Genomic DNA, 46,223 nt, shown 5'->3' with positions numbered 1-46,223 from the left:
GAGATGATCAAGGTGAACGGCAAGTGGCTGATCAATCGCGAGACGTCGATTCCGTGCAACGGCAATACCGTTGGCGGTTGCAAGGGGCTGGTGAAGTAAGGCCGGCCCGGCACGGCACGGCCGGCTGAGCCGGCCAGCTTGAAAAGACAAAGGCCATGCGAGTGCATGGCCTTTGGCGTTGTGGGGGCGTTGAAATCAGGCCAGCAGGCTGGCGTTCAGCGTATAGGTTCCGGTCAGGCTTGCTTCGGCCAGAACGTGGCTCTGAATGGCGGCGCGGACTTCCGGGCCACCGAACCTGCCATCGAGCGGCAGCTTTTCAATATCCAGCGCGTACACCGTAAAAATGTAGTGATGGATGATCTCGTCGTTCCACGGTGGGCACGGGCCATCGTAGCCGTAATAGTCGCCGCTCATGTCATGGTCGCCGGCGAACCAGTCGGTGTAATTGTTGATGCCTTGCCGGCACCCCTGCGCCGTCTGCGGTCCGGGTTTGCCGCGCGGCGTAACTTGATGGCTGAATTCGCCTTCGGCAATCGTGTTGAACGTGGCTGGCAGATCGATCAGAACCCAATGGAAGAATTCGACGCGGGGCAGGCTGGCGGGAACGGTTCGACCTTCCTGATTGACGTCGTCCCCCTGGCTGGGGACATCCGGATCGTGGCAGATGACAACGAACGATTTCGTTCCGGCCGGGGCATCACTCCAGGACAGATGGGGATTGATGTTTTTGCCAAGGCAAACGTGGTGAGCCGGGTCAGGGGTACAAAAGGAATAGTCGCCCGGAATCTTTTGCCCATCTGAAAAGCTGGTGCTGGTCAGTTGCATCGTTACCTCTCCTGAATTACGCCGCCTGGCGTTTGAAGTCTCTCAGGCGGAAGCCAAGAATCCACAGTGTGCCGAAATAGGTGGTTGCGCCAAGCGGAACCAGCCAAGCCAAATGAATTGTCCGGTCGATGAAGCTCCTTTGCAACCAGCTTTTTTCCAGGCCCATGCCAAACCACAGAATACTGCCCATGACGATCAATGCGAGGAGCAGTTTGCTACTGAAAATCAGCCAACCGGCCTGTGGCTGGTAGATTTCCAGACGGCGCAGGCCGCGATAAAGCATCAGTGCATTGAGGCAGGCAGCCAGACCGATCGACAGGGCGAGGCCTGCATGCGCCAGCCAGCCGACAAAGGCCAGGTTCATGATTTGTGTGGCGGCCAGCGAGATCAGCGCTATGCGTACCGGCGTCCGGATGTTCTGGCGGGCGTAAAAGCCGGGGGCCAGCACCTTGACGAGAATCATGCCGGTCAGCCCGACGGTGTAGGCAACCAGGGCTTCGCGGGTGCGAAAGACATCGTCGGCCGAAAAGGCGCCGTGATAGAACAGCGCCGAGACCAGCGGCACGGCCAGAATGGCCAGGGCCAGAGCGGCCGGGGCGGCAAGTAGCAGGGTCAGGCGCAGGCCCCAGTCGAGCAGTCGCGAATACTCAACCGGGTTGTTGCTGGCATGGTAGCGGGACAGCGAGGGCAGCAGGATCGTCCCCAGCGCGGCGCCGAGCAGGCCGGAAGGAAATTCCATCAGGCGGTCGGCGTAGTAAAGCCAGGAAACGCTCCCGGATGCCAAAAACGAGGCAAAAATGGTGTTGATCAGCAGGCTGATCTGCGACACCGAGACACCGACCATGGCTGGCGCCATCAGTTTGGTGATCCGGCGAACCCCGGGGTCGGCCCATGCCGCACGCCAGTTCAGTGATGGTCGGGGCAGCATGGCGATTTTCTTCAGGGCGGGAATCTGGATCGCCAGTTGCAACAGGCCTCCGAGAAATACAGCCCAGCCCAGCACCAGCACCGGCGGGTCGAAAAAGGGCGCGGCAAACAGCGCCATGCCGATGAATGCCAGGTTGAGCAGGACGGGCGTGAAGGCTGGCAGCGCGAAGCGGCTCCAGCTATTGAGTATCCCGCCAGACAGCGCAACCAGCGACATGAAGAGAATGTACGGGAAGGTGATGCGGGTCAGCGTCACCGTCAGTTCAAACTTGCCTGCATCCGCTGCAAAGCCGGGAGCCGAGACCCAAACGAGGATCGGGGCCGCCGCAATGCCGATTGCGGTGACCGCAAACAGCGCAATCGAAAGCAGGCTGGCGACATGGTCAACCAGCGTACGTGTGTCTTCCTCGCTGCCCTTGTTCTTGTACTCACCAAGGATGGGCACGAAGGCTTGGGAGAAGGCACCTTCGGCGAACATCCGGCGGAGCAGATTGGGCAGCTTGAAGGCGACAAAAAAAGCGTCGGTGGCCATCCCGGCGCCGAAGGCGCGGGCAATGACGAAATCACGCGCGAAGCCGAGAATTCTTGAGAGCAGGGTCATGCCACTGACCGTGGCCAGCGCGCGTAGCAGATTCATTTGATGTGGGTGTCGCCGAAAAGCATGATTCTACGCTGTGCTTCCATGAAGGCCGTAATAGGCATTCAAGATGGATTTTCAGATGCCAAAGTGGGGGATTTCGAATGCGCCTTGTTGCCCGTATGGATCGGCTACTGTAGAATTCGCGGCCTTGGTTTGCCGCTTTAGCTCAGTTGGTAGAGCAGTTCATTCGTAATGAAAAGGTCGCCAGTTCGATTCCGGCAAGCGGCACCATCTTGATTTAGCCCACTTCGTGTGGGCTTTTTCATTTCCGGTGGTGCAGTTTATTCGAGACTGAGCGTTACCCGATTGCGGCCAGCATTCTTGGCGGCGTACAGACAGGAATCGGCCGTTTTAACCAATTGATGCGGCGCTTTGTCCGCGCTCGGGTGCGTGCTGGCAACGCCGAAGCTGCACGAGACGCGGCCATCGATACCGCGTTCGTGCGGGATGCACAGGTCGCGGGCTGATTGACGCATACGTTCGGCCACTGCGTAGGCGCCAGTGGCATCGGTGCCGGGCAGAATGGCAACGAACTCTTCGCCGCCGTAGCGAGCGACGGTGTCTTCGACACGAAACAGCGATTCGCTGAGCGAACTGGCCACCGCCTTCAGGCAGAAGTCGCCGGCCTGATGCCCATAGATGTCATTGAACTGCTTGAAGAAGTCGACATCGCTGAGCACGATGCTGAGCGGGGTGTCATTGCGGATGCAGCGCTTCCACTCAACCGCCAGGGTGTCATCGAAGTGGCGTCTATTGGGTATGCCGGTCAGGCTATCGAGAATGGCGATTTCCTTGAGCTGTCTATGTACTTCACAGATTTCCTGTTGCCGGGTTGAAATCCGCAACATGGCGCGTACCTTGGCCAGCAGTACTACTTCCGAGACTGGTTTGGACAGGAAGTCGTCGCCGCCGGCCAGGATTCCCTGGGCGAGCGTGTCTTCATCGGTGACCGAGGAGAGGAAGACGATCGGCGTCCATGGCGAAATTCCCGTCTCGATTCTGGATAGTTCCCAGGCGCGGATTTTTCGTGTCAGCTCGATGCCATTGGTGTCTTGCTGGGTGGTGTCGAGCAGCACCAGGCTGGGCCAGGCTTCGCGGAATATCTGCAGAGCAGTCTCGCCGTCGCCGGTGGCCATGGTCCGGACCTCCGGCAATTGGCGAAGGCACTCGCAGATCAATGCCCTGTTGCTTGCCGACGGGTCGATGACGAGTACGGTCGGCCTGCTTCTGTCGGGTGCGATCTGCTCGGACATGATCGGGTTGCCTTGAATGGTCTGGATACTTATCGATCATAGCACTGCGTAATGCAGAGATCGAAAGTGAAGGCATTTTCGATCGTCACATCGAGGAGTAATATGTGCCTTCTTTCCATACGGTACCGTCTGGAAAATGACAAATATTCAGGAGATGGTTGCGATGCAAATTCAGGACAAAGTATTTCTGGTAACCGGCGCGGGTTCCGGGCTGGGCGCGGCGACGGCGTGTGCTTTGGTGGAAGCCGGGGCGAAAGTGGTGTTGGTTGACCTGAATCGTCAGGCGGGCGAAAAGATGGCGACTGAACTGGGTGCAAACACCTGTTTTGTCGAAACGGATGTGGCCAACGAGACTTCTGCGGTCAACGCGATAAATACGGCGATTTCCAAATTCGGTGCGCTGCATGGTCTGGTGAACTGTGCCGGTGTCGCGCCGGCCGAGAAGGTTCTTGGCAAGGAAGGGCCGCATCGGTTGGAGAGTTTTGCCAAGGTAATCAACATCAATCTAGTCGGCACCTTCAACATGATCCGCCTGGCGGCTGATGCAATGATGAAACACGAGCCGGATGCCGGTGGCGAACGCGGCGTGATAATCAATACCGCCTCCGTTGCCGCCTATGAAGGTCAGCTTGGGCAGGCGGCCTACGCGGCCTCGAAAGGCGGCATCGTGGCGCTGACCCTGCCGGTCGCTCGTGAACTGGCACGCAGCGGCATCCGTTGCATGACCATCGCCCCGGGCATCATGGAAACGCCGATGCTGCTCGGCATGCCGCCCGAGGTGCAGGACTCGCTGAATAAAATGGTGCCGTTCCCGACTCGCATGGGCAAACCGGCCGAGTACGCGGCGCTGGTTCGGCACATCGCCGAGAACGCGTACCTGAATGGTGAAGTCATCCGGCTGGATGGCGCCATCCGGATGGGCGTCAAATAAACTATACTTCGGCTCTGTCCTTGACCCAAAAGGCACTTCGGTGCCTTTTTATTTGATGCCCCCCGCCTCCTGCTATCACTGTGGCCTGCCGATTCCCGACGATGTTGATCTGTCGGTGAAGATAGACAGCCAGCCGCGGGCCATGTGCTGTTTTGGCTGCCAGGCCGTGGCGCAATCGATTGTCGATAACGGGCTGGCCGACTATTACCGCAGCCGCGATGCGATGCCCGAGTCGCCGCGCGAAGCCATGCCGGCGATTCTCGAACAACTGGTCATGTACGACCACGCCGAATTCCAGAAAAGCTTTGTCAAGGAGCTTGGTCAAAACGAGCGCGAGGCGTCGCTGCTGCTTGAGGGCATCACCTGTTCCGCCTGTATCTGGCTGAACGAGCAGCATGTTGGCCGATTGCCCGGTGTGATGGCCGTCAATATCAACTACACGACCCGCCGAGCCCGCGTGCGCTGGGACGAAACCCGCATCAAGCTCTCGGATATTCTCAGCGCCATCGCTGCCATCGGTTATCGCGCCTACCCGTACGATGCGGCCAAAAACGAGGAAATTTCCCGCAAGGAACGGCGTGAAGCCATGTGGCGCCTGTGGGTTGCCGGCTTCGGCATGATGCAGGTAATGATGTATGCCTACCCGGTCTATATTGCCGACGGCGACATGGCGCCCGACATCGAAAGCCTCATGCGCTGGGCCAGCATGCTGCTGACCATGCCGGTCATCTTTTATTCCTCGGCACCTTTCTTCCGCAACGCCTGGCGCGATATCAAGCTGCGCCGCGTCGGCATGGATGTGCCGGTGGCACTAGGTGTTGGCGCCGCTTTCATTGCCAGTTGCTGGGCAACATTTATGCAGGCCGGCGAGGTCTACTTCGATTCGGTCACCATGTTCATCTTCTTTTTGCTGGGTGGCCGCTATCTGGAAATGACGGCGCGCCAGAAGGCAGTCAGCGTCACCGAGGCGCTGGCCCGCCTGCTGCCTGCCTTTGCTCAAAAAATACCGAAATTTCCGGTTGACCGTAACACTGAGCAATGTGTTGTCGCCGATTTGCGCCCGGGCGACTACGTCATGGTTCGGGCTGGAGAGATTGTACCGGCGGACGGCCGGGTAATCGAAGGTGTCAGTTGCGCCAACGAGGCGTTGCTGACGGGGGAAAGCAAACCGGTGCCTAAGTCGCCCGGCGAGGCGGTGACCGGTGGGTCGATCAATGCCGAAAGCCCTTTGGTTGTGCAAGTCGAGCAAGTTGGCGAGGGAACGCGTCTGTCAGCGATCATCCAGTTGATGGAGCGGGCGGCTGCTGAAAAACCGAAAATCGTCGTTCTGGCTGATCGCATCGCCAGCTATTTCGTCGCGGTTCTGCTTGCCGTGGCGATTCTGGTCGCCGTCGGCTGGTATATCGTCGATCCATCGAAAGCATTGTGGATTACCGTTTCAGTGCTTGTTGTTACTTGCCCATGCGCACTTTCGCTGGCGACGCCGATCGCCCTGACAGTGTCGGCGGGCGCCTTGGCGAAGGATGGCTTGCTGGTAACGCGCGGCCACGCCATTGAAACACTGGCGCGGGCAACTCATTTTGTCTTTGATAAAACGGGCACGTTAACGACAGGGCGGATGCATCTGGTGGATGTCCTCCCAACCGCCGGCGAGAGTCGGGAAACCTGTCTTGCCATGGCGGCCGCACTTGAGCACGCCTCTGAACACCCGGTGGCCACTGCACTTCGTCTGGCTGCCGGGGAAGAGTTGCCTGTTACTTCGGCAGTGTTCAGTGAGCCCGGGCAGGGTATCGAAGCCCTCGTTGGCGGCCGCCGTTGCCGAATCGGCCGCCCTGATTACGCGCTGGCCCTGAGCGATGCCAAACTGCAGGACACCGCAGCCGGCTGGCTGGAAAGCGGTGATACGGTTGTCGCTCTTGCTGATCAAACCGGCTGTCTTGCACTGTTTCGGATCGGTGACGAATTGCGCCAAGAGTCGGCTGAGTTGATTTCGGAACTGCGTAATGCCGGGAAGAAAGTCATTCTCCTGACGGGGGATGCGCCTGCCGTGGCGCATCTGGTTGCCGGCAAGCTCGGCATCACTGATGTCAGGGCCGGGGTTACCCCGCAGGGCAAGCACGATTGCGTCACCGGGCTCCAGGCTGAAGGCGCCATCGTCGCCATGCTTGGCGATGGCGTCAATGACGCGCCGGTGCTGGCTCAGGCGCAGGTGTCGGTCGCCATGGGAGGGGGGGCGCAGCTGGCAAGGACTCAGTCCGATTTCATCCTGCTCTCCGAGAATCTGGATCATTTGCGTCACGGCCTGCGGCGTGCCCGGAAAACCCTGCAAGTAATTCACCAGAATCTTTGGTGGTCCTTCGCGTACAATTTTGTTGCCCTGCCATTGGCCATTACCGGCTACGTAACCCCTTGGATTGCCGGCATCGGCATGTCGGCCAGCTCTTTGCTGGTCGTCCTTAATTCACTGCGCATTCAGCGTGTGGAGACAGATTGATGGAAAGCGTATATCTCCTCATCCCGGTATCGGTCATCCTTGTCTTTGGGATCGCCATCGCCTTTTGGTGGTCAGTGCGGAGCGGGCAATTCGATGACCTCGAGGGGCCCGGATTTCGTGTTTTGATGGACGAGGATCAGCCAAAGCCACTCGACGATACCAAGGAAGCCACCAAACGAGACAATGTTTGACCTGTGTCAACGCTAGGGGCGCTGACACTTGGCATAGTTATTACATTGTGAAGCGGAAGCTTTGCAGCGATTCTCTGTTGGGGTTGGGGTGCGTTACGACGCACCCTTTTTTTGTCCACGCCTAGGGGATCCCATGCTGCGCCTAGATATTACGGACTATCTGCCTTAGATAATAGGTAGGTTGATCTAGGTCAAAACACTGCCCCTGAACTAGAATAACATCGCTTTCCATGTGCCCCCTTGGGTTAAGGGAGGTGGGCATTCCGTTTTTTCTTTACGAGAGGTGGGTTCATGTCTGGAACGAAAACCACATATAACGATAAAGTCGTACGGCAATTCGCTGTCATGACTGTTATTTGGGGCATTGTTGGCATGCTGGTTGGTGTCATCATTGCTGCGCAGTTGGTCTGGCCGGAGCTGAATATTGGCTTCCTGCACTTTGGTCGTTTGCGTCCGTTGCATACCAACGCAGTTATTTTTGCATTTGGTGGTTGCGCCCTGTTTGCAACGTCTTACTGGTGTGTTCAACGCACATCGCACGCCCGTTTGTGGGGCGGTCCGCTGGTTCCCTTTACTTTCTGGGGCTGGCAACTTGTCATTCTGCTCGCAGCGATTTCTTTGCCGTTGGGTTTTACCCAGGGTAAGGAGTATGCCGAGCTGGAGTGGCCGATCGATATCCTGATCACGTTGGTCTGGGTTTCGTACGCGCTTGTATTCTTCGGTACCATCGGCAAGCGCACCGTTTCGCATATCTATGTGGCGAACTGGTTCTTCGGCGCGTTCATCATCGCCGTTGCGCTGCTGCATCTGGTTAATAGTGCTGCTGTGCCGGTTACGCTGACCAAGTCCTATTCGGCCTATGCCGGTGTTCAGGATGCCATGATCCAGTGGTGGTACGGTCACAATGCGGTGGGCTTCTTCCTGACAGCAGGCTTCCTTGGCATGATGTACTACTTCGTGCCGAAGCAGGCGGGTCGCCCGGTTTACTCCTATCGTTTGTCAGTGGTTCACTTCTGGGCGCTGATCTTTACGTACATGTGGGCGGGTCCGCACCACCTGCACTACACTGCACTGCCTGACTGGACGCAGTCCGTCGGTATGGTTTTCTCGCTGATTCTGCTGGCTCCGTCTTGGGGTGGCATGATCAACGGCATCATGACCCTGTCGGGTGCCTGGCATAAGCTGCGCGACGATCCTATCCTGAAGTTCCTGATCACTTCGCTGTCCTTCTACGGTATGTCCACGTTCGAAGGTCCGATGATGTCGATCAAGACGGTCAATGCGCTGTCGCACTACACGGACTGGACTGTCGGTCACGTTCACTCAGGCGCTCTGGGCTGGGTGGCCATGGTTTCCATCGGTTCAATTTACTACCTGCTGCCGAAGCTCTTTGGCAAGTCCGAGATGTATAGCACCAAGCTGATGACGACCCACTTCTGGATCGCCACCATTGGTACCGTACTTTATATCGCTTCTACGTGGATCTCGGGGGTGATGCAGGGCCTGATGTGGCGCGCTGTCAATGCCGACGGTACGCTGGCTTACAGTTTCGTTGAGTCCGTCAAGGGATCCTATCCGTTCTGGGCGATCCGTTGGTTGGGTGGTGTCCTGTTCCTGTCCGGTATGCTGATCATGGCTTACAACATGTTCAAGACCATGGCTGGTGGCAAGACACAGGACATGCCGGTGATCGCTCCGGCCGGTCATCACGCCTGATTAGGGAGAGATAACAATGCTAAAGCATGAGCAAATTGAAAAAAGCGTAGTCCTGCTGATTGTGCTGACGTTGCTTACCGTGATTTGGGGTGGTCTGCTCGAAATCGTTCCGCTGTTCTTCCAGAAATCGACCACGACTCCGGTTGAGGGCGTCAAGCCTTACGATGCTGTTCGTCTGGCTGGCCGTGACGTTTATCTTCGCGAGGGCTGTTTTCTTTGCCATTCGCAGATGATTCGTCCGTTCCGCGCCGAAACCGAGCGTTACGGTCACTATTCTGTTGCCGGTGAGTACGTTTATGATCACCCGTTCCAGTGGGGCTCTAAGCGTACAGGTCCGGATATTCACCGTGTTGGCGGTCGCTACTCTGATGAGTGGCAGCGTGCTCACCTGATGAATCCTCGTGATGTCGTGCCTGAGTCCAACATGCCGGCCTTCGCCTTTTTGGCTGGCAATAAGGCCAAGGATACGGTTGGCGCTGACATCGAGAAGAAGATGCAGGTTATGCGTGGTTTCGCCAATGCCCGCGGTATCCCCACCTATACGGATGAAGAGATCAAGGGTGCCAAGGCTGCCATCGGTGACAAGACCGAACTTGATGTCCTGATTGCCTACCTGCAGGGTATGGGTACGGCACTGAAGAACGTAAAGTAATAGCCATGGACATCAACGATCTGCGTTCCATAACCACAGTTGTCGGGTTGCTTTGCTTCCTCGGTATTGTGGGGTGGGCCTACGGCAGGGGTAGCAAGAAGGGGTTTGAGGAAGCTGCCAACTTGCCGTTCGCGGAGCATGATGATCAGGGTGCGGTGTCAACGCCGTCGCACCCCCGCTGAAAAAAAGGAAAGCAAATGAGCGATTTCGTTAGCGAATTTTGGAACATGTACGTGATTGTGATTGTGGTGGGTAGTATTCTCGCCTGCGCAATTCTTCTCTACATGCAGGGCAAAGCGACCTTTACGCCTGGCAAGACGATGGGGCACGTTTGGGATGAAACATTGGAGGAGTACAACAATCCAATGCCCAAGTGGTGGAGTTGGATGTTCATCATCACTGTGGTCTTCGCTTTTGTCTATCTCGCGCTGTATCCGGGCCTAGGTAACAACAAGGGGATGCTGGGCTGGACGTCCGGTGGTCAGCATAAGGCCGAAGTCGACAAGATGGATGCGACCGTCAAGCCTTTGTTTGACAAGTTCATGGCCATGGATGTCAAGGCTGTGGCCGGCGACAAGCAAGCCATGGAAATGGGCAAGCGTCTGTACCTGACCTACTGCATGCAGTGTCACGGTGCTGATGCGCGTGGAGCCAAGGGCTTTCCGAATCTGACCGACGCCGACTGGCAATATGGTGGTGAGCCGGAACAGATCAAGGAAACCATTTCCAATGGTCGTATGGGCGTCATGCCTCCGCATGAGCAGTTGGGTGCGGACAGCATCAAGGATCTGGCGAATTATGTTCGTTCGCTGTCCGGTCTGCCGAATGACTCTGTCCGTGCTGCCAAGGGTAAGGAAACCTTTACCTCCGCTGGTTGCGTAGGTTGCCACGGTATGGAAGCGACGGGTATGGCTGCTGTTGGTGCTCCCAACCTGACCGACAAGATCTGGTTGTATGGTTCTTCTGAAGCGACCATCACGGAAACGATCACCAAGGGGCGTCAGAATCAGATGCCTGCTTGGAAGGAATTCCTAGGCGATGCCAAGGTGCATCTGCTGTCGGCTTACGTGATTAGCCTGAGCCAAGGCGCCAAGTAATTGGCATATACGGGGCGGCTTGGCCGCCCCGTTTTTATTTCTGCATTTGAAAATCCTGATTTGTATCTAAATTGCGTTGCAATAGCGCCGAACAGTGCATGTTCAGCGTAATTTAGATACGGATAAGACCATGACGGAATCCTCTAGCAATAGTCCCCACGCCAAATCTACCGATCCTAAGGTGGAAGTGTCTTTTTACGAGAAGCACAAAAAGGTCTATATCCGTGACGTCAAGGGGTGGTGGAACAACTGGCGCTGGATTCTGGTCTGGGTCACCCAGATACTTTTCTATTGTGTGCCGTGGCTTGAGTGGAATGGTCGTCAGGCCGTGCTGCTCCATTTGGTTGAACGGAAATTCTATTTGTTTGGCTTGGTTTTATGGCCTCAGGATGTCTTCTACCTTGCGCTGCTACTGATTGTTTCGGCCTATGCCTTGTTCCTGTTTACAGCGATTGCAGGGCGCTTGTTCTGTGGGTATGCCTGTCCTCAGACCGTGTACACCGAAATATTCATGTGGATCGAAAACAGGATCGAGGGGGATCGTTCGGCCCGCATGAAGTTGGACAAGGGGCCGATGACGGCCCGAAAGTTCCGTCTAAAGGCGGTGAAGCACGCAATATGGTTGCTGATCTCGCTGTGGACTGGATTTACGCTGGTGGCGTATTTCACCCCCGTGAGCGAACTGCTGGCGGCGCTTCCGTTTGATTTTTCCGGATGGGAACTGTTCTGGACTTTCTTCTATGGCGGCTTCTGCTATATGCAGGCGGGCTTTCTCCGTGAACAAGTCTGCAAGTACATGTGCCCCTATGCGCGTTTTCAGGGGGTTATGTTTGATCCGGATACGTTGATCATCACGTACGATCCGGAGCGGGGGGAGCCGCGCGGCGCTCGCAAGAAGGTTGTAGATGTCAGCGAGTCAGGCCTCGGTGATTGTGTGGATTGCGGATTGTGTGTGGTGGTTTGCCCGACAGGCATCGATATTCGCAAGGGACAGCAATACGAATGTATCGGTTGTGGAGCTTGCATCGATGCTTGCGACCCGGTAATGGACAAGCTGGGTTTGCCCCGAGGGCTTATCCGCTATACTACAGAGAACGCACTGGCGAAGCATTTCACCCCCAAAGAGGTGATCGCGCATTTGGTCCGCCCCCGAATCATTCTTTATACGGTGATTTTGATGGCTATCACCATTGCGGCTATTTGGTCCTTGGCTGTTCGTGTGCCGCTGAAGGTTGATGTCATTCGTGATCGCTCTCTATTGGCCAGAGAGGCAGATGATGGACGTATCGAAAACGTCTATAACCTGAAAATCATGAATACCACTGAGGAACCCAAGCGCTACACGTTGTCCGTCGAGGGTCTGGAAGGGGTCGAAATTGTTGGTGACCGTATTGTTGAGGTTGCCAGTGCAGAGAACCATGAAGTGACCATCGTCGTTCGTGTCCCTCCGGAGTCCGGAAAAAAGGGCGCGAACACCATTTATTTTGACATCCAGGCCCAGAACCACGACAAGATTGCGGTTCACGAAAAAGCCTCATTCCTGATGCCCTGACATGAGTAATTCAATGACATTGAGCAATGACAATCCTCCTTGGTACAAGCAGCGCTGGCCTTGGTTTTTGATGGCCGGGCCGGGTATCGTCATTGTTGCCGGCTTTATCACGCTATGGCTGGCTGTTGTCAGCAACGATGGTCTGGTAACTGATGATTACTACAAGCAGGGGCTTGCAGTGAACCAGAGCTTGCAACGTGACCATCAGGCGGGCAGCCTTGGGTTGCAGGGCGATGTAATGCGTTCAGGTGCGAATTTGCGACTCCTGTTGCGCGCCGATAGCGATGCTGGCTTGCCATCCGAAATTGTTCTGAAACTGGCACATCCAACCCGTGCCGGGCAGGATCAGTTGATCAAGATGACTATGGAAGGACCGGGCTTTTACAGTGGCATGCTGGTCGCGGATATTTCAGGGCGTTGGCTTGTGTCGATTGAGGATCCCGCTGCTAAATGGCGCCTTCAGGGCGAGTGGCAGGCTGATTCGTTGGAACCGTTGCGCCTGACGGCGCGAGCGGGAAAGTAGTTGGTTTTTTAATTGTTACTGGGAGGTGACATATGGCGTGGGAACTTTTGTTTAGCAGCGATTTTGGTCTGATGAGCTTTGCGGTCATCGTTGGTGTTCTGGTCATCGGCGTGGTGATGGGCAAGATGTACGCCAACAAGATGGAAGAAGATACCCGCAAGGCCGGCAAGTAATATTGCTTCTGATCCTTTCGCTCATTGAGCGCTGAGGCTCCTGAACCCCTGATCGGTTGGCCGATCGGGGGTTTGTTTTTTTCATTGAGAGCGGCGAAACTGAGGCATGCTGACTCGTGCCTTGCTCATTTCGGTTTTCTTGCATTTTGTGATCTTGCTTTCAGCAAGTCGCCCCGGCGTATTGGCCCCGCCAGCCACTTCAGGGCGTGGTATGAGTACCTTGGAAATGCGCATTGGTACGCACGATATGCATGAATTGCATTCTCCCCAAATCTCGACTCAGGGAGTTTCCAACGCGAAGCCTGAAATGACCGTTCGAAAATCCGGGGTAACGTCCGATGTTAAAACGGGGAATTTGAATATTGGCCGTTTTTTCCGGTCGACCGTGGAAGTGGTGGATTCGGGAGGCGCTAAACTCGATCACGCACATGGTATCGAGTCCTCCAAGTCGCAATCGACCACAGTGGAGGAACTCGGGCAATATCGCTTGAATGTTGCCCGTAGCGCGCGCCAATTCAAGGTTTATCCATCGCTAGCGCGAGACAATGGATGGGAGGGCGTGGTCCATGTCTCTGTCGTCATGGCCATTGGTATGGGGGGGCCTACCGTCTCGCTAGATCGCTCGTCGGGTCATGGGGTTCTGGATCGGCAGGCGCTTGACATGGTTGAGCAGGCGGTGAGTCTGGCAATCATGCCGGAAGGCATGCGTGGCAGGAATCTGAGTATTTCGCTGCCGGTCGAATATCGCCTTGCCGATTGAAGGCGCTTAAGCTGCCGGAAGCTCTGTCTCGTGAAAGCGGTAGGTTCCCTTCGCGCGGTCGGCGAGGTAGTACTCAAGACACAAGCTGACGCTACGAAAGGCCAACTCGCTCCAGGGGATCTGTTCTGGATGGCACAGGCTGACCTCAAGGCTCTCCTCGCCAGCGGCAAAGTGCGGGTCGGTCATGCGGCCGCGATAGAACAAATGGACTTGGTTGATATGTGCGATGCTGATCATGGCGAACGGCGCATCGATCAATATCCTTGCTCCTGCCTCTTCGTGGGTTTCACGAACTGCCGCCTGCGAAGTGGTTTCGCCATTTTCCATAAAACCGGCCGGAAGCGTCCAGAACCCGTGTCGCGGCTCGATGGCTCGGCGGCACAGAAGGATTCGATCCTCCCATTCAGCGACGCAACCGACCACCAGGCGGGGATTTTCATAGTGGATGTGGCCGCACGCATTGCAGACGTGTCGCGGTAGCGAATCTCCCGGCGGAACGGTAAAAGTCACATTCGCGCCGCAATGGTTACAGTATTGGATCATGGGGCGTGGATCTGCTTGGCAATGTGCCTCAGTCTACCACCGGGTCTTTCCTTAAAGCCGAAGATCGGCTGATGCCCGCCCTCTCTTTCTTTGCACTCCGGCAATTCAAGTGGCTACAATAGCGAAAACCAATTACCGGGCGGATCTGCGCTGGTTCTAGCTGGCGCGACAGGGGGCTTTGCATGTTTTTGATTGTTGGTTACGTCATCATTCTGGCTTCGGCGCTGGGAACGTATGCACTGCATGGGAGTCTCCTCGCCCTTTGGGTGCCGACTGAATATGTGGCGATTATCGGTCTGACGATCGGGTATTTCGTTGCAGCAAACGATATCAAGATCATCAAGGCGACGGTCGGCGCCGTTCCCGGCATACTCAAGGGCTCAAAGTACAACAAGGCGTTTTATGTCGATGCCCTGGCCATGCTTTTTGAGATTCTTGGCAAGGTGCGCAAGGAGGGCTTGATGTCCATCGAAGGCGACATCGAAAACCCAGAAGCCAGCCCGATCTTCAGCAAATATCCAAATCTGGTGCACGACCATCATGTGATGGAGTTTACCTGCGACTACCTACGGATGATGGTTGGCGGCAACCTGAATACGGTTGAAATCGAGAGCCTGATGGACGTCGAGCTCGAAACGCATCACCACGAGGCTGCTGAGCCGGGTCATGTCGTGTCAAGCATCGCCGGTGCCGTGCCTGCCTTCGGTATCGTGGTGGCCGTGATGGGCGTCGTGAACGTGATGGGCTCAGTTGGTAGCCCTCCGGCGGTTCTCGGCAAGATGATCGGCGGAGCGCTGGTCGGAACCTTCCTTGGTATCCTGATTTCCTATGGTTTCGTTGAGCCAGTAGCCAAGCTTCTGGAGCAAAAAGCCAATGAAGGGGCCACTATCTACAAGACCATCAAGATGGTTCTTTTGGCTTCGATGTCCGGTTATGCACCACAGGTAGCCATCGAGTTCGGTCGAAAGACGCTGGGGTCGCATGAACGTCCCAGCTTTACGGAGCTCGAAGAAGAACTGAAAGCTCGCAAAGGTAAATAGCCTGTCGCCAGGCATTAAATAAATACGATGAGCGACGATTCCACACGTCCCATAATTATCAAGCGCAAGAAGGTCGTTGCGGGTGGCGCGCACGGCGGCGCCTGGAAGATCGCCTATGCTGACTTCGTAACGGCGATGATGGCTTTCTTCCTTTTGATGTGGTTGCTTGGTTCCACTGCCAAGGGCGACCTGCAGGGCATTGCTGATTTTTTCCAGAACCCGCTGAAGGTCTCCAGCCAGGGGGGCAGTGGTTCGGGCGATGCCACCAGTGTGCTTCAGGGGGGGGGCAAGGATTTGACTCGCCAGTCCGGGCAGGTCAAGCGGGGTGATGTCGAGGCCAAAAAATCAACATCCTTTTCCAAAGAGGCTCAGGCGGAGTTTCGTCGCAAGGAGCAGGAACGCCTGGAAAGCTTGAAGGCTGATATCGAAAAAATGATTGAGCAAAGCCCGCAGTTGGCACAGTTCAAGAAGCAGATGCTCCTTGATATAACGTCAGAGGGATTGCGCATCCAGATTGTAGATGAGCAAAACCGTCCGATGTTTGACTCCAGCAGCGCCGACCTTAAACCCTATACCAGGGACATCCTGCGCCAGATTGGCAAGGCTCTGAATGGTGTTACGAACCGGATCAGTTTGGCCGGGCATACTGATGCATCTCAATTTTCAGGCGGTGAAAAAGGTTTTTCAAACTGGGAACTGTCTGCAAACCGGGCGAATGCATCGCGACGCGAGTTGGTGCTCGGCGGTATGGACGATAGCAAGGTCTTGCGTGTCGTCGGGCTCTCCTCGACTGTCCTTTTCGACAAGAATGATCCTCTGAACTCGGTTAACCGGAGAATCAGCATCGTTGTCCTGAACCGCAAAACAGAGATGGCTATTTTGCAGGAGGAAGGGCCTGAGTCGGAGGCCGGGGGGGAGGAACTGCTTCCAGAAGGGTTAAAGCTGCCAATGGGCGGGAAAGGTACCTCTGGATGACATGCAGCCCTGTCGTGCCAGGTAGGTGGCATGAATGTGCCGCGGGGGAGGGCTCCGTTTAAGCTTGCCAAGGTCGTCGCCTCCAGCGTGAGCGATGTGGTCAAGAAGCGAACAGAGCGACAGACGAAGGTGTAGGCAACAAAAAGCAGATCCGTTTTTTGCAAAACAGCGCGACCTCAGCGAAAGCCTTGGCGCTTTTTTTGGGATTATTGGTTGGTGTTTTGGTCATATTTCGCAAAAAATCAGTGTTGTTTCGCAAAAAGTGGGCAATAATCCGCTGGTCAAACAGGCTCCGGCAGTAAGGAGTTTGAGTTGTTCAGACTTATATCGAGGAAAAAATGGCAAAAACCATTCTTGCAGTTGACGATTCCGCATCCATCCGTCAGATGGTGTCCTTTACCCTGAAGAGTGCTGGTTACGACGTTGTCGAAGCTGTCGATGGGCAGGATGGCCTCGACAAAGCCAAAACCAAGAGCATCAATCTGGTGCTGACCGACCAGAACATGCCGCGCATGGATGGGCTGACGTTGATCAAGAGTCTTCGTGGAATGCCCCAGTATGCGTCGACTCCCATTTTGATGCTGACAACCGAGTCGTCGGATGCGATGAAATCGCAAGGGCGCGCAGCCGGCGCCACCGGTTGGCTGGTCAAGCCTTTCGACCCCCAAAAACTGATCGAAGTCGTACGCAAGGTGATCGGCTAAGTTAAGCCGGCGGACCTGTAACAGGGCGGGTCTTTTGCATTCAATTTTCGGTCTCCTGCTTAAGGGGCGCCGAGATCAGGGGGTGGCATGACTATCGACATGAGTCAGTTCTACCAGGTTTTTTTTGAGGAATCGGCAGAGCATTTGGCAGCGATGGAGGGGTTGTTGCTTGAACTGGATATTGAAAATCCGGATTCAGAGCAACTCAATGCGATTTTTCGCGCTGCACATTCCATCAAGGGGAGCGCGGGTACCTTCGGTTTCACTGACCTTGCTGAAACGACGCATATCCTGGAAAACCTGCTGGACCGTATTCGCAAGCAGGAACTGGGATTGCGAGCTGATATGGTCGATGCCTTCCTGGAGTCGGGTGATCTCCTGCGGGAAATGCTTGAAGCCCATCAGGGACGAGGAGAGGTCGATCCAAATGCGGTAGCGTCGATATGCGCTCGTCTGCGCCAGTTATCTGCTGACACGCCTGCTGCTGCGCCGCAATCGGCGACGACGCAAGCCGATGGGGCCATGAAGCACGAAAAACTGGTTGATGCGCGTACTTTCGATATCCAGTTTGTGCCGACAGCGGTTTCGGCCAAGGGCGATGGTGTATCCCACTTACTCGAAGCGCTACGCTCTCTGGGGGCTTTGGAAATACTGAGTCAGCCAGCCTCTGATATGAACAATGTCGGATATTGGCAACTTCGTTTGCTAACTGATGCGGGGCTGGACGACTTTTCGGATCAGATTGACTTTATTGCTGAAAACGGTGCGTGGCGTGTAGTTGAAGAGTCTGTCGTGAATGATCACAACGGGGCGTTCGGTATTTTCGACGATTCTCCTGGGGCGCCAAATGAGGACCAGAGCTACGGTTTTTTTGAACCGCTCAATAGTGCGCCATCCCTCGTGTCAGCTATCGCTGAAGTTGAAGCAAAAGATGACGGGTACGGGTTTTTCGATCCGCTTCCATCGGCCGTGGAGAGCTTGCGAGTTGTCGAAACGGCTGTAGGTGACGATGGTGATGGCTACGGGTTTTTTGCCCCGCTATCCCAGCAAGTTGCTGTACAGCCGTTGGCAGAGGAGGGTGATGGATTTGGTTTCTTCGAACCACTCCCTCCCGTTACTGCTCCTCCTTCACAGGTATCGTCCGCGGTTGCACCAAGTGCTGCCACCCCGAAGCCGGTCGAGAAAAAGGCTGATGAATTGCACACCCGGGCTGCCAAGTCGGCACCCGCGGCTACTGCAAGTGACTCTTCCATTCGTGTCAGCATCGAAAAAGTGGATCAGTTGATCAATCTGGTTGGCGAACTGGTCATCACGCAGGCGATGTTGCTGCAGACGACGGCGCAGATGCAGGAAAGCGCACCAGAGCGTCTGGTAAATGGCTTGGCGCAACTGGAGCGAAATACCCGTGATCTGCAGGAGTCAGTCATGTCCATCCGGATGATGCAGATATCCTTCGTGTTTTCACGGTTTCCGCGTGTTGTTCGTGATCTTTCCGCCAAGTTGGGCAAGCAGGTCGAGTTGAAGACGTCGGGTGAAACAACAGAATTGGACAAGGGGCTGATTGAGCGGATTGCCGATCCTTTGACTCACCTCATTCGAAATAGCCTTGATCACGGCATCGAATTGCCGGATACGCGGATAGCTGCTGGCAAGAGTCCGGTTGGGACCATCACTTTGAAGGCCTATCACCAGGGAGGCAATATTGTCATTGAGGTGGGTGACGATGGTGCTGGGTTGCCTCGCAACAAGATATTGGCCAAGGCTCGTGAGCGCGGATTGCCTGTTTCCGATCAGATGACGGATCAGGAGGTTTTCCTTCTGATTTTCGAAGCCGGTTTTTCGACGGCCGATCAGGTCACCGATGTGTCCGGGCGAGGGGTGGGGATGGATGTCGTCCGCCGCAATATTCAGTCGATGGGCGGGCGTGTCGAGATCGAATCCATGCTGGGAGTGGGGACGCGGATGACGGTTCGTTTGCCGCTGACGCTGGCCATTCTTGATGGAATGTCGATCGCTGTCGGAGACCAGACCTACATTTTGCCGCTTTCATATGTGGTCGAGTCCTTCCAGCCACAGGCCGGCGATATCAAGACGTTATCCAATCAGGCGCGGGTGATTCAAGTTCGCGGTGAGTATTTGCCCGTGGTGGTACTGCACGAGTTATTCAATATCAAGTCGTGCTCGAATAGCTTCACGCAAGGCATCATGGTTGTTGTCGATGCGGATGGAATCAAGGCGGCATTGTTTGTCGATGCCTTGGTTGGCCAGCATCAGGTCGTCATCAAGAGTCTGGAGGCGAACTATCGCCGTGTGCAGGGAATTTCCGGCGCGACCATCATGGGCGATGGCCATGTGGCGCTCATTCTTGATGTGTCGGCTATCGCCGGTATGGCGAAGACTAGCCTGCAAAAAGTCGGCTGACAGTTGAATTAAGGAGCAAGAGATGGAAGCGATGAACCATGGCAGTGGCGCGGCAAGCGATGACGATCTGGTGCCAAGTGAATACCTGACCTTCACTCTGGGCAGTGAAGAGTATGCAATCGATATCCTCAAGGTGCAGGAGATTCGCGGCTACGAGCCACCAACGCTGATTGCCAATGCTCCTCCATTCATAAAGGGAGTGATCAACCTGCGGGGCATCATCGTTCCAATCGTTGATCTGCGTATCAAATTCAATCTTGGCAAAATCGAATACACGCCCTTTACGGTGGTGATCATTCTCAATATCGCGGGCCGTGTGATCGGTGCTGTGGTCGACAGCGTTTCTGATGTGTTTTCGCTGACGCGTTCGCAGATTCGCCAGGCACCAGATTTTTCCGGGACTTTCGATACCAAATACATTCTTGGTCTGGCAACGATCGATAACCGCATGATGATCGTCACTGACATCGAGCGACTGATGACCAGCGCGGATATGGCGCTCATCGATTCGGCCAGCGAATAACGTACAGCCCTCAACCAGGAGCCGTAGCATGTTGAATTTACGTAATTACAAGATTGGCACTCGCCTGATCTTGACGACTGTTGGTGCACTGGCGCTGATGATCGCGTTTGTTGCGATTGCTTGGCTTAGCCTGAATTCGATTAGCGACAAGGTTGATCACATCGCCAATAACAATATCAAGAAGACTGAGTTGGCGGTTGACATGCGCGCGCGGAACCTGTTGATCAGCAGGCACGTGCTTACCGCCATGATCTACGAGGAGACGGAGAAGCAGCTAGGTGAGGAAAAGAAGGTCAGTGCCGATCTCCAGGCTTACGTGGCGTCAGAAAACCAGATTGGTGAAACGCTTGGCTCGGCGCGCGGGAAGGAAATACACGAGCGTATCGTGTTGGCAAGGAAAGCAGCAGAGATATCTATCTCCCGGATGTTCGCGCTGATAAAGGCAGGGAACCGCCCGGAGCTTGAAGATCATTTCTTCAATGGGTTTCGCCCAAAAATGCAAGCGTGGTTCGATGCGGTTGATGAAATCCTGCTGCTCCAAAAGGAAAATAACCTTCGCGACTTGGCTGAAATTGACACAGTCAAGTCGGGTGTCCAAACCACCATGCTATTTATGATTGGATTGGCGCTGATCATCATGGTGCCGGCCGGACTGTGGGTGACCCGCCAGATCACCGGCCCGCTCGGCGAGGCTGTTGGCGTCGCTGATGCGGTCGCTACGGGCAAACTTGATAACAGCATTGATGTAAGCGGCAACGACGAACCCGCGCAGTTAATGAATGCGCTCAGTCGCATGCAGACTGATCTCAAGGCACGTACCGAGGCGGAGCGCAAGGTGGCCAATGAGGCGCTTCGCATCAAGGTGGCTCTGGATGTGACATCAAACAGCGTAATGGTTGCTGATCCGGATGGGATGATTGTCTATTGCAATACTGCGGTGCTGGAAATGATGCGGGTGGCCGAGGCGGATATTCGCAAAGACCTGCCGTCATTCAGGGCAAATTCGATCCTGGGTTCGAATTTTGATATTTACCACAAGAATACCGCGCATCAGCGCAATCTTCTGGCTGGGCTGAAAGGCATGCATCGCACCCAAATTCTGGTGGGTGGCCGTACGTTCAGATTGGTTGCCAGCCCTATCGTCAATGAACGGAATGAGCGTCTCGGAACGGTTGTCGAATGGACGGATCGAACCGCTGAAGTGGCAGTCGAGGAGGAGGTCGGCAGCATTATTGCCGCCGCTGCTTCTGGCGATTTCTCGCGCCGTATTAATGCCAGCGAGATGAGCGGCTTCTTCCGGCAGATTTCCACCGGCATTAATGATCTTCTCGAAGTAAATAGCCGGGCGCTAGGTGATGTTGGGGCCATGCTGACGCGACTTTCGCAAGGAGATCTGACGCGCAAGATCGATACTGAGTATCAGGGGGTGCTTGGCCGCCTGAAGGATGATGCCAACGTTACGGTCGACAACCTCCAGGAGATTATTTTCTCGATCAAGAGCGCGACCGACGCCATTAATACGGCTGCGCAGGAAATCGCCAGCGGCAACCAGGATTTGTCAGGGCGTACCGAGCAGCAGGCATCGAGCCTCGAAGAAACCGCGTCAAGCATGGAACAGCTGACCAGCACGGTCAAACAAAATGCTGACAACGCTCGCCAAGCCAACGAACTGGCGGGTAGCGCGCAGCGGGTTGCAGAAAAGGGTGGCTTGGTGGTTGGGCAGGTTGTGGAAACCATGGGGGCGATTCACCAGGCTTCGAACAGAATCTCGGACATCATCAGTGTTATTGACGGTATTGCTTTCCAGACGAATATCCTGGCACTTAATGCGGCTGTCGAAGCGGCTCGTGCCGGTGAACAGGGGCGTGGTTTTGCCGTGGTGGCAACTGAAGTCCGAAATCTCGCTCAGCGCAGCGCCGCTGCGGCCAAGGAAATAAAGAGCCTGATTTCCGATTCCGTCGATAAGGTGCAAACCGGTGGACGTTTGGTCGATCAGGCAGGGCAGACCATGGGTGAAGTGGTGGCAAGTATCCAGCGTGTCGCCAAGATCATGTCTGATATTTCATACGCCAGTCGCGAGCAGACTGCGGGTATAGAGCAGGTTGGCCTGGCGGTTAGCCAGATGGACGAAATGACGCAGCAGAATGCCGCGCTGGTAGAACAAGCCGCAGCGGCAGCTGAAAGCCTGGAAGAACAGGCGCGCAATTTGGCAGAGTCGGTTGCGGTGTTCCGTCTGTCGGGCGGGTTGATCGTTCAGGGGCAGTCGGAACTTGCCGGCCTGGATTTTGATGGTGCGATAGCCGCGCATGGAAAATGGAAGCAACGCCTGCTCGATTATGTAGCCGGAGGTGGTGAGCAGCTTGATCCGGCTATCGTCGGGCGTGACGACCAGTGTGCGCTCGGTTGCTGGATCCACGGCGATGGCCGCGCGTTGCGCGGTAACTCCAAATACACCGAGCTCAAAGGTGAGCATGCCGGATTCCATCGTTGTGCAGCGGATGTCATTCGCACCCAGTTGGCCGGCAACACGGATGGCGCGCGGGCGCAAATATCCGGCGAATTTACCAATCGATCTGCACGCGTTATCGGATTGCTGGAAAGCATGCGTGGGGGCGGGAAAAGTACACCTCCCAAGCAGTTGACCGCAGCAGCCCCCAAGAATGTTTCCTCGGTCAAGATACCGGCGCTCGTTGAGCCGGATGATGACGAGTGGGAAGAGTTCTAAGACGACAGGTTCATAGAGAAAAAAGATGCGAAATAATCAGCCTGTGACCAATGTGGAAGTCGAATTGCATGAGCGTACGCTTATCGCGTCCAAGACCGATGTAAAGGGCCAGATTACCTATGTAAACAAAGAGTTTATCGATATCAGCGGGTACTCTGAATCCGAATTGATCGGCCAGCCGCACAACATTGTGCGTCATCCGGATATGCCAGCAGAGGCCTTCGTCGATATGTGGCGGGATCTTCAGGATGGCCGCCCATGGACAGGCTTGGTGAAGAATCGCTGCAAGAATGGCGACTATTATTGGGTGCTTGCTACCGCGACCCCGGTGTACGACGGTGGCCGGTTGGCCGGCTACATGTCAGTTCGCCGCAAGCCGACGCGGCAGCAGATCGATGCCGCGGAAAACGCATATCGGCTGTTCCGTGAAAAAAAGGCGGGGGGGCTGCAGATTCGTCACGGCGAAGTGGTCAAGGGAGGCGAAGGCCTTCTTGCCGGATGGTCTTTGAAGAACCGGCTGGTGGCTGGTTTCGGGATGCTATTAGCGGCCATGGTCGTCGTCGCAGGGTTGGGCGTCTGGGGGATGGCGAATACCAATAGCGCGGTCGGCGGTCTTTACAATAATCGCTTGCAGCCGACCCAGGCGCTGGCCACCATCGGCAAGCTAATGGCCGATAACCGGTCGCAGGTTCTGTTGTCTTTGCAGCATGATCCGGTTGGTCAGCATGCCAAGCTGCATGATCATCCACTGGATTTTCACATCAAGCAGATCGATGCCAATCTTGCCGAGATTGGAGGGCAGTGGGAGCGCTACAAGAAGACGCTGGACTCCGATGAGCACCGTCAACTGGCGGATGCTTTCGAGCAAGCTGGCAAGCGTTACGTTGCAGAAGGACTCTTGCCGGCAAAGGAAGCGTTGCTTGCTGGACGTTTCGAGGAGGCAAACCTGATCCTGCTCACGCAGATCAATCCGAATTACACTGCTACCGCAAAAAAGGCTTCGGAACTGTTCAAGTTTCAGGTTGAGCAAGGGCAGGCTCAATTGACTGAAAGCGAGCAAGCATTCGCCAGCGAACGACTCTGGATTGTTTTTGTTGTGCTTTCGGCGCTTGCTGTTGGTGCGGGGATTGCGGTGGCGATGATTCGCTCGATAACCCGTCCTATCGACTCGATTCTCGATACCTTTCGGGCCTTGGCGAATGGCGACTTTACACGCAATGTCAATCTGTCGCGCAATGACGAACTGGGCAAAGTTCTTCAGGGCCTGCAGTCGATGCAGATTCAGCAGGGGTTCAATGTTGCTGAGACGCAGCGAATTGCCAACGATAATCTCCGTATCCGTATCGCGCTCGATTGCGTTTCGGCCAATCTGCGGATTGCCGATGACGATGGGACGGTGATCTATGCCAACAAGGGGCTGTTGAGCACTTTGCGCCAGATAGAACCGGGCCTTCGTGAGCAGCAGCCGGATTTCACTGTGGACGGGTTTGTTGGCAGCAATATCGGGGGGTTTTATCAGGACCCCGCTGCGGCACTCAAAAGCCTGCGCGAGTTGCAGGGTACTCGCCGGACAGAGCTCGATATCGGTCGGCGGATCTACAGCATCATTACCAATCCGATCATCAACGAGCGCGGCGAACGGCTTGGCACGGTGGGCGAATGGGTCGATCGTACGGCCGAGTTGAATGCGCAGCGATCAGTTGCTGATCTCGTGTCGCGTGCTTCGGCCGGCGATCTTGCGGCGCGCCTCGAGACTTCGTCGCTGGAAGGCTTTTACAAGGAGCTTGGTACCGGGATCAATAGCTTGGTTGAAACCAGCGGTGCGGCGATCGGCGAGATTGCCGACCTGTTGTCCAGAGTGGCCGATGGCGACCTGACTCAGACGCTGACCAGCACGTATCAGGGGACCTTTGGTCGCCTGCGCGATGATGCCAACCAGACTGTCACGAAGTTACGCAATCTGGTTGGCGAGATTCAACTATCTGCGCAGACGATCAATACGGCGGCCAAGGAGATTGCATCGGGCAACCAGGATCTGTCGGGGCGGACCGAAGAGCAGGCCAGCAGTCTTGAAGAGACGGCGTCGAGCATGGAGCAATTGACCAGTACCGTGAAACAGAATGCCGACAACGCGCGCCAGGCGAACGAGTTGGCCGGCGTAGCGCAGCGGGTTGCCGACAAGGGGGGCGAAGTGGTGGGCCAAGTGGTCAACACCATGAGCGCCATCCATCAGTCGAGCAGCAAGATTGCCGACATCATCGGGGTGATCGACGGTATCGCCTTCCAGACCAACATTCTCGCGCTCAACGCGGCAGTCGAGGCTGCGCGGGCAGGAGAACAGGGCCGCGGCTTTGCGGTGGTGGCTACCGAGGTGCGCAATTTGGCCCAGCGCAGTGCTGCTGCGGCGAAGGAAATCAAGGGGCTGATCTCTGACTCGGTCGAAAAGGTCGAAACCGGCAACAAATTGGTTGATCAGGCCGGCCGGACGATGGAGGAGGTTGTCTCGAGCATCAAGCGCGTAGCCAAAATCATGGGGGATATTTCCGACGCGAGTGCCGAGCAGAGCGCGGGTATCGAGCAAGTTGGTTTGGCGGTAAGCCAGATGGATGAGGTGACGCAGCAGAATGCAGCACTCGTTGAGCAGGCTGCGGCAGCAGCCGAGAGCCTGGAAGAGCAGGCGCATCAATTGGCGCAGACTGTTGCGGTATTCCGGATCGGCAATGGCAAAGTAACTTCACGTCTTGCTTCGCCGCCACCTCGAATCGAGCGTAAGGCTGAGTCCGCAATGAAAAATGAGCCGCCCAGAGCCCCAAAGGCACAGGTGCAACATGTCAGTCTTGATGACGAGTGGGAAGAGTTCTAGCCATGGTCGATATTCGAAATGCTGCTCCGCCTGTTTCGGCGATCCGGTCATCGCTGTCAGCCAGTCTGCCGGCTCGAGATGGCAACGTACGGGAGTTTACGTTTTCGACCACCGATTTTGAGCGCGTTCGCAAACTGATCTATCAGCACGCTGGCATTTCATTGTCACCGGTCAAACAGGACATGGTGTATTCGCGTCTGGCGAGACGTCTACGCGCCACGGGCATGCGGTCTTTTGCGGAGTATCTTGATGGGCTGGAGCGAAATGGCGGCGATGAGTGGGAGCGCTTCGTCAATTCGCTGACAACAAATCTGACCTCTTTTTTTCGCGAGCCTCATCACTTTCCGATATTTGCCGATCATATTCGCAAGATCGGTGCGAAACGGCCTATCCGGGTCTGGTGCTCGGCGGCTTCAACGGGTGAGGAGCCTTATTCGATCGCGATGACCGTAGCCGAAACCTTTGGGACCAATGTTTCGCACATCTCAATCATCGCCTCGGATCTCGATACCAATGTGTTGGCGACTGCCGCCAAAGGGGTGTATCCAGTCGAACGGGTTGAAAAGCTGTCGCCGGAGCGCCTGCGCAAATTTTTTCTGCGCGGCACTGGCAGTCAGGACGGGTTTGTCTCGGTTCGTCCGGAGCTGAAGCAGATGGTCAGCTTTCAGCGGATCAACCTGCTGGACGCGAGCTATGCAGTCAAGGGGCCGCTCGACGTGATTTTTTGCCGAAATGTCATGATCTATTTCGACAAGCCGACGCAGTACAAGATTCTGTCGCGCTTTGCTCCAATCATGCAGCCTGACGGGCTGATGTTTGCCGGCCACTCGGAGAGTTTTCTGCATGCAGCCGATCTTTTCAAGTCCCAGGGCAAGACAGTCTATGCCCCGGTGCATGTTCGATAGGGACGCGCCGGGTGCAACATTCCTACGACGAGCAGCTTGCGACCAATCGATACTTCGACCGGAAATTCGGTCTCGAAGCTGCCAAGATATTACCGGGCGAATATTTTGTTTCCAGCAAGGAAGCCTTGCTGGTGACGGTGCTCGGCTCCTGTGTCGCGGCCTGTATTCGTGACGCCGACTCCGGAATTGGCGGGATGAATCATTTCATGCTGCCCGACGACGGTGGGCGGAGTCCGCTTGCGATGTCGACCCGCTATGGTACGTACGCCATGGAGGTGTTGATCAATCATCTGTTGAAGCTTGGCGCCCGACGCAACCGTCTTGAAGCCAAGGTTTTTGGCGGCGGGGCCGTTATGGCGAGTCTGGCGAGCAGTAACGTTGGCGCGAAAAATGCGGAATTCGTTCTTGATTTTCTGAAAACGGAAAAGGTCCCCGTTATTGCCAAGGACTTGCTGGATTCATATCCCCGGAAAGTCTATTATTTTCCGCATACGGGGCGTGTGCTGGTCAAGAAGCTGCACCGGGTTCATAACGAAACCTTGTTCAGCCGCGAAAATGATTACAAGGTGCGTTTGACCGGCTCCACCATTGAAGGCGATGTTGAGTTGTTCGTTTGACACGGTCAACCAGAAAAAAACGCCATTTTTGAAATTTTTCCCAATAGATGCCCATGAAAATTCGAGTCCTGATCGTTGATGATTCGGCATTAATGCGCGGTCTGTTGAGCAAGTTGATCAGCATGGCGCCCGATATGGAGGTGGTGGGGGCTGCTCCTGATGCCCAGACTGCGCGTGAAATGATCAAGGCTTTGAATCCTGATGTCATGACCCTCGATGTCCATATGCCCAAAATGGGTGGGCTCGAGTTTCTCGAGCGCTTGATGCGTTTGCGTCCTATGCCGGTCGTCATGGTCTCGTCTTTCACCGAATCTGGTTCTGAGACTACGCTGAAAGCGCTTGAACTGGGTGCAATTGATTTTATTGGCAAGCCACGGGCCGATAGTGGTAGGAGCATGGAAAACTATGCAGAGGAACTGGTCGAAAAAATCCGCGCAGCCAAAGGTGCGCGTTTGCGTGGGTCAATGAGTTCATCCGCCGCTTCGCCGTCGTTAGCGACGCCGACCAGACTCGGCTTGGCCGCGAGTGGAAAAATAATCTTTGTCGGCGCTTCAACCGGAGGAACCGAGGCAATCAAGGAATTTCTCCTGGGAATTCCCGCAGATTGCCCGCCCATTCTCATCGTTCAGCATATGCCGGAATCCTTCACTGCCTCATTCGCACGACGTCTGGACACGCTTTGCGCGCCGCGTGTCATCGAGGCGCAGGGGAATGAAAAGATCGAGTCCGGTACCGTCTATATTGCGCCGGGACATTCTCATTTGCTTATTCGGCGGGGCAATTCCGGTTTTCTCACCGAGTTGGCACCGACCCCACCGGTCAATCGCCATCGCCCATCGGTCGATGTTCTATTCGATTCTGCTGCTGCCTTGGTTGGGCGCAAGGCAGTTGGCGTTATCCTCACGGGAATGGGCAAGGATGGTGCTCAAGGTTTGTTACGCCTGCGTCAGGCTGGTGCGAGAACCTTCGGTCAGGATGAGGCGAGCTGTGTTGTTTACGGAATGCCGCGCGAAGCCTTTCTGATCGGCGCGGTCGAAGAGCAGTGCTCGCTGGAAGATATGGCGAGGAGGGTGATTGCCGCGATTTGCGTGTAACCAGCCAGTGGGGTTGTTGCCGATGGCCAATCGATTAAACTAGGATTCAGTTCGTTTTTTTGGATAGGAAAACAAATGCAGGCAAGTATTCTCAATGAATCCGGCAAGGTCACCATCAAACTTGCTGGTCGTTTTGATTTCAATACCCACCGTGAGTTTCGTGCCGCCTACGAACCCTTGGTTGCAGATTCCGACGTTCGGTCAGTCGCAGTGGATTTCGCTGGAGTCGATTATCTTGATAGCTCGGCGTTGGGTATGTTGTTGATGTTGCGTGATAAATTAGGCGGAGCAAACAAGGAGGTTGCACTGACCGGCGTTCGCGGGAACGTAAAACAGGTGCTAGATATTGCTAATTTTGGTAAATTGTTTCAAATTTCCTAAATGTTCGGTGCTGTAGGCCGTAAATGGAAAACGGGGTGGGCACCCAAATGGTGCTGGTAGCAGGTTCGTCGCTGGTCGACGATAAGGTGAGAGGCGCTCAATTCTTGAGCTTCTAACTACCGTAGGCGGCCGGATACGCAACATGCAAGAGGATGACAATGTCTGAACTATTAAAGAATATCGACGCGCGAACAAAATTGGCGGGCACCAACAAGCTCGAGATTCTTTTGTTCTTTCTCGGCGTGGATCAGCGTACAGGACGTCGCGAAACCTATGGCATCAATGTATTCAAGGTGCGTGAAGTCATGCGTACCCCGGTGATCACTGCTGCTCCCGATATGCCTGCTTCCGTTGAGGGCATGGTCAGTTTGCGCGGGGCATTGGTGCCGGTGATTGACCTCGCCAAATATTCAGGCATCTCCCCTGAAACACCACGCGAAATAATGATCGTTACCGAATATAACGGTCATACGCAGGGTTTTCTCGTTGAAGGGGTCGATACCATCCTTCGCCTCGACTGGAGCAAAATGCGTGTTCCTCCCGAGATGCTCACTTCGCAAACTGGCGGGTTGGTGACGGCCGTCACTGAACTGGAGGACAACCGCTTGGTGATGATGATGGATGTCGAGAAGGTGCTTTCGGAAACCACGAGTATCGACAATGAAATCATGTACCGCGGGGTTGTTGCTGTCGACAAGCCGGATAGCACGGTTTTCTATTGCGACGACTCCAGCGTTGCCCGCAAGCAAATTGAACGTACGCTTGCGGCCATGGGTGTAAGAGGTATCTCGGCGGTGAATGGTCGCCAGATGTGGGAAGAGATGGAGAAAGTCGCTGCCTATGCGCAGTCGGTTGGTAAGCCGGCTTCGTCAATGATCAGCCTGGTGCTGACTGACATTGAAATGCCTGAGATGGATGGCTATATTCTGACCAAGAAAATAAAGTCAGATCCCAGATTCAACGGGATTCCCGTGATTATGCATTCGTCCTTGTCCGGGATGTCCAATCAAAAGTTGGGGGCATCGGTGGGCGTGGATGAATATGTGCCAAAGTTCGAGCCCTTGCGCCTGTCTGAAACATTAGCGCGGCGACTGGGCGTGGATACTACGCCGGTTCGTGCGGCCTGAGATAGCGGGAGTTGGCGATGGAACTCGTTGAGAATAAAAACCTGCTTGATAGCGTCGACGCTCGGACGCGACTGGCGGGTTCCAATAAAATGGAAATTTTGCTGTTCTCGCTCGGAACGCGCGAGATATTCGGCATCAATGTATTCAAGGTCCGAGAGGTCGGCAGGACGCCGCACATTACCAAAACCCCCAACATGCCACGTGGTGTCGAGGGGCTGATTTCGTTGCGAGGGAATGTCATTCCGGTGCTTTCGCTGGCGCCGTTCATGCATCTGGATGCGCCAGCAGGACTCGGCAAGACCATGATGGTGGCTGAGTATTCAAAGCGTACGCTCGGCTTTCTGGTTCACGACGTCGATCGCATTATTCGTGTTGATTGGGAGCGAGTGAAAGCGCCGGAAAGTGTGCTGGCGACGAATCAGGGGCTAATTACAGCCGTCATCGAACTAGAAAGTGGCGGGTTGGTTTCGATTCTTGATGTCGAGCAGATTCTTGCCAATGCATTCGGTGAGGCCATGATTGTCGATATCACCCCGGCACGGGTTGATCCGGATACGAGCGTATTTTTCGTCGATGACTCGATCGTTGCTCGGCGCAAAATCGCCGAGGTCCTTGACAAGCTTGGTGTGCGTCACAAACATGCCACCAATGGCATGGAGGCGTGGACGCGCCTCCAGGGGATTGCTGCTCACGCCACGCAGATGGGGCAAAGTATCCGTCAAGATGTTCGTCTGATTCTGGTTGACGCTGAAATGCCCGAAATGGATGGTTATGTCCTGACCAAAAACATCAAATCGGATCCTCGTTTTGAAGGCGTACCGGTGGTCATGCACTCTTCACTCTCGTCCGAGGCCAATCGGGCAATGGGGAAGTCGGTTGGTGTTGATGCCTATGTCGCAAAATTCGATGCTGAAGCGCTGGCCGATACCTTGCGTCCGCTGATTGAACGATAAAAACTTAGTATCTGGAGTACTGCATGGCAGCTGATCCCAAAATGAGATTTCTGGTGGTGGACGATTTTTCCACCATGCGTCGCATTGTCCGAAACCTTTTGAAAGAGCTTGGCTTCACGAATGTCGATGAGGCCGAGGATGGCGCTATTGCGTTGCAAAAGCTTCAAGGGGGCGGTTTTGAGTTTGTGGTAACTGACTGGAATATGCCGAATATGGATGGGCTTACCCTGTTGCAGTCCATTCGGGCCACACCGAATCTGAAACATCTGCCTGTCCTAATGATCACGGCTGAGGCTAAGAAGGAAAATATTATCGCTGCCGCGCAGTCAGGTGCCAGTGGCTACATCGTCAAACCTTTTACTGCGGGAACGCTTTCGGAAAAGCTGAATAAGATTTTCGAAAAAATGGGTCAGGCGTAAGGGGAAATCATGTCTGCCAATAACGACTCCGACGATCTTGAGGCTCTCTTTGATTCAATCGCAGCGAGCAGTGTGGTGGCGCCAGAGCCCCTCAAGTCAGTTGCACCAGATCCAGTAGCATCATCTAATGCTGATAACGATGATTTGCAGGCCCTGTTTGATAGTGTTGCCGCAAAGGCCGAAGTTGCGCCGGCCAGCCCGGAGTCTGCAGATCATGAAGGCGGCTCCGGAGAGGGCTGGCCTCAACAGGAGGCTGTCTTCAATAGAATTGGACACATGGCGCGTGCGCTTCATGACACCTTGGGGCTGCTTGGCTACGACAAGTTGCTAGAGAAGACTGTCTCTGCGCTACCCGATGCAAAGGACCGGCTGGCGTACGTTGCCAATCTGACAGAACAGGCCGCGTGCCGGGTTCTTAATGCAACCGATATTGCCAATCCGCTGGTCGATGAAATGGAAAGTGGCGCCAAGGCGCTGGGTGAGCGGTGGGACCAGGTTTTTGCTAACAGGATGGGGCCTGCCGAGTTCAAGCAGTTGGCGACAGAAACGCGCCTTTTTCTGAATGAGCAACTACCCGCCAAAACTCGCGGGACGCACGCCCAATTGACGGAAATCATGATGGCTCAGGATTTCCAGGATCTGACGGGGCAGGTCATCAAGAAAATTGTCGCCCTTGCCCACGAGTTGGAGTCAGGCTTGATGAGTGTTCTTATCGAGGTGTTGCCGGAAACCAAGCGCACCGAGGAAGTGGCTAGTCTGGTGAATGGTCCGGTAATCAACGCCGAAGGGCGTACCGATGTTGTAGTTAACCAGGAGCAGGTTGATGACCTGCTGGACAGCCTCGGTTTCTGAGGAAGATAAATATGAGCGACTTTGGCGGAATGGAAGATCTGCTGCAGGATTTCCTGCAGGAGGCCAATGACCTGTTGTCCGATGTCGACAACAAGCTGGTTGATCTTGAAAAAATGCCCGATGACCGTGCATTGCTCAACGACATTTTTCGAGGCTTTCACACAGTCAAGGGTGGGGCGGGTTTTCTCAATGCCACCGAGCTGGTGACGCTTTGCCATCTCACCGAAAATCTCTTCGATAGATTGCGCAATGGTGAAATTGAGCTGACTGCCGAGTTGATGGATGTCATCATGGACGCCACCAAGGGGGTCCGAGAAATGTTCGGCGAACTGGGGCAGATGGTTCAGCCGCAGCCCGCCGATCCGGCGGTAATCGCGGCATTGAAGGGTGTCTTGAGCGTGGGGAATGTGGCAGAGGCTCCTCCTTTGGCGACAGAGACTCCGCTATCGCCTGTTTCTGAGTCGGACGCACCGGACTGGAATCTGTTGCATGCTGCGGTGACTGGTGAGTCAGGGTCTGCATCCGCTCAGAGTGAAGTAATTACCAAGGCTGAAACAGCAGTGGCTGAATCAGTCATCACGCCAACCGCAGTAGTGGCTCAGTCAACAGCAGCTGCCTCGCCATTTGGGCGGCGAGCGACCGATAAGCCGGGTGGGCAACCTGCTTCTGCTCGGCGGGCTGAAGAGCGTGGTCGTGAAAATACAATTCGCGTCGATACTTCTCGCCTTGATCAGGTCTTGAATCTATCCGGCGAAATAGGATTGACCAAAAACCGTTTGACCAGTTTGCGGGCGGACATTCTGGCAGGAAAGAATGATTCCGAGACCCTGCATGCACTGGACCAAGCAGTAAGCCAACTCGATCTGCTCGTGTCTGATCTGCAGAATTCGGTCATGAAGACACGGATGCAGCCGATTGGCAGGCTCTTCCAGAAGTATCCACGGATTGCCCGCGACCTTGCCAGGCAACTGGGTAAGGATGTCGAACTGGTTCTTGCTGGCGAAGAAACTGAAGTCGATAAAACCATGATCGAGGATCTCGCTGATCCCTTGATTCACCTGATTCGGAATGCAGTGGACCACGGCGTCGAGATGCCAGAGGAACGGCAGGCTGCGGGGAAGCCACCCAAAAGCCTTGTCCGCCTAGAGGCGCGGCAGGAAGGCGATCACATCGTCCTGATCATTGCCGATGATGGCAAGGGTATGAACGCGGAGCGCATCCGTGCAAAGGCGACGGAAAAGGGCCTGATTTCGGAGGAGGAGGCCAACACGCTCGATGAGCGCCAGAGTCTAAATTTGATTTTCATGCCGGGTTTCTCGACCAAAACACAGATATCCGATGTGTCGGGGCGTGGCGTAGGTATGGATGTGGTCAAGACCAACATCCAGAAGCTGAATGGCTCGATCGAAATCCGTTCGGAGCCTGGCAAGGGCTCCGTTTTCATCATCTCGCTACCGCTGACGCTGGCGATTTTGCCGGTACTGCTGGTTTTGCTTGGCGACCAGCCATTTGCATTGCCCCTATCGCTCGTGCGCGAAATATTGCCAATCGAGCAAAGCCGGATTCAGGAGGTTGGTGGAAAGGAAACCCTGGTCGTCAGAGGGGAAGTTCTGCCTGTCATTACACTGGCCCGTCTCCTCGGCTGGCCGCTTGAGCGATACCCCGAGTACGGGGTGTTCATGCAGACTGCGGAGCGCAGCTTCATTTTGGCGGTCGATAGCTTTGCGGGGCGTGACGACGCGGTGATTAAATCACTCGAAGATTTTCGGCCGAAGGGGGTCGCTGGGGTTACGACCCTTTCCAACGGGCAGATTGTGTTGATTTTGGATATGAAGGAGTTGTTGTCCGATCTCGGTCAGCATTCCGATTTCGGTTCTGCGGTGCGGGCGCTTGATTTCGCCTAATTCCTGTTTTTAGTCAACGAGTTGAGAGGGAGCTATGCTCCCTCTTTTCTTTTTGGGGTTTACTCTGTTGTCATGGGGTTGCAAATGGCATCTGAGAAACAGAATAAATAAACAGACGTACCTATATAATTTTTCTCGTTTTTTCCTATAATAGCCATAACATAAACCAAAGATGGCTATGGCCGAAGATAGCGACCTCGAGAAAACTGAAGAGCCTACGAGTAGGCGAATCGAGCAGGCCCGGGAGAAGGGACAGGTCCCGCATTCCCGAGAGTTGGGCACTTTTCTTGTTCTGATTGTTGCTGGCGCCACTTTTTGGATGATGGGTGGCTGGTTGATGCAGCGCTCCATGGTGATTGTCAAAAATGGCTTCACAGTTGAGTCTGAGGTTATGCGTGAGCCGGCATTGATGCTGCCTCGCTTGGCCGAAATTTCAGGTGATGCACTATTTGTTTTTTCCCCGCTTCTTGGCCTGATCTTGCTGGCTGCTGTTCTGCCTCCGTTTTTCCTGAATGCGTGGGTGTTTTCGCCGCAGGCACTAGTGCCCGATTTCAATCGACTGAACCCGCTCACCGGTTTTGGCCGGATGTTTTCCTGGAATAGCCTGATGGAGCTGGGTAAGGCTGTTCTGAAAGCGGGGTTGCTTGGCGGGGTTGCTGTTGCATTGGTATGGAAACAGCGTGACGAAATATTCGGGTTGTTGAGCGAGCCACTGGATGCGGGGCTCGTGCATGCCGGAAATCTGGTTTCCTTCTCTTTTTTGATCATGGCCGCGACGCTGGTGCTGGTTGTGGCTGCTGATGTTCCCTTCCAGCTCTGGCAATACTTCGATAAGTTGAAGATGACCAAGGAAGAGGTCAAGCAGGAAATGAAGGAGATGATGGGTGACCCGCACGTCAAGGGGCGTATCCGTAGCCTACAGATGCAGGCAGCGCGCAAGCGCATGATGGCGGCGGTTCCTACAGCCAATGTTGTGGTTACAAACCCGACTCATTTTGCGGTTGCCCTGGCCTACCAAACCGGTATGGCTGCGCCAAAGGTGGTGGCGAAGGGGGCTGGGGCGATAGCCTTGAGGATACGAGAGCTGGCCCATGAGAACGTGGTGCCGATAATTGAGGCGCCGCCACTGGCGCGGGCGCTCTACAAGCATGCTGAACTTGATTCAGAAATCCCCTCCGCCCTGTACAGTGCAGTCGCGGAGGTTCTTGCTTATATCTATCAGCTTGCCAACTGGCGTCAGGTAGGCGGAATCTATCCAGTGCCGCCGCGTGACCTGCCGGTGCCGCCTGAACTAGTCCCGGAGGCTGCGTAAATGGCAGTCTCGTCATTCGGTATGCAGAACTTCATTGGGCGGATGAATGCCTCCCAACTGGCCGCCCCGGTCTTGATTTTGATGATTCTGGCGATGATGGTGCTGCCTCTTCCGGCTTTTGCGCTGGATGTGTTCTTTACTTTTAACATCGCAATATCGGTGTTGGTTTTGCTTGTTGCGGTCAACACGCAAAAAACGCTGGAATTTTCAGTCTTTCCGACGGTGCTGTTGGTCACGACTCTGCTTCGCCTGTCGTTGAATGTTGCGTCGACCCGAGTGGTTATGCTCGAGGGGCATACGGGGCCCGACGCGGCCGGGAAAGTGATTGAGGCGTTTGGGCATTTCATGGTTGGCGGGAACTTTGCCGTCGGTATCCTGGTGTTCATGATCCTTGTGGTTATTAATTTCGTTGTAATTACCAAGGGTGCTGGCCGGGTAGCTGAAGTGTCGGCGCGCTTCACGCTTGATGCCATGCCGGGCAAGCAGATGGCTATTGATGCGGACCTCAACGCCGGTTTGATTGGTGAAGAGGATGCCCGTAGGCGTCGTTCGGAGATTTCCCGCGAGGCAGAGTTTTTTGGTTCGATGGATGGTGCGTCAAAGTTTGTACGCGGCGACGCCGTGGCGGGCATCATCATCATGCTGCTCAATGTCGTGGGTGGGCTGATTGTTGGCGTATTGCAGCACGACATGGAGCTGGCTCAGGCAGCAAAGAATTACACCCTATTGACCATTGGTGATGGCCTCGTTGCGCAGATTCCCGGATTGATAATCTCTATCGCGGCAGGCATGGTTGTTACACGGGTGTCGGATGATCGTGATATCGGTCAGCAGGTTATGGGGCAGATGTTCCGGAATGCCAAGGCGATTGGTATTACTGCTGCGATCGTTGGGTTCCTTGGGCTCATTCCGGGTATGCCAAACCTGGTCTTCCTCATGTTGGCTTCTGGCATGGGCTGGATGTCTTGGCGGATGATGGAAAAAGAGAAGCGTATTGTCGAGGCGCCGGTAAAAGTGGCACCGGCGCCGGTTCAGGATGCTTTGGAGGCGAGTTGGGGCGATGTCGCTCCTCTGGATGTGCTAGGGCTTGAGGTTGGTTACCGTCTAATTCCCTTGGTTGACAAGTCTCAGGATGGAGAATTACTGCGCCGGATTCGTGGGATTCGCAAAAAATTTGCGCAGGAAGTCGGTTTCCTCGTTTCCCCGGTACATATTCGAGACAATCTCGAATTGAAGCCAAATGCCTATCGGATACTTTTGAAAGGCGTAGAGGTCGGGCAGGGGGAGGCCTATGCTGGCCAGTTGATGGCAATCAATCCTGGCCGTGTGGCGGGGACGCTGAATGGCGCTGTTACCAAGGATCCAGCATTTGGCCTTCCCGCAGTCTGGATCGATCCAGGGCAGCGTGAGCAGGCGCAGGCCTATGGTTATACGGTGGTAGATGCCTCGACCGTGGTTGCCACGCATCTCAATCATCTGATCCTGACGCATGCGGCTGAACTGCTTGGTCGACAGGAGGTCCAGCAACTGCTGGACCATCTCGCCAAGGAAATTCCGAAACTGGTCGAAGATCTCGTCCCAAAGGTTCTTCCTCTTGGCACCTTGCAAAAAGTCTTGCAGGCGATGCTCGAAGAGGGGGTTCATATCCGCGACATGCGAACCATCATCGAAACCGTCGCCGACCACGCGACGCGCACTCAAAATGCGGACGAACTGTCGAGCCAGGTTCGTATCGCCCTTGGCCGTGCAATTGCTCAGCAGCTCTTCCCTGGGAATAGCGAAATGCAGGTCATGTCTCTTGATCCGACCTTGGAGCGCCTCTTGTCTCAGGCGGTGGCCGGCGGTTCCGAAAATACCAGCTTTGAACCGGGCCTCGCCGACACGCTTTTGCGTGAGACAGCCTTGGCTGCCGGGCGCCAAGAGGGGCTGGGGTTGCCGGCTGTGTTGCTTGTGCCGGCTAGCCTGCGTCTGCTCCTGTCCAGATTCCTGCGGCGCAATGTTCCGCAGCTGAAAGTGTTGTCTCACAACGAAGTTCCTGAAACAAGAATTATCAAGGTGACCTCGATCATCGGAGGTAGAACATGAACGTCAGAAAATTCATCGCCGCCAATGCAAGGGATGCCTTGCGGAAGGTCAAGGAGACGCTAGGTAACGATGCGATCATACTTTCCAATCGCGGCGTTCCTGGCGGTGTCGAGATCATGGCAGTAGCCGCGCGCGATATGGCAATGATTATTCCCACCCCAGTAGGAGAAAGCGCAGCATCTGAGCGGCAACTGCCGGATAGTCATCCTGAGGATGATTATCGTGTGGTGCTGAGTTCGGCGCGAGCGAGGATATCCCAGCCGCCACAGCCAACCGTGGTTCCTCCTCCTTCTGCATCATCGCAGCGTCAGGCACATCCTCAGAAAACTCCGTCAGCATCAGTCAATGCCGGAATACCTCGAACCGGGGCATTGCGACAGATGGAAAATAGCCGTCCTGGTCCGTCGACCGCAGCACCCTTGAAAACGACGCCAATCGCCCAGTCGGCGCACTCGGCCACAATTTCTTCAGCCCCTCCCCGCCGTGCAGAAGCTGAAGTGGTTCCAATGGAGGTAATGGACGAAATCCGTTCGCTGCGCAAAATTGTCGAACAGCACCTCGCAGGCTTTGCCTGGGGTGAGGCTGCGCGCTCAGAGCCGGTAAAGACAGATATTTTGCGCCAGATGCTTGATGCCGGATTTTCTCCGCAGTTTTCTCGTGAATTGCTTGTCGATCTACCGCGTGAAATGAATGGTCTGGAGGCAATGGCGTGGGTAAAGGGGGCGGCTGATCGCTCGCTCCTGACCATTGGCAATGAAAATGATATCGTTGATCGGGGCGGCGTTTACGCGCTAGTCGGTCCGACCGGAGTGGGGAAGACGACAACAACTGCGAAGCTGGCGGCGCGTTGTGTTTTACGCCATGGGCCAAGCAAGGTGGCACTGGTCACTACCGATGGTTATCGGATTGGTGCCCATGAACAACTACGTATCTACGGTCGTATCCTTGGTGTATCCGTGCACTTGGTCAAGGATGCAAATGAACTGCGACAGACATTGATGGAGCTGCAGCACAAGCACATGGTGCTGATCGATACGATGGGGATGAGCCAGAGGGATAAACTGGTTCCTGAGTTGACGGACATGCTCGCGGGGTGTGACGTTGAGCGCTTGCTGCTGCTGAACTCGACTTCACGTGGCGATACTCTCGATGACGTTGTGCGCGCCTATGCTGGTGAGACGCTCGCCGGATGCATCCTGACGAAAATTGACGAAGCTGCCAGTCTGGCGACAGTTCTGGATGTCATCATGCGCCATGGACTGAAGCTTCAATATGTTTCCAATGGGCAACGCGTGCCAGAGGATTTGCATCTGCCCAATCGCAGCTATCTCCTGCATCGTGCCTTCAAGGATGTTCCTGAAAGTTCTCCTCACAAATTCGATGGCCTCGAACCCGGGCTCATGATGGCAAGTGCAGGCATGGTTGCCGTTGGAGGCCGTCGTGGCTGACTTTCGTGTTGATCAGGCGGCTGGATTGCGCCGCCTACTAGGCGGGGGGCAGCAATTGCAAGTCATTACATTTGTTGCTGGATGTGATGGTGTTGGACGCAGTGTTGCCGTGGCCAATATTGGTGTGGCGCTGGCACGCCTTGGAAAAGAGGTTCTAATCATCGACGAGCATGTGCCGGGTGACGATATTGCGTCCACTTTCGGCCTAGTCGCTCGGCACGATCTTTTAAATGTAGTCCAGCGCGAAATGCAGCTTTCGCAAGTCTTGCTTCAGCCCATGCTTGGATTACGGGTTCTGCCGGCAGCTCGAGCGGCAAGAAAACTCGGGCGGCTGTCGTTGCCTCAGCAGCAGACCTTGCTTGATGCCATGTCTGGTCTGGAGAGGCCTATCGACGTAATCCTAGTTGACGCCAGCATGGCACATCCAAATGGCTTTTCGCCATTTGGTCTGGTATCTCAGGAGGCTGTAGTGGTTCTGTCGGGTAGTAGCTCTTCGATAACTGAAGCATATTCCCTGATTAAAAAAGTGAGCCATGCCTTTTCGCGAAAGCACTTTCGAATTTTGGTGAACAAGGTTCGCAGTCACGCCGATGCCCGCTCAATATTCGAGAACATCGCCCAGGTAGCCGCACAGCGGGGTGTGGCTCGCCTGGATTTTGCTGGTGCTATTCCGCTCGATGAAGCACTGCGTCAGTCAGCTCAGCTATGTCGTTCGGTCCTGGTTCAGGCCCCGGATTCGCAGTCGGCTGCGGCGTTCCGAGACATCGCCTCGGATATGCTTTACTGGCAGCGCAGCGAATGCGAGGCTGCAGGTGTCGGTCAGTTCATGCAGCAGCTGTTACACTTGAGCCAACGTATAACCCCCAACGTACTACGAGCCTGATGTATACCGCTGCCGGGCAGCCAGATAGGGATCAGCTGGTTCAGCGCTTCGCGCCGCTGGTGAAGCGTATCGCCTATCATCTGATGGCTCGCCTACCACCCAGTGTGCAGTTTGATGATCTCGTCCAGAACGGGATGCTAGGGTTGCTTGACGCAATAGATCGGTATCAGGAAGGTTTTGGCGCGCAGTTCGAAACCTATGCAACACAACGAATCCGCGGCGCCATGCTGGATGGCCTTCGGGAAAATGATTGGTTGCCACGGAATTTGCGTCGGGAGCTGCGCCGCATCGAAACGACCATCAACCAGCTTGAGCACGAACATGGTCGCGCACCCTCAGAAAAGGAGCTGGCTGACGCCTTGGGTCTGTCCTTGACCGATTACCAACGGACGCTTCAGGATGCGCGTGGCCATCAAATTGTCTATTACGAAGATTTTTCCGGTTCAGACGACGAGGGTTTTCTCGAACGGCACTTTACGGATAATGACGCAGACCCGGTAAGCATTCTGGAAGACAGGGGCGTAAAGGAGCAACTCGTGCTGGCCATCGGTCTGTTGCCGGAGCGTGAAAAGTTGATGATGGCTTTGTACTATGAGCAGGATTTGAATTTGAGGGAAATTGGCGAGGTTATGGGGGTCACCGAGTCCCGGGTTTGTCAGTTGCATACCCAGGCTGTCGCACGGCTGCGTAGCCGTATTGTCGGTGAAGTTCCCGCCGCCGCAAAACGTCGCAAGGAGAAGGCTGGTGGATAAGATCAGCCTCGCCGGCCTCGCAATAAGTATTGTTGCGATCATTGGCGGCCAGTATCTTGAGGGAGGAAGTGTTGGCTCCCTGGTCCAGCCAACAGCTTTGCTGATCGTCCTGGGTGGTACCTTGGGGGCGGTGTTGTTGCAGAGTCCGATCCATATCTTCAAGCGTGGAATAAAGATGGCAAAGTGGGTTTGGATCCCCCCTGTCATTGAGCAGAAGCGTCTGATCGAACAGATTCTTAACTGGAGCCAGATGTCGCGGCGCGAGGGGCTGCTGGCTCTGGAAAACTATATTCCAGGAATAAAGGACGAGTTCGCTCGCAAGGGCCTGCAACTCCTTGTCGATGGTGCAGATCCAGAGAGAATCCGGGAATTGCTGGAGGTCGAAATAGGCACCTTTGAAGATGAGTGGCGCCAGTCGGCAAAAATATGGGATGCGGCTGGAGGCTACTCCCCTACGATAGGGATTCTGGGGGCTGTGATGGGGTTGATTCATGTCATGGAGAATCTGTCAGACCCTACCAAGCTCGGCGGAGGAATCGCTGTAGCGTTTGTCGCAACGATTTATGGCGTCGGATTGGCCAACCTTGTCTATCTTCCTATCGCAGCCAAACTTAAGTATTACGTGATGCGTATGGTTTCATCGCGTGAAATGCTTGTTGATGGTCTTGTCGGCATTGCGGTCGGTGACAATCCCCGAATTATTGAAGGGCGCCTGAAAGGCTATCTTCACTGATGGCCCGCAAGCGTAGAGATGAGGAGCCTGAAAACCACGAGCGCTGGTTAGTCTCCTACGCCGATTTCATCACCCTGCTGTTTGCGTTTTTTGTGGTCATGTATGCCGTGTCGTCGGTAAACGAAGGGAAATACAAGGTACTGTCCAATTCGCTGACCAATGCTTTCAACAACAAAACAGGCGAGTCGGGTGGGCAGCCGGTAGCGGTCATTCAGGGTGCCCTCCCCATGCTGCCGCGGCCGGTCATCAAAGTTGACAAGGCGCCGGAGACGGTCAAGAACGAGGCCAAAAAGGCCGAGCAGCGGCAAAAGATGAAGAATGTGGCAGGCAGCATCATGGAGGCGCTGCAGCCGCTTGTCGCAGCAGGCAAAGTTCGCCTGCTGGAGACGAGTCGTGGCGTGACTATCGAGATAAATGACAGCGTTCTGTTTTCCGCAGGGCAGGCGCGTTTGCAGCCAGCATCAATTAGCGCCATGGGTGTTATCGCGCAGGTGCTCGCCGATACGGATTATCCGATCACAATTGAGGGGCACACAGATAATGTGCCGATAGCTACGCCTCAATTCCCATCCAATTGGGAATTGTCAGCGATGCGAGCGACGACGGTGCTCAGGCTGTTTAACGATGGGGGGGTGGGGGCCGAGCGACTTACGGCAATTGGCTATGGTGATACCAGACCAGTTGAAACCAATACGACTCCGGAAGGACGGGCCAGAAATCGCCGTGTCAGCGTCATGATTGACTCAAATCGCCCGGAAGAGCCCACTGAGATCAACGAAGCGCCAAAGGAAATTGGTCGCTGATCTGCTTCAATTTAGAGATCAAGCCGAGTCGATGATTCGACTACCTGTACTCATGGCAGCCTGGCCGCTACTGCTATATAGAGATTGGTCTGCTTGGGAATGCGTCAGGATGGCGAGCGCTTCGCTGGTTTTTTGATGCAGTACACTAATCAGGTTTCCATTTAGCTCGTTTATCCCGCGGGCTTCCCGTGCAATTTTCAACATGCCCTCCCAAAGAGCAGCGGATTCTTTTTCCTGTGGGTGTGCCGAAAACCATGCTTGCATGTCGATAGTAGGCTCGCCGCCGGATGAAAGGGTGCGCGAACGTTCGGTGCCAGCTTGATTTAGGAATTCGACCAGCGATAACTTTTCATTATTTACTTCAGTCAATCCATCAGAGCTGCCGGAGCGCAGAATATCCTGCTCGCGCAAGAGCGTGTCGCGAAAACGGATAACCAGTTCGGTTTCCCGCTTTAACAGGGCGACGACAGCGTTCATCAGGCCTTGCGCTGAGAGTCGAGAAGGTCGCGGGCGGATTGGATCAGTCCATCTGCTATTGCTTCTGGATTAATCTTGAAGCGGCCTTGGGAGATGGCTTCCTTGATTTCCTGAATGCGTGCAGCATTAACCGGCGGTTTCTCGGCGCCTTGCAAGGCACCTGCGAGCTGGCTCAGACTCACCGACTCCGCTGTGGATGCGGTCTCTTGTGATCCGCGTGTGACGGGGCGTGGTGTAACCGGCGTCGTGCCAAGGTTGTATTTACTGTCAATTTTCATGATGTGGCTCGCAATGCTTTTTGATCTTAAACGGTATATCGGCCGCCAATGGTGAAACTTTAGCTCAAAATTCGATTTCTACGGAGCTGTCTGCTCGGGCAGTGCCTGTTATTGTCTGGCCTGAGTTCATGCGAATCTGCGCGGGCTGGCCAATCGCCGCGTTGTTGATTGCTTTGCCTTCAGCGCTGACGGAGAAACCGTTGCCTTTCGAAATTACCCGCACGGTTTGGCCTTGGCGGATGACTATCGGGGCAACTAACTGGTCGAAGCGTATGGTCTGGCCTGCGCCTAGTGAGTTACGGACGGTCTTTCCGACTACGCCAGCGGGATCGCTGGCGACGCCGGCTGGTAAATGGGAGATATCTCCACTGAGTGTGACCAAGTCGGATTCCTTGATCACTTGACCGGCAATTAGTGGTCGGCTGGTCGTGACATAGTTGCCGGCCACGGCAATTTGAGCCGGTACCAGAACCGTCCAGCTGTTCGGCGATAGGCAGCGGACACCAACGTGGATTCGTCCAATAACCTTGCTGCCTTGCGGCGTAAATGCCTCGAGTACTGTGCATGGCGAGAGTCTGCTGGCATCAAACTGCCCCATTGTGATGGTGGTTTTGCCGCCCAGGTTTTTCGTTTGCAGGCGAATATGCTGTTCTGCTGTGTCGAGAATCGTTGCCGAGTCGGCAGCAAGGGCGACCAAGCATTGGGCCAGCAAACAAGGCAGGGCAAGAAGACGCATATTCATTGCTGCATTTTGCCCTATTGAGACCGCTACGGCGCGTCAATTTTGTTGTGGCATGAAGTGTGCTTTTCGTTAGCCAACGATTGTTGGAGTTAACGATGTCGAATATAGCCCAAAGTTTTTCGGTTCTTAGCAAAGCGCTTGATTTGCGTACCCAGCGCCACCAGGTGTTGGCATCGAACATTGCCAATGCTGATACGCCGAATTTCAAGGCTCGCGATATTGATTTCAAGTCAGCCATGCAAAACGCCTTGGCTAGTCGTGCCGATGTTGGGGCGTTGAGCATGGCCGTGACCTCCAGCGCGCATCAGCAGGGAAATGGTATGAGCGGCTCTGGGACACTGCAATATCGCACGGAGACTCAGTCGGCTGTTGATGGCAACACTGTCGATATGGATGTCGAGCGCGCCCAGATTACAGACAACGCCCTCCAGTACCAGATTCTTACCCAGATGATCAGCAGCAAGTTCCAAGGGCTGCGCAGTGCAATGGCGTCCAGTCAAAGTTAAGGAGAGGCTGAATGAGTTTGTTTAATGTTTTTCAGGTGTCCTCTAGTGCGATGACTGCGCAGTCAATGCGCCTCAACGCGGTAGCCTCGAATCTTGCCAATGCTGACAGCATCGTATCGTCGGACGGGCAGCCCTATAGAGCCAAGCAGGTGGTGTTTGAGGCCACGCCAATGGGTGGCGCCGGAGATATTTCGAAGGGGGTGCGCGTACGTCAGGTCGTTGATGATGCGTCACCGCCGCGGGTGGTGTACGACCCCAAAAATCCAGCCGCCGATGAAAAGGGTTATGTCGCTTTCCCGAACGTCAATGTGGTTGAGGAAATGACCAACATGATTTCCGCTTCGCGCTCGTATCAGACGAATGTCGAGGTTATGAATACCGCAAAAACGATGATGCTGCGCACGCTGCAGATCGGTCAATAAGGAGATGAGTCATGAGTAGCGTTACTAGTAGTTCCACGGTCAACTCGGTTATACAGCAACTTTCCGAGAACAAAACGTCAACGACCAGCACGGCTGATCAATTAGGCGACCGTTTCATGACCATGCTGGTTACCCAGATGCAGAATCAGGACCCGCTTAATCCGATGGATAACGCGGAAATTACCAGTCAACTGGCACAGATCAATACAGTCAAGGGTATCGACAGCCTGAACAGTACTCTGCAAAAGCTGCTGACATCCTACAGCGATGCACTTTCCATGCAGTCCTCTTCTCTGGTCGGCAAAAATGTCCTTGCCGCCGGCAATTCTCTGCCGTTGGGTGATAACGGTGCGCTGGGTGGGGTCAAGCTGGATGGTGACGCGGACAAAGTCAGCATCATTATCAGCGACTCTAAAGGCGTGAAGGTCGCTCAGGAGGACCTCGGTGCCCAAAAGGCAGGCGTGATTGACTTTATTTGGGATGGCAAGAATGCGGACGGAACACGTTTGGCGAATGAAACCTACCAGTTCTCGGTGCAGGCTACCCAAGGGGCAAACAAGGTGACGGCGACGGCGCTGGAGGTTGGCACGGTATCTGCTCTTGTAAGGGGGCAGAACGGCTTTCAGCTGGAAATTCCCGGAACAGGCCTGGTCGATTTCAGTTCCGTCGAACAGATTTACTAAGATTGAGTCAAGGAGTACATCATGGCATTCCAACAAGGTTTGAGCGGTCTGGCTTCCTCTTCCAAGGCGCTGGACGTTGCCGGTAACAATATTGCCAACGCATCGACTGTCGGCTTCAAGTCCTCGGCTACGCACTTTGCCGATGTATATGGTGCTTCCTTGCAAGGGGGCGGCGGTTCGCAAATCGGTATTGGTAGCACGTTGAGCGGGGTCCTGCAGCAATATACCCAGGGCAACATTACCGCGACGAACAACCCGCTGGATATTGCCATCAACGGTACGGGCTTTTTTGGACTGACCCAGAACGGCTCGGTAAGTTATTCGCGCAACGGTCAGTTCCATCTGGATAAGGATGGCTTCATCATCAATGACCAGAACCGCAAGTTGCTTGGTGTGCTCGCCGACTCGACCGGCAGCATTCCGCAGCAGCCACCGACCGATCAACTCAAAGTTGATTTCGTCACTGGCACACCGAATCCGACCAGTACTGCCGCAGTGACAGCCAATCTGGATTCTCGCCAGACGGTTCCGGCTCAGACGCCGTTCGATCCGACCGATCCGGATACTTACAATAGTTCAACGGCAATGACGGTGTATGACTCGCTGGGTAATCCGCATACCTTGTCCTATTATTTCCTCAAGACAGCAACACCAAACGAGTGGACGTTGTACACCCGTATGGACGGCGCGGCGCCAACTGCTGCAGAGGCGGCGGGTACGGTAACTTTCAACTCGTCAGGTTCGCTGACTTCGTCCGGGACAATAAGCAAGAGCTACGCTGTGACTACCGGCGCGGTGACGCCCCTGGCATTTGACATCAACGTCTCGAATATGACCCAGTTCGGTAGTCCGTTCGCCGTGAATGACCTGACGCAGAACGGCTTTGCTCCGGGCAATCTGGCCGGGGTCAGCGTGTCCAAGGACGGTATTGTCCAGGCGCGCTACGACAATGGTCAGACGCGCGATATTGGTCAGGTCGCCTTGTTCAACTTCCGCAACCCGAATGGTCTCTCTTCGATCGGTAACAACCAGTGGTCGGAAACGGCTGACTCAGGGCAGCCAACGCCGGGTAATCCGAATACGGGTATTTTCGGTGTGTTGCAGGCATCGGCGATCGAAGAGTCGAACGTCGACCTGACGGCTGAACTGGTCAACCTGATTGTCCAGCAGCGCAACTACCAGGCCAGTGCCCAGTCGATCAAGACGCAGGACCAGATTCTGCAGACACTCGTGAATATCCGCTAATTTCGATTTTTGACCTTTTTTCGAGTTCACCGTGGATCGCCTGATTTATACCGCCATGACCGGTGCCAAGCATG

General features: G+C 55.0%; 46 protein-coding genes and 1 tRNA gene (1 of these 47 running past the window's edge). 40 read left to right on the top strand and 7 right to left on the bottom strand.

From position 1 onward, the window contains the following. Positions 1 to 195: 195 nt before the first annotated feature. Together AC07TV_RS20180 and murJ are read right to left on the bottom strand one after the other, a co-directional pair. Complete coding sequence (locus tag AC07TV_RS20180) at positions 196 to 825, bottom strand: YbhB/YbcL family Raf kinase inhibitor-like protein (protein WP_494650170.1); 630 nt, start codon at positions 823 to 825, stop codon at positions 196 to 198. Positions 826 to 841: 16 nt separating this feature from the next. Further along, the gene (murJ, locus tag AC07TV_RS20175) at positions 842 to 2,389 is read right to left on the bottom strand and encodes a murein biosynthesis integral membrane protein MurJ (RefSeq protein ID WP_494650169.1); all 1,548 of its coding nucleotides are present in this window, start codon (positions 2,387 to 2,389) and stop codon (positions 842 to 844) included. 158 nt (positions 2,390 to 2,547) lie between these two features. Between murJ and AC07TV_RS20170 the strand changes: the two genes are divergently transcribed. After that, positions 2,548 to 2,623: transfer RNA gene (locus AC07TV_RS20170), tRNA-Thr, on the top strand. Between the two features lie 50 nt (positions 2,624 to 2,673). Here AC07TV_RS20170 and AC07TV_RS20165 read toward each other — a convergent pair. Further along, positions 2,674 to 3,645 (bottom strand): GGDEF domain-containing response regulator, encoded by a 972-nt coding sequence (locus AC07TV_RS20165; RefSeq protein WP_494650168.1) that lies wholly within the window; start codon positions 3,643 to 3,645, stop codon positions 2,674 to 2,676. Positions 3,646 to 3,808: 163 nt separating this feature from the next. Here AC07TV_RS20165 and AC07TV_RS20160 point away from each other — a divergent pair, with 163 nt between their 5' ends. The 11 genes from AC07TV_RS20160 (at position 3,809) to AC07TV_RS20110 (ending at position 13,734) form a co-directional block, all read left to right on the top strand. After that, entirely contained in the window at positions 3,809 to 4,576 is a 768-nt protein-coding gene (locus tag AC07TV_RS20160; protein WP_494650167.1) for a 3-hydroxyacyl-CoA dehydrogenase, read from the top strand. 55 nt (positions 4,577 to 4,631) lie between these two features. Further along, positions 4,632 to 7,070 carry a heavy metal translocating P-type ATPase gene (locus AC07TV_RS20155; RefSeq protein WP_494650166.1) on the top strand — a complete coding sequence of 813 codons (2,439 nt, stop codon included), beginning with the start codon at positions 4,632 to 4,634 and terminating at the stop codon, positions 7,068 to 7,070. Beyond that, the gene (ccoS, locus tag AC07TV_RS20150; protein ID WP_494650165.1) at positions 7,070 to 7,261 is read left to right on the top strand and encodes a cbb3-type cytochrome oxidase assembly protein CcoS; all 192 of its coding nucleotides are present in this window, start codon (positions 7,070 to 7,072) and stop codon (positions 7,259 to 7,261) included. The genes AC07TV_RS20155 and ccoS overlap by 1 nt, the downstream gene beginning before the upstream one ends. A 291-nt stretch (positions 7,262 to 7,552) precedes the next feature. Further along, a complete protein-coding gene (gene ccoN / locus AC07TV_RS20145; RefSeq protein ID WP_494650164.1) occupies positions 7,553 to 8,977 on the top strand; it encodes a cytochrome-c oxidase, cbb3-type subunit I in 1,425 nt (474 codons plus the stop codon). Between the two features lie 10 nt (positions 8,978 to 8,987). After that, on the top strand, positions 8,988 to 9,629 hold the full coding sequence (ccoO, locus tag AC07TV_RS20140) for a cytochrome-c oxidase, cbb3-type subunit II (RefSeq protein ID WP_494650172.1): 642 nt from the start codon (positions 8,988 to 8,990) through the stop codon (positions 9,627 to 9,629). Positions 9,630 to 9,634: 5 nt separating this feature from the next. Next, positions 9,635 to 9,811 carry a cbb3-type cytochrome oxidase subunit 3 gene (locus AC07TV_RS20135; RefSeq protein WP_494650163.1) on the top strand — a complete coding sequence of 59 codons (177 nt, stop codon included), beginning with the start codon at positions 9,635 to 9,637 and terminating at the stop codon, positions 9,809 to 9,811. Between the two features lie 15 nt (positions 9,812 to 9,826). After that, positions 9,827 to 10,726 carry a cytochrome-c oxidase, cbb3-type subunit III gene (gene ccoP, locus AC07TV_RS20130; RefSeq protein WP_494650162.1) on the top strand — a complete coding sequence of 300 codons (900 nt, stop codon included), beginning with the start codon at positions 9,827 to 9,829 and terminating at the stop codon, positions 10,724 to 10,726. A gap of 130 nt (positions 10,727 to 10,856) precedes the next feature. Beyond that, positions 10,857 to 12,278 carry a cytochrome c oxidase accessory protein CcoG gene (gene ccoG, locus AC07TV_RS20125; protein WP_494650161.1) on the top strand — a complete coding sequence of 474 codons (1,422 nt, stop codon included), beginning with the start codon at positions 10,857 to 10,859 and terminating at the stop codon, positions 12,276 to 12,278. A gap of 13 nt (positions 12,279 to 12,291) precedes the next feature. Then, on the top strand, positions 12,292 to 12,801 hold the full coding sequence (locus AC07TV_RS20120; protein ID WP_494650160.1) for a FixH family protein: 510 nt from the start codon (positions 12,292 to 12,294) through the stop codon (positions 12,799 to 12,801). Positions 12,802 to 12,833: 32 nt separating this feature from the next. Continuing rightward, positions 12,834 to 12,974, top strand: coding sequence for a DUF3149 domain-containing protein (locus tag AC07TV_RS20115; RefSeq protein WP_494650159.1), 141 nt, complete (start codon positions 12,834 to 12,836; stop codon positions 12,972 to 12,974). 106 nt (positions 12,975 to 13,080) lie between these two features. Continuing rightward, on the top strand, positions 13,081 to 13,734 hold the full coding sequence (locus tag AC07TV_RS20110) for an energy transducer TonB (protein ID WP_494650158.1): 654 nt from the start codon (positions 13,081 to 13,083) through the stop codon (positions 13,732 to 13,734). A 6-nt stretch (positions 13,735 to 13,740) separates the two neighbouring features. Here AC07TV_RS20110 and AC07TV_RS20105 read toward each other — a convergent pair whose 3' ends face one another. Then, positions 13,741 to 14,274: an NUDIX hydrolase gene (locus tag AC07TV_RS20105; RefSeq protein WP_494650171.1), complete on the bottom strand. Its 534-nt coding sequence runs from the start codon at positions 14,272 to 14,274 to the stop codon at positions 13,741 to 13,743. Positions 14,275 to 14,459: 185 nt separating this feature from the next. Here AC07TV_RS20105 and motA point away from each other — a divergent pair, with 185 nt between their 5' ends. From motA to motD, 23 genes are all read left to right on the top strand, one after another. Continuing rightward, positions 14,460 to 15,317: a flagellar motor stator protein MotA gene (gene motA, locus AC07TV_RS20100; RefSeq protein ID WP_494650157.1), complete on the top strand. Its 858-nt coding sequence runs from the start codon at positions 14,460 to 14,462 to the stop codon at positions 15,315 to 15,317. A 27-nt stretch (positions 15,318 to 15,344) separates the two neighbouring features. Then, positions 15,345 to 16,292, top strand: coding sequence for a flagellar motor protein MotB (gene motB / locus AC07TV_RS20095; RefSeq protein ID WP_494650156.1), 948 nt, complete (start codon positions 15,345 to 15,347; stop codon positions 16,290 to 16,292). 338 nt (positions 16,293 to 16,630) lie between these two features. Beyond that, on the top strand, positions 16,631 to 16,996 hold the full coding sequence (locus AC07TV_RS20090) for a response regulator (protein WP_226497362.1): 366 nt from the start codon (positions 16,631 to 16,633) through the stop codon (positions 16,994 to 16,996). Between the two features lie 87 nt (positions 16,997 to 17,083). Next, on the top strand, positions 17,084 to 19,417 hold the full coding sequence (locus tag AC07TV_RS20085) for a chemotaxis protein CheW (protein WP_494650155.1): 2,334 nt from the start codon (positions 17,084 to 17,086) through the stop codon (positions 19,415 to 19,417). Positions 19,418 to 19,439: 22 nt separating this feature from the next. After that, positions 19,440 to 19,940, top strand: coding sequence for a chemotaxis protein CheW (locus AC07TV_RS20080; RefSeq protein WP_494650154.1), 501 nt, complete (start codon positions 19,440 to 19,442; stop codon positions 19,938 to 19,940). Positions 19,941 to 19,968: 28 nt separating this feature from the next. Beyond that, positions 19,969 to 22,665, top strand: coding sequence for a methyl-accepting chemotaxis protein (locus tag AC07TV_RS20075; protein WP_494650153.1), 2,697 nt, complete (start codon positions 19,969 to 19,971; stop codon positions 22,663 to 22,665). A gap of 25 nt (positions 22,666 to 22,690) precedes the next feature. Beyond that, on the top strand, positions 22,691 to 25,528 hold the full coding sequence (locus AC07TV_RS20070; protein ID WP_494650152.1) for a methyl-accepting chemotaxis protein: 2,838 nt from the start codon (positions 22,691 to 22,693) through the stop codon (positions 25,526 to 25,528). Positions 25,529 to 25,530: 2 nt separating this feature from the next. Further along, a complete protein-coding gene (locus tag AC07TV_RS20065; RefSeq protein ID WP_494650151.1) occupies positions 25,531 to 26,433 on the top strand; it encodes a CheR family methyltransferase in 903 nt (300 codons plus the stop codon). Positions 26,434 to 26,444: 11 nt separating this feature from the next. Next, complete coding sequence (cheD, locus tag AC07TV_RS20060) at positions 26,445 to 27,050, top strand: chemoreceptor glutamine deamidase CheD (RefSeq protein WP_494650150.1); 606 nt, start codon at positions 26,445 to 26,447, stop codon at positions 27,048 to 27,050. A gap of 47 nt (positions 27,051 to 27,097) precedes the next feature. Then, positions 27,098 to 28,144 (top strand): protein-glutamate methylesterase/protein-glutamine glutaminase, encoded by a 1,047-nt coding sequence (locus tag AC07TV_RS20055; protein WP_494650149.1) that lies wholly within the window; start codon positions 27,098 to 27,100, stop codon positions 28,142 to 28,144. A gap of 75 nt (positions 28,145 to 28,219) precedes the next feature. Further along, on the top strand, positions 28,220 to 28,525 hold the full coding sequence (locus AC07TV_RS20050) for an STAS domain-containing protein (protein ID WP_494650148.1): 306 nt from the start codon (positions 28,220 to 28,222) through the stop codon (positions 28,523 to 28,525). A 158-nt stretch (positions 28,526 to 28,683) separates the two neighbouring features. After that, on the top strand, positions 28,684 to 29,652 hold the full coding sequence (locus tag AC07TV_RS20045; RefSeq protein WP_494650147.1) for a chemotaxis protein: 969 nt from the start codon (positions 28,684 to 28,686) through the stop codon (positions 29,650 to 29,652). 17 nt (positions 29,653 to 29,669) lie between these two features. After that, positions 29,670 to 30,605 (top strand): chemotaxis protein, encoded by a 936-nt coding sequence (locus tag AC07TV_RS20040; protein WP_494650146.1) that lies wholly within the window; start codon positions 29,670 to 29,672, stop codon positions 30,603 to 30,605. A gap of 23 nt (positions 30,606 to 30,628) precedes the next feature. Then, complete coding sequence (cheY, locus tag AC07TV_RS20035) at positions 30,629 to 31,024, top strand: chemotaxis response regulator CheY (protein ID WP_494650145.1); 396 nt, start codon at positions 30,629 to 30,631, stop codon at positions 31,022 to 31,024. A gap of 9 nt (positions 31,025 to 31,033) precedes the next feature. Further along, positions 31,034 to 31,876, top strand: coding sequence for a protein phosphatase CheZ (cheZ, locus tag AC07TV_RS20030; RefSeq protein ID WP_494650144.1), 843 nt, complete (start codon positions 31,034 to 31,036; stop codon positions 31,874 to 31,876). 11 nt (positions 31,877 to 31,887) lie between these two features. Then, the gene (locus AC07TV_RS20025; RefSeq protein ID WP_494650143.1) at positions 31,888 to 33,780 is read left to right on the top strand and encodes a chemotaxis protein CheA; all 1,893 of its coding nucleotides are present in this window, start codon (positions 31,888 to 31,890) and stop codon (positions 33,778 to 33,780) included. Positions 33,781 to 33,958: 178 nt separating this feature from the next. Continuing rightward, positions 33,959 to 35,092, top strand: a complete 1,134-nt coding sequence (flhB, locus tag AC07TV_RS20020; RefSeq protein WP_494650142.1) for a flagellar biosynthesis protein FlhB — start codon at positions 33,959 to 33,961, stop codon at positions 35,090 to 35,092. After that, a complete protein-coding gene (gene flhA, locus AC07TV_RS20015) occupies positions 35,093 to 37,177 on the top strand; it encodes a flagellar biosynthesis protein FlhA (protein WP_494650141.1) in 2,085 nt (694 codons plus the stop codon). Next, entirely contained in the window at positions 37,174 to 38,625 is a 1,452-nt protein-coding gene (gene flhF, locus AC07TV_RS20010; RefSeq protein WP_494650140.1) for a flagellar biosynthesis GTPase FlhF, read from the top strand. Before flhA ends, flhF begins: the two co-directional genes overlap by 4 nt. Beyond that, positions 38,618 to 39,508 carry a MinD/ParA family ATP-binding protein gene (locus AC07TV_RS20005; RefSeq protein ID WP_494650139.1) on the top strand — a complete coding sequence of 297 codons (891 nt, stop codon included), beginning with the start codon at positions 38,618 to 38,620 and terminating at the stop codon, positions 39,506 to 39,508. Before flhF ends, AC07TV_RS20005 begins: the two co-directional genes overlap by 8 nt. Further along, a complete protein-coding gene (locus AC07TV_RS20000) occupies positions 39,508 to 40,260 on the top strand; it encodes an RNA polymerase sigma factor FliA (RefSeq protein WP_494650138.1) in 753 nt (250 codons plus the stop codon). The genes AC07TV_RS20005 and AC07TV_RS20000 overlap by 1 nt, the downstream gene beginning before the upstream one ends. Continuing rightward, a complete protein-coding gene (locus tag AC07TV_RS19995; RefSeq protein WP_494650137.1) occupies positions 40,253 to 40,993 on the top strand; it encodes a flagellar motor protein in 741 nt (246 codons plus the stop codon). Before AC07TV_RS20000 ends, AC07TV_RS19995 begins: the two co-directional genes overlap by 8 nt. Continuing rightward, positions 40,993 to 41,796 (top strand): flagellar motor protein MotD, encoded by an 804-nt coding sequence (gene motD / locus AC07TV_RS19990; protein WP_494650136.1) that lies wholly within the window; start codon positions 40,993 to 40,995, stop codon positions 41,794 to 41,796. The genes AC07TV_RS19995 and motD overlap by 1 nt, the downstream gene beginning before the upstream one ends. Before the next feature lie 18 nt (positions 41,797 to 41,814). On the opposite strand, the gene AC07TV_RS19985 is transcribed toward motD, so the two are convergent. From AC07TV_RS19985 to flgA, 3 genes are all read right to left on the bottom strand, one after another. Beyond that, positions 41,815 to 42,273 (bottom strand): flagella synthesis protein FlgN, encoded by a 459-nt coding sequence (locus AC07TV_RS19985; RefSeq protein ID WP_494650135.1) that lies wholly within the window; start codon positions 42,271 to 42,273, stop codon positions 41,815 to 41,817. Further along, entirely contained in the window at positions 42,273 to 42,551 is a 279-nt protein-coding gene (gene flgM, locus AC07TV_RS19980) for a flagellar biosynthesis anti-sigma factor FlgM (RefSeq protein WP_494650134.1), read from the bottom strand. Before flgM ends, AC07TV_RS19985 begins: the two co-directional genes overlap by 1 nt. A 64-nt stretch (positions 42,552 to 42,615) precedes the next feature. Further along, entirely contained in the window at positions 42,616 to 43,287 is a 672-nt protein-coding gene (flgA, locus tag AC07TV_RS19975) for a flagellar basal body P-ring formation chaperone FlgA (protein ID WP_494650133.1), read from the bottom strand. Positions 43,288 to 43,388: 101 nt separating this feature from the next. On the opposite strand from flgA, the gene flgB reads away from it, so the two are divergent. The 5 genes in view from flgB to flgF are tightly spaced (at most 31 nt apart) and all read left to right on the top strand, a layout consistent with a single transcriptional unit that may run on beyond the window. After that, complete coding sequence (gene flgB / locus AC07TV_RS19970; protein ID WP_494650132.1) at positions 43,389 to 43,799, top strand: flagellar basal body rod protein FlgB; 411 nt, start codon at positions 43,389 to 43,391, stop codon at positions 43,797 to 43,799. An 11-nt stretch (positions 43,800 to 43,810) separates the two neighbouring features. Next, entirely contained in the window at positions 43,811 to 44,221 is a 411-nt protein-coding gene (gene flgC / locus AC07TV_RS19965) for a flagellar basal body rod protein FlgC (protein ID WP_494650131.1), read from the top strand. Between the two features lie 11 nt (positions 44,222 to 44,232). After that, positions 44,233 to 44,904, top strand: a complete 672-nt coding sequence (locus AC07TV_RS19960) for a flagellar hook assembly protein FlgD (RefSeq protein ID WP_494650130.1) — start codon at positions 44,233 to 44,235, stop codon at positions 44,902 to 44,904. 21 nt (positions 44,905 to 44,925) lie between these two features. After that, positions 44,926 to 46,149: a flagellar hook protein FlgE gene (gene flgE, locus AC07TV_RS19955; protein WP_494650129.1), complete on the top strand. Its 1,224-nt coding sequence runs from the start codon at positions 44,926 to 44,928 to the stop codon at positions 46,147 to 46,149. Between the two features lie 31 nt (positions 46,150 to 46,180). After that, positions 46,181 to 46,223: the beginning of a flagellar basal-body rod protein FlgF gene (flgF, locus tag AC07TV_RS19950; RefSeq protein ID WP_494650128.1), read on the top strand. It continues 701 nt past the right edge of the window; 43 of the gene's 744 nt are visible here — the first part of the coding sequence; it begins with the start codon at positions 46,181 to 46,183; the stop codon falls past the right edge of the window.

Source organism: Azonexus sp. GW821-FHT04F04 (genome assembly GCF_059420025.1).
The sequence above is the reverse complement of the archived record's forward strand: the minus strand, read 5'-3'. Positions and strand labels throughout refer to the sequence as shown.

Excerpts from the sequence above, each read along its gene's own strand:
- AC07TV_RS20135 (WP_494650163.1), top strand. The coding sequence starts at position 9,635 with ATGGACATCAACGATCTGCGTTCCATAACCACAGTTGTCGGGTTGCTT.
- flgM (WP_494650134.1), bottom strand. The coding sequence starts at position 42,551 with ATGAAAATTGACAGTAAATACAACCTTGGCACGACGCCGGTTACACCA.
- ccoS (WP_494650165.1), top strand. The coding sequence starts at position 7,070 with ATGGAAAGCGTATATCTCCTCATCCCGGTATCGGTCATCCTTGTCTTT.
- AC07TV_RS20155 (WP_494650166.1), top strand. The coding sequence starts at position 4,632 with ATGCCCCCCGCCTCCTGCTATCACTGTGGCCTGCCGATTCCCGACGAT.
- AC07TV_RS20165 (WP_494650168.1), bottom strand. The coding sequence starts at position 3,645 with ATGTCCGAGCAGATCGCACCCGACAGAAGCAGGCCGACCGTACTCGTC.
- murJ (WP_494650169.1), bottom strand. The coding sequence starts at position 2,389 with ATGAATCTGCTACGCGCGCTGGCCACGGTCAGTGGCATGACCCTGCTC.
- motB (WP_494650156.1), top strand. The coding sequence starts at position 15,345 with ATGAGCGACGATTCCACACGTCCCATAATTATCAAGCGCAAGAAGGTC.
- AC07TV_RS20110 (WP_494650158.1), top strand. The coding sequence starts at position 13,081 with ATGCTGACTCGTGCCTTGCTCATTTCGGTTTTCTTGCATTTTGTGATC.
- AC07TV_RS20050 (WP_494650148.1), top strand. The coding sequence starts at position 28,220 with ATGCAGGCAAGTATTCTCAATGAATCCGGCAAGGTCACCATCAAACTT.
- ccoN (WP_494650164.1), top strand. The coding sequence starts at position 7,553 with ATGTCTGGAACGAAAACCACATATAACGATAAAGTCGTACGGCAATTC.
- flgA (WP_494650133.1), bottom strand. The coding sequence starts at position 43,287 with ATGCGTCTTCTTGCCCTGCCTTGTTTGCTGGCCCAATGCTTGGTCGCC.
- AC07TV_RS19960 (WP_494650130.1), top strand. The coding sequence starts at position 44,233 with ATGAGTAGCGTTACTAGTAGTTCCACGGTCAACTCGGTTATACAGCAA.
- flgE (WP_494650129.1), top strand. The coding sequence starts at position 44,926 with ATGGCATTCCAACAAGGTTTGAGCGGTCTGGCTTCCTCTTCCAAGGCG.
- AC07TV_RS19985 (WP_494650135.1), bottom strand. The coding sequence starts at position 42,273 with ATGAACGCTGTCGTCGCCCTGTTAAAGCGGGAAACCGAACTGGTTATC.
- AC07TV_RS20070 (WP_494650152.1), top strand. The coding sequence starts at position 22,691 with ATGCGAAATAATCAGCCTGTGACCAATGTGGAAGTCGAATTGCATGAG.
- flhB (WP_494650142.1), top strand. The coding sequence starts at position 33,959 with ATGGCCGAAGATAGCGACCTCGAGAAAACTGAAGAGCCTACGAGTAGG.
- flgB (WP_494650132.1), top strand. The coding sequence starts at position 43,389 with ATGTCGAATATAGCCCAAAGTTTTTCGGTTCTTAGCAAAGCGCTTGAT.
- flgC (WP_494650131.1), top strand. The coding sequence starts at position 43,811 with ATGAGTTTGTTTAATGTTTTTCAGGTGTCCTCTAGTGCGATGACTGCG.
- motA (WP_494650157.1), top strand. The coding sequence starts at position 14,460 with ATGTTTTTGATTGTTGGTTACGTCATCATTCTGGCTTCGGCGCTGGGA.
- AC07TV_RS20025 (WP_494650143.1), top strand. The coding sequence starts at position 31,888 with ATGAGCGACTTTGGCGGAATGGAAGATCTGCTGCAGGATTTCCTGCAG.
- AC07TV_RS20115 (WP_494650159.1), top strand. The coding sequence starts at position 12,834 with ATGGCGTGGGAACTTTTGTTTAGCAGCGATTTTGGTCTGATGAGCTTT.
- motD (WP_494650136.1), top strand. The coding sequence starts at position 40,993 with ATGGCCCGCAAGCGTAGAGATGAGGAGCCTGAAAACCACGAGCGCTGG.
- AC07TV_RS20075 (WP_494650153.1), top strand. The coding sequence starts at position 19,969 with ATGTTGAATTTACGTAATTACAAGATTGGCACTCGCCTGATCTTGACG.
- AC07TV_RS20085 (WP_494650155.1), top strand. The coding sequence starts at position 17,084 with ATGACTATCGACATGAGTCAGTTCTACCAGGTTTTTTTTGAGGAATCG.
- flhF (WP_494650140.1), top strand. The coding sequence starts at position 37,174 with ATGAACGTCAGAAAATTCATCGCCGCCAATGCAAGGGATGCCTTGCGG.
- ccoG (WP_494650161.1), top strand. The coding sequence starts at position 10,857 with ATGACGGAATCCTCTAGCAATAGTCCCCACGCCAAATCTACCGATCCT.
- AC07TV_RS20040 (WP_494650146.1), top strand. The coding sequence starts at position 29,670 with ATGGAACTCGTTGAGAATAAAAACCTGCTTGATAGCGTCGACGCTCGG.
- AC07TV_RS20065 (WP_494650151.1), top strand. The coding sequence starts at position 25,531 with ATGGTCGATATTCGAAATGCTGCTCCGCCTGTTTCGGCGATCCGGTCA.
- AC07TV_RS20000 (WP_494650138.1), top strand. The coding sequence starts at position 39,508 with ATGTATACCGCTGCCGGGCAGCCAGATAGGGATCAGCTGGTTCAGCGC.
- AC07TV_RS20055 (WP_494650149.1), top strand. The coding sequence starts at position 27,098 with ATGCCCATGAAAATTCGAGTCCTGATCGTTGATGATTCGGCATTAATG.
- flhA (WP_494650141.1), top strand. The coding sequence starts at position 35,093 with ATGGCAGTCTCGTCATTCGGTATGCAGAACTTCATTGGGCGGATGAAT.
- ccoP (WP_494650162.1), top strand. The coding sequence starts at position 9,827 with ATGAGCGATTTCGTTAGCGAATTTTGGAACATGTACGTGATTGTGATT.
- cheZ (WP_494650144.1), top strand. The coding sequence starts at position 31,034 with ATGTCTGCCAATAACGACTCCGACGATCTTGAGGCTCTCTTTGATTCA.
- cheY (WP_494650145.1), top strand. The coding sequence starts at position 30,629 with ATGGCAGCTGATCCCAAAATGAGATTTCTGGTGGTGGACGATTTTTCC.
- AC07TV_RS20180 (WP_494650170.1), bottom strand. The coding sequence starts at position 825 with ATGCAACTGACCAGCACCAGCTTTTCAGATGGGCAAAAGATTCCGGGC.
- AC07TV_RS20045 (WP_494650147.1), top strand. The coding sequence starts at position 28,684 with ATGTCTGAACTATTAAAGAATATCGACGCGCGAACAAAATTGGCGGGC.
- AC07TV_RS20120 (WP_494650160.1), top strand. The coding sequence starts at position 12,292 with ATGACATTGAGCAATGACAATCCTCCTTGGTACAAGCAGCGCTGGCCT.
- AC07TV_RS20160 (WP_494650167.1), top strand. The coding sequence starts at position 3,809 with ATGCAAATTCAGGACAAAGTATTTCTGGTAACCGGCGCGGGTTCCGGG.
- AC07TV_RS20090 (WP_226497362.1), top strand. The coding sequence starts at position 16,631 with ATGGCAAAAACCATTCTTGCAGTTGACGATTCCGCATCCATCCGTCAG.
- AC07TV_RS20080 (WP_494650154.1), top strand. The coding sequence starts at position 19,440 with ATGGAAGCGATGAACCATGGCAGTGGCGCGGCAAGCGATGACGATCTG.